General features: G+C 49.0%; 62 protein-coding genes (1 of these 62 only partly in view). 55 read left to right on the top strand and 7 right to left on the bottom strand.

The window, feature by feature from the left end; genetic code table 11:
* The 23 genes from lpdA to sigE all read left to right on the top strand — a co-directional run.
* Positions 1-600, top strand: partial view of a dihydrolipoyl dehydrogenase gene (gene lpdA, locus DWZ76_RS12755; protein WP_106999716.1) — the 3' portion only. Its footprint begins 822 nt before the window's first position; the window shows 600 of its 1,422 coding nt (coding positions 823-1,422); its start codon lies beyond the left edge, outside the window; its stop codon occupies positions 598-600.
* Between the two features lie 25 nt (positions 601-625).
* Positions 626-2,422 (top strand): aminopeptidase P family N-terminal domain-containing protein, encoded by a 1,797-nt coding sequence (locus DWZ76_RS12750; RefSeq protein ID WP_181357136.1) that lies wholly within the window; start codon positions 626-628, stop codon positions 2,420-2,422.
* Between the two features lie 121 nt (positions 2,423-2,543).
* Positions 2,544-3,821, top strand: coding sequence for a peptidoglycan-binding protein (locus tag DWZ76_RS12745; protein ID WP_118472911.1), 1,278 nt, complete (start codon positions 2,544-2,546; stop codon positions 3,819-3,821).
* Between the two features lie 123 nt (positions 3,822-3,944).
* On the top strand, positions 3,945-5,375 hold the full coding sequence (locus tag DWZ76_RS12740) for an MATE family efflux transporter (RefSeq protein ID WP_106999719.1): 1,431 nt from the start codon (positions 3,945-3,947) through the stop codon (positions 5,373-5,375).
* Between the two features lie 199 nt (positions 5,376-5,574).
* Positions 5,575-6,285, top strand: coding sequence for a Bax inhibitor-1/YccA family protein (locus DWZ76_RS12735; RefSeq protein ID WP_107000382.1), 711 nt, complete (start codon positions 5,575-5,577; stop codon positions 6,283-6,285).
* A 416-nt stretch (positions 6,286-6,701) separates the two neighbouring features.
* Positions 6,702-8,300: a GH25 family lysozyme gene (locus tag DWZ76_RS12730; protein ID WP_243017841.1), complete on the top strand. Its 1,599-nt coding sequence runs from the start codon at positions 6,702-6,704 to the stop codon at positions 8,298-8,300.
* A gap of 964 nt (positions 8,301-9,264) precedes the next feature.
* Positions 9,265-10,065, top strand: a complete 801-nt coding sequence (locus tag DWZ76_RS12720) for an OadG family transporter subunit (protein ID WP_118472910.1) — start codon at positions 9,265-9,267, stop codon at positions 10,063-10,065.
* A gap of 28 nt (positions 10,066-10,093) precedes the next feature.
* On the top strand, positions 10,094-10,450 hold the full coding sequence (locus tag DWZ76_RS12715; RefSeq protein ID WP_106999722.1) for a biotin/lipoyl-containing protein: 357 nt from the start codon (positions 10,094-10,096) through the stop codon (positions 10,448-10,450).
* A gap of 63 nt (positions 10,451-10,513) precedes the next feature.
* A complete protein-coding gene (locus DWZ76_RS12710) occupies positions 10,514-11,665 on the top strand; it encodes a sodium ion-translocating decarboxylase subunit beta (RefSeq protein ID WP_022360208.1) in 1,152 nt (383 codons plus the stop codon).
* 342 nt (positions 11,666-12,007) lie between these two features.
* The gene (locus DWZ76_RS12705) at positions 12,008-12,193 is read left to right on the top strand and encodes an aspartyl-phosphate phosphatase Spo0E family protein (RefSeq protein ID WP_106999723.1); all 186 of its coding nucleotides are present in this window, start codon (positions 12,008-12,010) and stop codon (positions 12,191-12,193) included.
* Positions 12,194-12,423: 230 nt separating this feature from the next.
* Positions 12,424-12,849, top strand: a complete 426-nt coding sequence (gene mraZ / locus DWZ76_RS12700) for a division/cell wall cluster transcriptional repressor MraZ (RefSeq protein WP_022360210.1) — start codon at positions 12,424-12,426, stop codon at positions 12,847-12,849.
* Positions 12,846-13,784, top strand: a complete 939-nt coding sequence (gene rsmH / locus DWZ76_RS12695) for a 16S rRNA (cytosine(1402)-N(4))-methyltransferase RsmH (protein ID WP_022360211.1) — start codon at positions 12,846-12,848, stop codon at positions 13,782-13,784. Before mraZ ends, rsmH begins: the two co-directional genes overlap by 4 nt.
* Positions 13,785-13,875: 91 nt before the next feature.
* Positions 13,876-14,355: a hypothetical protein gene (locus DWZ76_RS12690; protein WP_022360212.1), complete on the top strand. Its 480-nt coding sequence runs from the start codon at positions 13,876-13,878 to the stop codon at positions 14,353-14,355.
* Positions 14,333-16,504, top strand: a complete 2,172-nt coding sequence (locus DWZ76_RS12685; protein ID WP_243017839.1) for a penicillin-binding protein 2 — start codon at positions 14,333-14,335, stop codon at positions 16,502-16,504. The genes DWZ76_RS12690 and DWZ76_RS12685 overlap by 23 nt, the downstream gene beginning before the upstream one ends.
* 245 nt (positions 16,505-16,749) lie before the next feature.
* Positions 16,750-18,531 (top strand): penicillin-binding transpeptidase domain-containing protein, encoded by a 1,782-nt coding sequence (locus tag DWZ76_RS12680; protein WP_118472908.1) that lies wholly within the window; start codon positions 16,750-16,752, stop codon positions 18,529-18,531.
* Positions 18,532-18,619: 88 nt separating this feature from the next.
* Positions 18,620-19,576 carry a phospho-N-acetylmuramoyl-pentapeptide-transferase gene (gene mraY / locus DWZ76_RS12675; protein ID WP_022360215.1) on the top strand — a complete coding sequence of 319 codons (957 nt, stop codon included), beginning with the start codon at positions 18,620-18,622 and terminating at the stop codon, positions 19,574-19,576.
* 10 nt (positions 19,577-19,586) lie between these two features.
* Positions 19,587-20,936 carry a UDP-N-acetylmuramoyl-L-alanine--D-glutamate ligase gene (gene murD, locus DWZ76_RS12670; RefSeq protein WP_106999726.1) on the top strand — a complete coding sequence of 450 codons (1,350 nt, stop codon included), beginning with the start codon at positions 19,587-19,589 and terminating at the stop codon, positions 20,934-20,936.
* 277 nt (positions 20,937-21,213) lie between these two features.
* Positions 21,214-22,368: a putative peptidoglycan glycosyltransferase FtsW gene (locus DWZ76_RS12665; protein WP_117795227.1), complete on the top strand. Its 1,155-nt coding sequence runs from the start codon at positions 21,214-21,216 to the stop codon at positions 22,366-22,368.
* A 106-nt stretch (positions 22,369-22,474) separates the two neighbouring features.
* On the top strand, positions 22,475-23,758 hold the full coding sequence (gene murA / locus DWZ76_RS12660; RefSeq protein ID WP_118293738.1) for a UDP-N-acetylglucosamine 1-carboxyvinyltransferase: 1,284 nt from the start codon (positions 22,475-22,477) through the stop codon (positions 23,756-23,758).
* Positions 23,730-24,503, top strand: a complete 774-nt coding sequence (locus tag DWZ76_RS12655; protein ID WP_242995691.1) for a cell division protein FtsQ — start codon at positions 23,730-23,732, stop codon at positions 24,501-24,503. Before murA ends, DWZ76_RS12655 begins: the two co-directional genes overlap by 29 nt.
* Before the next feature lie 200 nt (positions 24,504-24,703).
* Positions 24,704-25,930, top strand: coding sequence for a cell division protein FtsZ (gene ftsZ / locus DWZ76_RS12650; RefSeq protein ID WP_022360220.1), 1,227 nt, complete (start codon positions 24,704-24,706; stop codon positions 25,928-25,930).
* Between the two features lie 337 nt (positions 25,931-26,267).
* Positions 26,268-27,056 (top strand): sigma-E processing peptidase SpoIIGA, encoded by a 789-nt coding sequence (locus DWZ76_RS12645; RefSeq protein WP_182431329.1) that lies wholly within the window; start codon positions 26,268-26,270, stop codon positions 27,054-27,056.
* A gap of 53 nt (positions 27,057-27,109) precedes the next feature.
* Entirely contained in the window at positions 27,110-27,868 is a 759-nt protein-coding gene (gene sigE / locus DWZ76_RS12640) for an RNA polymerase sporulation sigma factor SigE (protein WP_106999729.1), read from the top strand.
* On the opposite strand, the gene DWZ76_RS12635 is transcribed toward sigE, so the two are convergent.
* Positions 27,822-28,889: an acyltransferase family protein gene (locus DWZ76_RS12635; protein WP_022360223.1), complete on the bottom strand. Its 1,068-nt coding sequence runs from the start codon at positions 28,887-28,889 to the stop codon at positions 27,822-27,824. The genes sigE and DWZ76_RS12635 overlap by 47 nt on opposite strands.
* A 242-nt stretch (positions 28,890-29,131) precedes the next feature.
* On the opposite strand from DWZ76_RS12635, the gene sigG reads away from it, so the two are divergent.
* Both sigG and DWZ76_RS12620 read left to right on the top strand, forming a co-directional pair.
* Positions 29,132-29,908: an RNA polymerase sporulation sigma factor SigG gene (gene sigG / locus DWZ76_RS12630; protein WP_106999731.1), complete on the top strand. Its 777-nt coding sequence runs from the start codon at positions 29,132-29,134 to the stop codon at positions 29,906-29,908.
* A gap of 451 nt (positions 29,909-30,359) precedes the next feature.
* A complete protein-coding gene (locus DWZ76_RS12620; RefSeq protein WP_106999732.1) occupies positions 30,360-31,148 on the top strand; it encodes an SseB family protein in 789 nt (262 codons plus the stop codon).
* 119 nt (positions 31,149-31,267) lie between these two features.
* On the opposite strand, the gene DWZ76_RS12615 is transcribed toward DWZ76_RS12620, so the two are convergent.
* Positions 31,268-32,041, bottom strand: coding sequence for a type III pantothenate kinase (locus tag DWZ76_RS12615; RefSeq protein ID WP_106999733.1), 774 nt, complete (start codon positions 32,039-32,041; stop codon positions 31,268-31,270).
* A gap of 309 nt (positions 32,042-32,350) precedes the next feature.
* Between DWZ76_RS12615 and DWZ76_RS12610 the strand changes: the two genes are divergently transcribed.
* The 15 genes from DWZ76_RS12610 (at position 32,351) to DWZ76_RS12540 (ending at position 47,652) form a co-directional block, all read left to right on the top strand.
* Complete coding sequence (locus tag DWZ76_RS12610; RefSeq protein ID WP_106999734.1) at positions 32,351-33,940, top strand: peptide chain release factor 3; 1,590 nt, start codon at positions 32,351-32,353, stop codon at positions 33,938-33,940.
* Positions 33,941-34,187: 247 nt separating this feature from the next.
* Complete coding sequence (locus tag DWZ76_RS12605; protein ID WP_022360228.1) at positions 34,188-34,637, top strand: GatB/YqeY domain-containing protein; 450 nt, start codon at positions 34,188-34,190, stop codon at positions 34,635-34,637.
* Between the two features lie 32 nt (positions 34,638-34,669).
* Positions 34,670-36,073 (top strand): dipeptidase PepV, encoded by a 1,404-nt coding sequence (pepV, locus tag DWZ76_RS12600; RefSeq protein ID WP_117795236.1) that lies wholly within the window; start codon positions 34,670-34,672, stop codon positions 36,071-36,073.
* Between the two features lie 154 nt (positions 36,074-36,227).
* Entirely contained in the window at positions 36,228-37,220 is a 993-nt protein-coding gene (locus DWZ76_RS12595) for an FAD-binding protein (RefSeq protein WP_118472906.1), read from the top strand.
* A 368-nt stretch (positions 37,221-37,588) separates the two neighbouring features.
* Positions 37,589-38,887, top strand: coding sequence for a dicarboxylate/amino acid:cation symporter (locus DWZ76_RS12590; RefSeq protein ID WP_118472905.1), 1,299 nt, complete (start codon positions 37,589-37,591; stop codon positions 38,885-38,887).
* 250 nt (positions 38,888-39,137) lie between these two features.
* Positions 39,138-40,154 carry an aminopeptidase gene (locus DWZ76_RS12585; RefSeq protein ID WP_118472904.1) on the top strand — a complete coding sequence of 339 codons (1,017 nt, stop codon included), beginning with the start codon at positions 39,138-39,140 and terminating at the stop codon, positions 40,152-40,154.
* A gap of 518 nt (positions 40,155-40,672) precedes the next feature.
* Complete coding sequence (locus DWZ76_RS12580) at positions 40,673-41,689, top strand: aminopeptidase (RefSeq protein ID WP_118472903.1); 1,017 nt, start codon at positions 40,673-40,675, stop codon at positions 41,687-41,689.
* A 417-nt stretch (positions 41,690-42,106) separates the two neighbouring features.
* The gene (locus DWZ76_RS12575; RefSeq protein ID WP_106999740.1) at positions 42,107-43,093 is read left to right on the top strand and encodes a LysR family transcriptional regulator; all 987 of its coding nucleotides are present in this window, start codon (positions 42,107-42,109) and stop codon (positions 43,091-43,093) included.
* A gap of 300 nt (positions 43,094-43,393) precedes the next feature.
* Complete coding sequence (ispH, locus tag DWZ76_RS12570; RefSeq protein ID WP_118467777.1) at positions 43,394-44,245, top strand: 4-hydroxy-3-methylbut-2-enyl diphosphate reductase; 852 nt, start codon at positions 43,394-43,396, stop codon at positions 44,243-44,245.
* Positions 44,226-45,308, top strand: a complete 1,083-nt coding sequence (gene rpsA / locus DWZ76_RS12565) for a 30S ribosomal protein S1 (protein ID WP_022360427.1) — start codon at positions 44,226-44,228, stop codon at positions 45,306-45,308. Before ispH ends, rpsA begins: the two co-directional genes overlap by 20 nt.
* Positions 45,309-45,360: 52 nt before the next feature.
* Positions 45,361-45,510, top strand: coding sequence for a hypothetical protein (locus DWZ76_RS15490; protein ID WP_333490962.1), 150 nt, complete (start codon positions 45,361-45,363; stop codon positions 45,508-45,510).
* 465 nt (positions 45,511-45,975) lie between these two features.
* On the top strand, positions 45,976-46,290 hold the full coding sequence (locus tag DWZ76_RS12555; RefSeq protein WP_022360428.1) for a PadR family transcriptional regulator: 315 nt from the start codon (positions 45,976-45,978) through the stop codon (positions 46,288-46,290).
* A 13-nt stretch (positions 46,291-46,303) separates the two neighbouring features.
* Positions 46,304-47,125, top strand: coding sequence for a DUF1700 domain-containing protein (locus DWZ76_RS12550; protein ID WP_118472902.1), 822 nt, complete (start codon positions 46,304-46,306; stop codon positions 47,123-47,125).
* Positions 47,126-47,137: 12 nt separating this feature from the next.
* A complete protein-coding gene (locus tag DWZ76_RS12545; protein WP_117795242.1) occupies positions 47,138-47,398 on the top strand; it encodes a hypothetical protein in 261 nt (86 codons plus the stop codon).
* A gap of 47 nt (positions 47,399-47,445) precedes the next feature.
* The gene (locus tag DWZ76_RS12540) at positions 47,446-47,652 is read left to right on the top strand and encodes a small, acid-soluble spore protein, alpha/beta type (protein WP_118472901.1); all 207 of its coding nucleotides are present in this window, start codon (positions 47,446-47,448) and stop codon (positions 47,650-47,652) included.
* A gap of 109 nt (positions 47,653-47,761) precedes the next feature.
* Here the strand turns inward: DWZ76_RS12540 and DWZ76_RS12535 are convergent, their stop codons facing one another.
* The 4 genes from DWZ76_RS12535 to DWZ76_RS12520 all read right to left on the bottom strand — a co-directional run bounded on the left by DWZ76_RS12535 (position 47,762) and on the right by DWZ76_RS12520 (position 50,674).
* Positions 47,762-48,826: a site-specific integrase gene (locus DWZ76_RS12535; RefSeq protein ID WP_118472900.1), complete on the bottom strand. Its 1,065-nt coding sequence runs from the start codon at positions 48,824-48,826 to the stop codon at positions 47,762-47,764.
* Positions 48,827-49,027: 201 nt separating this feature from the next.
* On the bottom strand, positions 49,028-49,762 hold the full coding sequence (locus DWZ76_RS12530) for a hypothetical protein (RefSeq protein ID WP_118472899.1): 735 nt from the start codon (positions 49,760-49,762) through the stop codon (positions 49,028-49,030).
* A 38-nt stretch (positions 49,763-49,800) separates the two neighbouring features.
* Positions 49,801-50,235 (bottom strand): ImmA/IrrE family metallo-endopeptidase, encoded by a 435-nt coding sequence (locus DWZ76_RS12525; RefSeq protein ID WP_243017837.1) that lies wholly within the window; start codon positions 50,233-50,235, stop codon positions 49,801-49,803.
* Between the two features lie 10 nt (positions 50,236-50,245).
* Positions 50,246-50,674 carry a helix-turn-helix transcriptional regulator gene (locus DWZ76_RS12520; protein ID WP_118472898.1) on the bottom strand — a complete coding sequence of 143 codons (429 nt, stop codon included), beginning with the start codon at positions 50,672-50,674 and terminating at the stop codon, positions 50,246-50,248.
* 199 nt (positions 50,675-50,873) lie between these two features.
* Here DWZ76_RS12520 and DWZ76_RS12515 point away from each other — a divergent pair, with 199 nt between their 5' ends.
* Positions 50,874-51,074: a helix-turn-helix transcriptional regulator gene (locus DWZ76_RS12515; RefSeq protein WP_347474711.1), complete on the top strand. Its 201-nt coding sequence runs from the start codon at positions 50,874-50,876 to the stop codon at positions 51,072-51,074.
* Between the two features lie 162 nt (positions 51,075-51,236).
* Here DWZ76_RS12515 and DWZ76_RS12510 read toward each other — a convergent pair whose 3' ends face one another.
* Entirely contained in the window at positions 51,237-51,755 is a 519-nt protein-coding gene (locus DWZ76_RS12510; protein ID WP_118472896.1) for a hypothetical protein, read from the bottom strand.
* A gap of 134 nt (positions 51,756-51,889) precedes the next feature.
* On the opposite strand from DWZ76_RS12510, the gene DWZ76_RS12505 reads away from it, so the two are divergent.
* The 14 genes from DWZ76_RS12505 to DWZ76_RS12450 form a co-directional block, all read left to right on the top strand.
* Entirely contained in the window at positions 51,890-52,393 is a 504-nt protein-coding gene (locus DWZ76_RS12505) for a helix-turn-helix transcriptional regulator (protein WP_118472895.1), read from the top strand.
* Between the two features lie 82 nt (positions 52,394-52,475).
* Positions 52,476-52,721 carry a hypothetical protein gene (locus DWZ76_RS12500; RefSeq protein WP_118472894.1) on the top strand — a complete coding sequence of 82 codons (246 nt, stop codon included), beginning with the start codon at positions 52,476-52,478 and terminating at the stop codon, positions 52,719-52,721.
* Between the two features lie 104 nt (positions 52,722-52,825).
* Positions 52,826-52,996, top strand: coding sequence for a hypothetical protein (locus DWZ76_RS12495; RefSeq protein ID WP_207663654.1), 171 nt, complete (start codon positions 52,826-52,828; stop codon positions 52,994-52,996).
* A 219-nt stretch (positions 52,997-53,215) separates the two neighbouring features.
* The gene (locus DWZ76_RS12490) at positions 53,216-53,428 is read left to right on the top strand and encodes a hypothetical protein (RefSeq protein ID WP_118472892.1); all 213 of its coding nucleotides are present in this window, start codon (positions 53,216-53,218) and stop codon (positions 53,426-53,428) included.
* A gap of 5 nt (positions 53,429-53,433) precedes the next feature.
* Complete coding sequence (locus DWZ76_RS14960; protein ID WP_147353141.1) at positions 53,434-53,622, top strand: hypothetical protein; 189 nt, start codon at positions 53,434-53,436, stop codon at positions 53,620-53,622.
* A complete protein-coding gene (locus DWZ76_RS12485; protein ID WP_118472891.1) occupies positions 53,603-53,899 on the top strand; it encodes a hypothetical protein in 297 nt (98 codons plus the stop codon). Before DWZ76_RS14960 ends, DWZ76_RS12485 begins: the two co-directional genes overlap by 20 nt.
* Complete coding sequence (locus DWZ76_RS12480) at positions 53,871-54,191, top strand: hypothetical protein (RefSeq protein ID WP_118472810.1); 321 nt, start codon at positions 53,871-53,873, stop codon at positions 54,189-54,191. Before DWZ76_RS12485 ends, DWZ76_RS12480 begins: the two co-directional genes overlap by 29 nt.
* Positions 54,175-54,330: a hypothetical protein gene (locus tag DWZ76_RS15105; RefSeq protein ID WP_182431328.1), complete on the top strand. Its 156-nt coding sequence runs from the start codon at positions 54,175-54,177 to the stop codon at positions 54,328-54,330. Before DWZ76_RS12480 ends, DWZ76_RS15105 begins: the two co-directional genes overlap by 17 nt.
* On the top strand, positions 54,317-54,802 hold the full coding sequence (locus DWZ76_RS12475; protein ID WP_118472890.1) for a siphovirus Gp157 family protein: 486 nt from the start codon (positions 54,317-54,319) through the stop codon (positions 54,800-54,802). Before DWZ76_RS15105 ends, DWZ76_RS12475 begins: the two co-directional genes overlap by 14 nt.
* Before the next feature lie 11 nt (positions 54,803-54,813).
* The gene (locus DWZ76_RS12470) at positions 54,814-55,494 is read left to right on the top strand and encodes an ERF family protein (protein WP_118472889.1); all 681 of its coding nucleotides are present in this window, start codon (positions 54,814-54,816) and stop codon (positions 55,492-55,494) included.
* Between the two features lie 36 nt (positions 55,495-55,530).
* Positions 55,531-56,076 (top strand): hypothetical protein, encoded by a 546-nt coding sequence (locus tag DWZ76_RS12465; protein ID WP_147353140.1) that lies wholly within the window; start codon positions 55,531-55,533, stop codon positions 56,074-56,076.
* Entirely contained in the window at positions 56,042-56,194 is a 153-nt protein-coding gene (locus DWZ76_RS15100) for a hypothetical protein (RefSeq protein WP_182431327.1), read from the top strand. Before DWZ76_RS12465 ends, DWZ76_RS15100 begins: the two co-directional genes overlap by 35 nt.
* A gap of 149 nt (positions 56,195-56,343) precedes the next feature.
* Entirely contained in the window at positions 56,344-56,724 is a 381-nt protein-coding gene (locus DWZ76_RS12455; RefSeq protein ID WP_118472887.1) for a hypothetical protein, read from the top strand.
* A gap of 5 nt (positions 56,725-56,729) precedes the next feature.
* Positions 56,730-56,997 (top strand): hypothetical protein (locus tag DWZ76_RS12450; protein ID WP_118472886.1); only part of this gene is annotated, 268 nt, incomplete at its 3' end.

Here is a 56,997-nt window from a genome sequence, read left to right as displayed (position 1 = left end):
CCGAATATGTCGAAGGTTCTGGCGGACGATTGTCAGGTACAGCTGGAAAATGGGCGTCCGCTCATCAAGGGAACCTACCGCACGACGCAGGAAAATGTCTATGCGATCGGCGATACCGTGGCGCGGAAACGTCTTGCCCATGTGGCAGCGTCCCATGCGGCTTATCTGGTCGAAAACCTGGCGGGACGCGGACACCGGATGCAGCTTTCGGTCGTGCCGAACGGTATGTATGTCGTGCTTCCGGTTGTGCCGACCTGTATTTATACGGAGCCGGAGATTGCGGCGGTTGGATTTACGGAAAATGATGCCCGCCTTTATAATATGAAGATCAAGTGCGGTGTGGCATATATGACGGAAAATGGAAAAGCGCTTCTGGCGAGAAACAGCCGCGGTTTTGTGCGCCTGATTTTTGAGGCGTATACCAACACGCTGATCGGGGCGCAGATCATGTGTGCGCGTGCGACGGACATGATTGGAGAGATGGCAACGGCGATCGCCAACGGTCTTACGGCATATCAGCTCTCGACGGCGATGCGCGCGCATCCGACGTACAGTGAGGCGATCACGGAGGCGATCGAAGATGCGTTGAAAAATGGATAATAGAGAAACAATAGGAGGCAGAAAAATGGGACGTGAGGTTCGGGAGAGAATTGAACAGCTTCGCGAGAAGATGGCGGAGCGTGGAATGGACGCATATCTGATTCCGACATCGGATTTCCATGGCTCGGAATATGTGAGCGAGTATTTCAAATGCCGGAAATATATGACAGGCTTTACCGGCTCGGCGGGAACAGCGATCATCACGATGGAGGACGCAGGGCTCTGGACGGATGGCAGATATTTTGTGCAGGCGGCAGCAGAGCTTTCCGGCAGCGGGGTGAAACTTTATCGCTCCGGTCAGGAGGGCGTGCCGACAACGCTGGAATTTTTGAAAAAACATATGCCGGAACAGGGTGTTCTGGGCTTTGACGGCAGAGTGGTCGATACGGCAGAGGGCGAGCACATCGCGAAAGCACTGTCTGGGAAAAAGGTACGCATTTCGGAGGGAGAGGATCTGATTGGGAGTATCTGGGATGACCGCCCGGCGCTTCCGATGAACCCGGTCTGGATTCTGGAAGAGAAGTATGCGGGAAAACCGGCGGCGGAGAAGATTGCAGATCTGCGCGGGGAGATGAAAAAGTGTCAGGCGACGGTGCATCTGCTGACGAGTCTTGATGATATTGCGTGGCTTTTAAATATCCGGGGCGATGACATTGTACATACGCCGGTTGTATTGTCCTACTTGATTGTGACAAAACAGGAATTATTCTTCTTTATTCATGAGAAGACGCTGAACGAGGAAGTACGTGCCTATCTGCATGGACTGGGCGTTCGGATCATGCCATATGAGGCGGTATACCAGATTGCATCCGCATTCCGCTATGAGCGTGTATTATTGGAAAAGTCGAAGATCAATTACCGTCTGTTCCGGTGCCTGGATGCGAGTGTGAAAGTGATCGAGGCGATGAACCCGACGGCAGCGGCAAAAGCAGTCAAAAATCCAGTGGAACAGGAAAATATGCGCCGCGTGCATGTGCAGGATGGTCTGGTATTGACCCGTTTCCTGCGCTGGATGAAGGAACATGCAGGTGAAAAAGGACTGGATGAGTGGACCGCCGGGGAATATCTGGATAAGCTGCGCTTGGAACAAAAAAACTGCCTGGATATGAGCTTTACGACGATCTCTGCGTGGGGACCGAACGCGGCGATGTGCCACTATACGGCGTCTGAGACAGAGAAGAGCAGTGTGCCGAATAAGGGGCTGTATCTGGTCGATTCCGGCGGACAGTATTATGAGGGAACGACGGATGTGACGCGTACCATCGCGGTCGGACCGATCACGCAGGAAGAAAAACGCTGCTGTACGCTGGTGGCGTGCTCGATGCTGCGTCTGCTGGATGCGAAGTTTATGTATGGCTGCCGCGGTATCAACCTGGACTATATTGCGCGCGAACTCCTGTGGAGAAACGGCCTGGATTTCAACCATGGAACAGGGCATGGTGTCGGCTATCTGGGCTGTGTGCATGAGCGCCCGAATTCCATCCGATGGAGGCTGCTCACATCGCCCGCTGAAAATGCGGTTCTGGAGGAAGGCATGGTTACCTCTGATGAGCCGGGTCTTTATCTGGAAGGAAAATTTGGCATCCGGACGGAGAATCTGATGCTCTGTGTGAAAGATGTGAAGAATGAATTTGGTCAGTTCATGAAATTTGAAAATCTGACCTGGGTTCCGATTGATCTGGACACGATCGATGTATCGCTGATGGAAGGGCGTGACCGCGAGCTTTTGAACGCGTACCACAAGGGCGTGTTTAAGAAGCTGTCTCCGTATATGACGGAGGAAGAGAAAGCATGGCTGACAGAGGCGACGCGAGCGATTTAGAGGAGGAGAACAAGGAAGATACGGCAGTAAAACATTAAAAAGCGGTTAAAAACCGGCATAGATAAAAGATGCCGGATATAAACTGTAAATGACCATGTAAAATAAATGCGAGGCTGCGTGTATGCGCTATCATTTGTTCGACCGTGTTCGAATCTGTGAGACAACTGGAATGCAGGACGGCTATCTGAGGATCGATGTGGTAAACCGTGAAAACAATTTCCCGATTGAGGGAGCAGAGGTTTCGGTCAGCTATGGCAATTCAGGACAGACGCAGGAAGTGCTTAGAACCAATTTATCCGGGCAGACGGAGGAGATTGCGGTAGCGGCGCCTCCTGCGTTGCTTTCACTGGAAGAACAGAACCGGGAAAAGCCGTATGCGAATTATACGGTGGAAGTGCGGGCAGCGGGCTATGAGCCGGTAAGGGTAAAGGGAACAGAGGTGCTGGCGGGCGTGCTGGCAGTCCAGCCGATCCGGATGATTCCGCTTCCGGCTCAGACCGGAGCGGAGGAGAATATCCAGATTCCGGACCATACCTTATATGGTTCCTATCCGCCCAAGATTGCCGAAGATGAGGTAAAACCGGTGCAGGAGAGCGGCGAGATCGTGCTGAGCCGCGTGGTGGTACCGCAGACGATCGTCGTGCATGACGGCGTACCGACCAATGCCTCCGCAAAAGATTACTATGTGTCATACCGGGATTATATCAAAAACGTGGCGTCGAGCGAGATCTACGCGACCTGGCCGCGCAGCACGATCGTCGCCAATGTGCTTGCGATCATGTCATTTACACTGAACCGGGTGTATACGGAGTGGTATCGGAACCAGGGCTACGATTTTACAATCACTTCCTCGACGGCATTCGATCACAAGTGGATTTACGGGCGTGATATTTTCGAGCCGATCTCAGAGGTGGTGGACGACATTTTTGACAACTATCTGTCCCGCCCCGGTGTGCGGCAGCCGATTCTGACACAGTACTGCGACGGGCGGCGGGTGTCCTGCCCGGGCTGGATGACCCAGTGGGGATCCTGCAGTCTGGGAGAACAGGGATACAGCGCGATCGAGATATTGCGGCGCTTCTATGGAAATAGTATTTACATCAACACTGCGGAACAGATATCAGGAATCCCGATCTCCTATCCGGGGGAACCGCTTAAGGTGGGGTCCAGCGGCGATAAGGTGCGGCAGCTGCAGCAGCAGCTTGACGCGGTGGCGACTGTGTATACAGCGATCCCGCGGGTTACGCCGGACGGGATCTACGGATCCGGAACGGAGGCGTCCGTACGGGCGTTCCAGTCGGTGTTTGGACTTCCGCAGACGGGCGTGGTCGATTTTGCTACCTGGTACAAGATTTCTCATATCTATGTGGGGATCTCGCGGATTGCGGAGCTGAATTGAGTTGGAAATGGGATTTGCGGGAGAAGAATAACGAAAAGACATATGAATTCATATAGGTGAAATATCTGTGAGCAGGATGCATACAGGAAACAGAGACAAAGAACATAAGAGGGGGTGGATTGGATGAAAGATACCAGACGGGAAGAGGGAGTCAGACAAACCGGGGGGACTGGCCGGGCAAATGCGATCACAGAGGGAGTGATCTGGAAACAGCTTCTGCTATTTTTCTTCCCGATTTTATTTGGAACTTTTTTTCAGCAGCTCTATAATACGGCAGATGCGGTGGTAGTAGGCCGTTTTGTCGGAAAGGAAGCGCTGGCGGCGGTCGGCGGAAGCACATCGATGCTTACGAACCTGCTGGTTGGCTTTTTTGTGGGACTTTCTTCGGGTGCGACAGTTATCATCGCCCAGTTTTACGGGGCGGGACGCGGTCAGCGGGTCAGCGAGGCAGTCCACACGGCGATTGCCTTTTCGCTGCTGTGCGGTATCCTCATGACGGTTGGCGGACTCCTTTTTTCTGACACGGCGCTTCGCCTGATGGGGACGCCGGAGGATATCATGGACAATGCAAGCGGGTATCTGCACATTTATTTTGTCGGAATCACGGCGAACCTCTTATATAATATGGGTGCCGGAATCCTGCGGGCGATCGGTGATTCCAAAAGACCGTTCTATTTCCTTGTGATCAGCTGTTTTACAAACATTGCGCTCGATCTGTTGTTTGTAGTAGGACTTCGGATGGGCGTGCGTGGTGCGGCGGTGGCGACGATCCTTTCCCAGGTGGTCAGCGCGTGTCTGGTATTGGGAACGCTGATGCGTGCGGATGGCTCGTACCGGTTTGAGATCCGGAAAACGCGGATCACACCGGTGATTCTGGTGCGGATCATCCGGATTGGGTTTCCGGCTGGACTCCAGTCGGTTATGTATTCCTTTTCCAACCTCGTGATCCAGAGCAGCGTCAATGCACTGGGAACAGACACGGTGGCGGCGTGGGCTGCATATGGAAAGATCGACAGCACTTACTGGATGATCATTAATGCGCTGGGGATCTCCATCACGACCTTTGTCGGACAAAATTACGGCGCGGGGCGGCTGGACCGTGTGAAACGCAGCGTGTACGTCTGCCTGGGAATTTCCTGTATTATCACGGTGGGGCTGAGCACGATCCTGTATCTGACGGGCGGCTATATTTATCTGTTGTTCACAACGGATGCGGCGGTAATTGCGATCGGCATGAAGATTCTTCACTTCCTGGTGCCGGCATTTGTGACATACCTCTGTATTGAGATTTATTCCGGCGCACTGCGCGGTGTGGGAGACTGCTGGATTCCGATGATTATGACGGCGCTGGGCGTGTGCGTCCTGCGGGTTGTCTGGATCCTGATCGCTGTTCCGATCCGCCCGGATATCCTGACAGTGGTATTCAGCTATCCGCTGACCTGGACGATCACAACGGTTCTCTTTAATATTTATTATTATTTTTTCAGTGCGCTGAAAAAATGGAATGTGCCGCTTCCGTGGAAGAAAAAGAGGCGGGAGCTTCATAACCTGTAAATAGTTATGCATGGTTTCGAAAATGATTGACAAAACGGGGTGGTACTGGATTTTTTTCAGAAAGTGTGATATTCTTATGTTACAAAAGATAGGTGACAGTGTTTCTTCCTGGATGGATGCCGCGCAAGCGGCAGATAAAACGGAGATTCGAAACAGAGGGCAGAGGCACTTGCCGCTGGTCAGAAAGAGAGGCAGAATTATGGGCTATGAACCAATGAATGAGTCCTGGCAGATGGCGGGGGAACGCCATGAGACACTGGGACAGTATGTGGCGAAGACATATTTATGGATGTTTGCAGGGCTTCTTGTGACATTTGGCATCGCATTAGCCGGATACGTGACGGGAGCGATTTTGTATGTATTTCAGGTTCCGTATGCGACCCTCGCATTGACGGGACTGGAGCTTTTGACGGTGATCTGGCTGAGTGCCCGGATTCACAAGTTATCGGTGGGAGCGGCGAGAGGGCTGTTTCTATTCTATGCAGCTTTAAACGGCGTTGTTTTCTCGATGTATTTCCTGATCTTCGGTGTTGTGGAGATGGTGTTTGTATTTGCGGCGACCGCGCTGTTCTTCGGAATGATGGCGGGCGTCAGCCTGATCTTCAAGCTGGACTTGAGCGGAATCCGTCCACTGCTCGTTGGCGGATTGCTGTTTCTGATTCTCTTTGGTCTGCTTTCAATGTTTTTAAATCTAGGCAGCTTTGAGACAGTGCTCTGCTATGCCGGTATCGTGGTATTCTTAGGCTTTACCGCTTATGATACAACCAAGATCCGGGATAATTACCAGATTTTCTCTGCGGATCCGGAGCTGCTTCAGAAAGCATCGGTATTCTCGGCGTTGCAGCTGTATCTCGATTTTATCAACCTGTTTCTGTACATTATCCGCCTGATGAACCGGAATCGGAAATAGGAAAAAATCTTTCAGGAGAACGAAAGTTCCTTTGCAGGAATAAAGAAAAGTGGAATTTTGCGGAAAACTGAATATGCAAAAATGAAATGCCGGAACGGGGGAAAGCTTTGTTCCGGCATTATTGTGTTTTTCTGCTTGAAAATCCTGTTTTTGGCATGGACGGCTTCATTCTTTTAGCAGAAAGGGAAGCATTCTGTAATAAATTTGACAGATTTTATTTAAAGTTTCTCTATTGAAGTGGATGGGGAGTATCTGTTAAACTAGATTATAATAGGGAAAGTCCTGCTGTTGGTTACACAGTGTGTGGATGAACCATATCTGTTTCGCATATGCCCCCGCCGGATCAGGCGGGGAAATGTATATAAAATGGTGAACAGACAACAGGAATAAAAGGATAATCAAGGAGGTTTTTTGGCATGAATCGGAATAGAGTGAACAAAAAAAGGATGGGGGGCGCGCGTGTGCTTTCACGGGCAGCGGCTGGCATGCTGGCAGCAGCGCTGTGTTTTCAGCCGATGACAGCGCTGGCAGGACCGGCGGGAGATTCTTCTCTTACATCGTCATCCTCGAATGCGGGGCCGGGCGGCGGTTCGGGCAGCTCCAATTCGGGAAGTACAGGCAGCTCTGGCGGTTCGACTTCTGTTTCCAATGGGGGTGTGAGCGCGGTCACATCGGGGCTTGGCGTGTACCGGGTGACGGAGAATGAGGGGATCGGTGCGATTGCGCGCGGCGTGGATGTGTCTTACTGGCAGCAGAATGTAAATTGGAGCCAGGTGGCATCGGATAATGTACAGTTTGCGATGCTGGCAACCCGGTTCCGCGGTAATGTGGATCCGTTTTTCGCTATGAACGCGGCAAATGCGAGCCAGGCAGGGCTGCGGCTGGGCGCGTACATTTATTCGTATGCGACTTCGGTCGAAATGGCGCAGCAGGAGGCGGATTTTGTCCTGAATCTTATCAAGGATTATCCTATCTCCTTCCCGGTTGTCTTTGATGCCGAGGATGCTAATACGCTGGGAACTCTGACGCAGTCTCAGGTCAGCGATGTGATCAACGCGTTCTGTAAGCGGATTCAGGATGCAGGATATTATCCGATGGTCTATGCAAATGAATACTGGATTGCCAATAAGATTGATATGTCGAAGATTTCGTATGATATATGGGTGGCAAAATACCAGCAGAAGTATACATATTCAAAGACCTCGATGTGGCAGGCGTCCAACACCGGTTCGGTCAAGGGCGTGAACGGCAATGTGGATATTGATTATCTGTATAAAGATTATATGCAGATCATTCCGGGCAATACCTGGCGGACGATCGCGGGGAACCGTTACTATTATCAGAACCATGTGATGCAGAAATCGGCGTGGATTAACGATGGTCAGAATTGGTACTATATGAATGCGGCGGGCAATCCGTCTACAGGATGGCTGGAGCTTTCAGGCAAAAAGTATTATCTGGAGGCGGATGGTCATATGATTACCGGCTGGAAGACACTGGATGGCGGCTGGCGTTATTTTGATGCATCGGGCGAGCAGGCGACGGGCTGGCGTGCGGTTGATGGGAGCTGGTATTTCATGGCGGACAATGGTCTGATGCAGACCGGCTGGCTGGAGACGGGCGGCAAGAAATATTATCTGAACGCATCCGGCGCGATGCAGGCGGGCTGGCAGAACCTGGGCGGAAGCTGGTATTACTTTGACGGCTCCGGCGCCATGACGACGGGCTGGCAGGCAGTCGGCGGAAAGTGGTATTACATGAACGAGTCCGGCGTGATGCAGACCGGCTGGCTGGATCTTGGCGGTAAGAAATATTACCTGGATGCCAGCGGCGCGATGTACGCAGGTATTACGTTCGAGATGGATGGAAATACCTGGCAGGCAGCGGCAGACGGAAGCTGCACGGTAGTTCTGCCGGAGGAGAATGCGGCGGGAAATGGCGGTTCGACGGATGGACAGACTCCGATAACCGGAAGCCAGTCACCGGTGCAGCCGTCCGGTCCGGCAGGGGTATAATATAAATATGATTTGAACCAGTACCCAGATATTGGAGCTGATTCAGTTAAAAAAATGAAAAAGTAAACAAATTCGAACGGAAATAACTTGCTTTTTTGCCGACCTCATTATACAATGTTAAACAGGCAAAAAAATGGACTTGCTTATGGGATGGAGGAAACCAGCATAAGTAATCTGGCATAACATGACGTTTCAAACTGCTATATCAACTGTATGTGCAAGATAAGCTGCGGCTGTTCCGGTGCGGATTTGACGAAAGATGCGAGGCTCTTCTGGCTGCAAATTAGGAAGAGCCTCGGTATGCGTTATATCGGCAAAAGCGCAGAATCGGGATGGCGGGCACAGAAGTAGTGCGAAAGCGGGGGCGTTTGTCAGCAGGAAACTGTGAAAGCAGTGGTTCGCAGGCAGGTAGCTGCGCTAAGACGCAGGCAGGGAAAGGTCGGAGAATGCAGATTCCGGATTTAGTACTGCATGGAAGCAGCGTGTTTTTACATATTGTATAATGATTATATAATCAGAACCGTCGGCGGAGTTGTAGTGCTAAAAAAGGGATGTCAGTGCGGCTGGCTGCCGGAATCATTTCCGGAAACAGGGATGAGGGCAGTGTTTGTCATCAGTCAGGCACCGGACAGCGCTTATGTGAGAATCGAATAACAAGTCAGTGGTACAGATGTTTATGTATGCATGGCCATTAAAGTCGGATTCGCATAGACGGAAGTGCATGCCATTTATGTATGCAGAGGAGAGTGTACAATCCTCTGCTGCCGCAGCGTGTCAGATGGAGAATTCCCGGAGTGGATGACAAGCTCTGGAAATTTTGCAAAAACACCTGCAAACACAGATAGGTGGGAAGTATCACGGATGGCGCCATGAAAGAAACATGGATGCTGTCAGGATATGATTCACGAAGAAAGAGGGACGTCCGTCAAAGCATGGAACGATCTAATTACGAGGTGACACATTTATGAAACAGAATATGAAAAGAATGCTGCTTGTACTTTGCATGGCAGTCTGCTTTTTCGCTCTGTCCGCCTGTGGTAGCGCTTCTGAAGAAGCGGTAGAGCCGATTTCTCCGGAGATCGAGCAGACCATGAGCGATGGCGCTAAGAGCTATCTGGAGCAGTTCGCCAGCTACAGTGACGAAGATCTGGCAGCACAGCTGAAACAGGCTGAGAAGCAGAAAAACACAGTCATTGAGTCTGCAATTTCTTCCTGGACTAGTTCTAAGGACGATTTAGGCAAGATGGGTGAGGTTCAGAGCGTGACCGTAGAGCGCGCCGATGATGACAGCTACACAGCAGTTGTTCAGGCTTCCTTTGAGAAGAGAGACTTGACTTTCTCCCTGACCGCTGAGGAGAGCGTAAGCAGCTACGGCGGTACTTCTCTGGTACCGACCGAGTTATCCTTTGTTGTAAACTACAGCTTCGGTGAGAAGATGGAGAAGGCAGCATTAAATACCCTGATGGGTATGGGTACCGTATTCCTGGTACTGATTTTCATCAGCTTAATTATCAGCAGCTTCAAGAAGGTTAACGAGATTGAGGCAAATGTAAAGGCTAAAAAAGCAGGAGCAGAGGCACCGGCAGCAGCACCGGCACCTGTACAGACTGCAGCACCGGCAGCAGCGCCGGCACGTACCGCAGCACCAGCAGCAGGCAATGCGGCAAACGATGGAGAACTGGTAGCAGTTATCACTGCAGCGATCGCAGCAGCAACCGGCGTACCGGCAGACAGCGTAAATATCCGCTCCATTACACGTAAATAATCATCGATAAAATCTGGAGGAATTTAAAATGAAGAATTATACTATCACCGTAAATGGTACAGCATATCAGGTAACCGTAGAAGAGGGATTTGCAGGCGCAGCAGCACCGGCTCCAGCAGCAGCTCCAGCACCGGCAGCAGCACCGGCTCCAGCAGCAGCACCGGCAGCAGGCGGCGTAACCATCACATCCCCGATGCCAGGTAAGATCCTTGGTATTAAGGCAGCAGCTGGCACAGCTGTAAAACGTGGTCAGGTTATCCTGCTTCTGGAAGCTATGAAGATGGAGAACGAGATCGTAGCTCCTCAGGACGGTACCGTTGCCAGTGTTAATGTTGCAGTAGGCGATATGGTAGAACCGGGCGCAGTTCTTGCTACATTAAACTAATCTAATTTTTATAAAACTGGCTGAAAAAATACGGGATATGTTATTCCGTTTGGAGGAATTAATATGGAATATATAACAACTACATTGTCCAATCTTCTTCAGCAGACAGCATTCTTAAACCTGACATTTGGAAACATCGTTATGATTTTCGTAGCGCTGATTTTCCTGTATCTGGCAATCGGAAAAGGATTCGAGCCGTTACTGCTTCTTCCGATTTCCTTTGGTATGCTGCTTGTAAATATCTATCCGGATATTATGAGATCGATTGAAGACTCATCGAACGGAGTTGGTGGACTTTTACATTACTTTTATTTACTGGATGAGTGGAGTATCTTACCATCCCTCATCTTCATGGGTGTCGGTGCGATGACAGACTTCGGTCCGCTGATCGCTAACCCGAAGAGCTTCCTGCTCGGTGCAGCTGCTCAGTTCGGTATCTACGGCGCTTACTTCATGGCTATCTTCATGGGATTCAACGATAAGGCTGCGGCTGCTATCTCCATCATCGGTGGTGCAGACGGCCCGACCTCTATCTTCCTGGCTGGTAAACTTGGTCAGACAGGTCTGATGGGACCGATTGCCGTAGCAGCTTACTCCTACATGGCTCTGGTTCCGATTATCCAGCCGCCGATCATGAAACTCCTTACCACCAAAGAGGAGAGAGAGATCCGTATGGAGCAGCTTCGTCCGGTATCCAAACTGGAGAAGATTCTGTTCCCGGTTGTTGTTACAATTGTTGTCTGCATGATTCTGCCGACAACTGCTCCGCTGGTTGGTATGCTTATGCTTGGTAACCTGTTCCGTGAGTCTGGTGTTGTTAAGCAGCTGACAGAGACTGCTTCCAACGCCCTGATGTACATCGTCGTTATCTTCCTGGGTACTTCCGTAGGTGCTACTACCAGTGCAGAGGCTTTCTTAAACCTGGATACCATCAAGATCGTAGTTCTGGGTCTGATTGCATTCGCTCTGGGTACTGCAGCAGGTGTTATCTTCGGTAAGATTATGTGCAAGGTAACTCATGGTAAGGTAAACCCGCTGATCGGTTCCGCAGGTGTATCTGCAGTTCCGATGGCAGCACGTGTATCCCAGAAGGTTGGTTCTGAGGCAGATCCGAGCAACTTCCTTCTGATGCACGCAATGGGACCGAACGTAGCTGGTGTTATCGGTACTGCCGTAGCAGCAGGTACATTCATGGCTATCTTTGGCGTGAAATAGGATAGAGCAGATTTATTCTGAATAATGTATTTATATAGTAGGGTGGGATTCTTCGGGATTCTGCCCTATTGTTATATGCAAACGCCGGTTGCTGTTCACAGGTAGGATTTTTCTGAACTGAAAATTCCGTACGATACAGTTCCGGCAGCAGATTTTGCCGATTTGGAATGCGTAGCATCGGCAAAATCCCGTTGCTGGGCACACGTGTGTGAACAGTAACAAACGTCGTTTTTTGTCGAATTTAATCGGTCGAAATAGTTTGCTTTTTGCTGGTGGAAGACGTAAAATGACAGTGAAGTAAGGAGGAATGGCACTAGAGAATAGAAAAGGAGAATGCATAGGATGGCGGATATGAGAGAAGAATTAGTTCAAAAGATTGAACGGGCAAGACAGCAGCTGAATCAAAATATTGACACAAAGGCAGCATATGACACAATTTATCACTACAGTGTGGAGCTTGACAAACTCTTAAATCAGTATATCGGGCTGGAGACGGAAACTGAAAGAGGGCTGGAGACGGCGCTATAAAATAAGAGTGGAAATAGAAACAAATATAGATAAGTACAGAAAACTCAGGTACGTGTGTTCGGAAAAAGAACCGGTGCCTGAGTTTTCTGATTTTTTTTCGATTTAGACCTTGCCATTTTGATGGGCATGTACTAAAATAAACATAACAAGTGGTAGAAAGTGGTGAAAAGTGGAACGAAATGGATTTTCGGGACACAAAAGTGGTACACATCGGATGACGGGTGATTGATATGTTCATGGGAGAATACAATCATACAATCGATGCGAAGGGACGTTTGATCGTCCCGTCGAAGTTCAGGGAACAGCTTGGAGACGAATTTGTGGTGACAAAGGGGTTGGATGGCTGTCTTTTTGTGTACGATAACACCGAGTGGAAAAAGTTCGAAGAGAAGTTACAGGCACTCCCACTTACCAATCAGAATGCCAGAAAATTCTCCCGTTTCTTTCTGGCAGGTGCCTCGGCGTGTGAGGTGGATCGTCAGGGACGAATCCTGCTTCCTTCAGTTCTGCGGGATTTTGCAGGACTCGAGAAGGAGGTTGTCCTGGTCGGCGTCGGAAGCCGGATCGAGATCTGGAACAAGGCGACCTGGGCGGAGAAGAATGTCTATGATGACATGGAAGAGATTGCAGAAAATATGGAAGGCCTTGGCATATGATATTTAATCACAAATCAGTATTATTAAATGAGACGGTTGACAGTCTCTGTGTAAAGCCCCAGGGTATCTATGTGGATGGGACACTGGGAGGCGGCGGTCACGCGAGCGAGGTAGCGGCACGGCTGGGAGACGGCGGACGCCTGATCGGGATTGATCAGGATGCGGACGCGATTGCGGCTGCGTCAGAACGTCTGGCTCCCTTTGGAGATAAGATAACCGTTGTGCGGAGCAATTATGAGCGGATTGCACAGGTGTTAGATGAGCTGGAGATTCCGCAGGTGGATGGAATTTATCTGGATCTGGGTGTTTCTTCTTTCCAGCTTGACACAGCGGAACGGGGATTTACCTATCGCGAGGACGATGCGCCGCTGGATATGCGGATGGATCAGAGAAATGAGCAGACCGCGAAGGACATCGTCAATACCTACAGTGAGATGGAACTGTACCGGATCATCCGGGACTACGGTGAGGATCGGTTTGCGAAGAATATTGCAAAACACATCGTACAGGCACGACAGAAAAAAGAGATTGAGACGACAGGCGAGCTGACGGAGATCATCCGGGCATCGATTCCGGCAAAGGTCCGGGCGACCGGCGGTCATCCGGCAAAGCGTACGTTTCAGGCGATCCGGATCGAGTTAAACCGGGAACTGGATGTGCTGGAAGATTCGATCGATACGATGATTGAGCGCCTGGCACCGGGCGGACGGCTTTCGATCATTACGTTCCATTCCCTGGAAGATAGAATCGTAAAGAACCGTTTCCGGACGAATGAAAATCCATGCATCTGCCCGCCGGATTTTCCGGTCTGTGTCTGTGGACGCAAAAGCCGCGGCCGGGTGATTACAAGAAAACCGATTCTTCCGACCGATCAGGAGATGGAAGAAAACCCGCGTTCCAAGAGCGCAAAGCTCCGGGTATTTGAAAAATCATAAACAAAAGCATAACTGCACCGCAGAACAGAGATCGTTTCAGGTGCGGGGGAGATAAAAGAGAGAAAAAGCGAAAGAGCAGGGAGGGAACGTTATGTCTGTCAGAAGGAGACAACATGTATCGGCCTCCACGTATGTGGACGGTAATACCGTGCGAAAAGTTCAGAGAACCGTGGAGATAAGACCAGAAAGAGATGAGAGAGAGGAGTACCGGCATAAACACGCCGTGCGCCGCAACCAGGAAAAGGCGCTTTACATGAACGGACCGTATGTGCTGGCGCTGACCATCGCTGCGCTGATCACGCTGGTTTTATGTATGAATTATCTGCATAAGCAGGCGTCGATCACGACCCGTATCAACCACATTGAGGATCTGGAGCTGAAACTGGAGAACCTGAAGTCCGAGAATGATGCACTTCAGACCCGGATTGACACGTATGTGGATCTGGATCATGTATATAAAGTGGCGACCGAAGAGCTCGGCATGGTATATGCAAATAAGGATCAGATTCTTTTATATGACAAGACGGAAAGCGAGTATGTAAGACAGTATGAGGACATCCCAAAACACTAACGGCAGACAGACCTTTCGGAAATATATGCAGGAAAAGCTGGCAATTACCGTCCTGGTAATTATGCTGGCTTTGTTTGCATTGGTGCTGGTGCTTTATAATCTGGTAAAAAGTAAGGGCGAGTCGTACAATCAGATAGTCCTGAGCCATCAGGACTATGAGAGCCGCACGATTCCCTACAAGCGCGGCAATATTATCGACCGGAACGGGACGTATCTGGCGATTAGCGAGAAAGTTTACAATCTGGTCATCGATCCGAAGCAGATTCTGGATACGGAGGAAAACTACCAGTATCTCGATGCCACGCTGGACGCGCTGGTGGAGTGCTTCGGTTACAAGCGGGACGAGCTGCAGGCGATGATCGAGGAGAAAAAAGACAGCCAGTATGTGATCTATGCGAAACAGCTTCCAGCGGAAGACAAAGAGAAGTTTGAGACTTATGAGAAGGACAAGAACAAGGAATACCGGGCGCTGCCGACGGAGGAAGGCGGCAACCAGCGTATCACGGGCGTATGGTTCGAGGAAGAATATAAGAGAACGTATCCGTACAATGAGCTGGCATGCAATGTGGTTGGTTTTGCCCTCAAGGATGGCAATGCATCCGGCGGTGTTGAACAGTATTATAATGATATCCTGAACGGTGTGAGCGGTCGTGAGTATGGTTATTTAAACGGCGATTCGAACGTCGAGCGAACGGTAAAACCGGCGCAGAACGGAAAGACGCTGGAGTTGACGATCGACGTCAACATCCAGAAGATTGTCCAGAAATATCTGGATGAGTGGCAGGCGGGCATTGGAAGTAATCTGGCGGCGGCGATCGTCATGGATCCGAACAGCGGTGAGATCCTGGCGATGGATACGACGACCCGTTACAATCTGAATGATCCGTACAATTTAAGCACCTACTATACGGATGAGGAAATCCAGGCGATGGATGAAAAGACGAAGTCCGAGGCGTGGTATAAAATGTGGAGAAACTTCTGCGTGAGCGACTCTTATGAGCCGGGTTCTCCACAGAAAGCATTTACGGTAGCCGGGGCGATCGAGGAAGGCGCGATTTCCGGAAACGAGGTCTTTGAGTGCGGCGGAAAACTGCATTTCGGAGACTGGGATATCCGGTGTGTTGCCCGAGCCGGCCACGGACCGCTGACGATCACACAGGGATTGATGAAATCCTGCAACGTCGTTATGATGCGTATTGTATCACTGGAAGGAAAAGAGAAGTTTGTCCAGTATCAGAAGATTTTCGGATTTGGCGGGAAAACGGGCATCGACCTTCCGGGCGAGGCGTCAGGTCTGATTTATCAGGCATCCAATATGGATCCGGCTTCTCTGGCGACCAACGCATTTGGACAGAACTATAACTGTACGATGGTGCAGATGGCAGCCGGATATGCGTCCTTAATCAACGGCGGTTCCTATTATGAGCCGCATGTGGTAAAAGAAATTCTGAACGACGAAGGATCCGTTGTCAAATCCGTTTCCCCAAATCTGGTGCGAGAGACGGTTTCGGAATCGACCTCGAACTTCATTAACAATGCGCTTTACCAGACAGTATCAGGTGACGGCGGTACCGCGGGCGCGGCGGCAGTTGCCGGTTACGAAGTGGCTGGTAAGACAGGTACGGCGCAGAAGCAGCCGCGTGCGGAGAAGAATTATCTGGTTTCCTTTATCGGATATGCACCGGCATACAATCCGCAGGTACTCTGCTATGTGGTAGTAGATACCCCGCATCTGCCGGGCGAGCAGCAGGCACATTCGACTTTTGCCAGCGAGATTTTCAGCAAGATCATGGCGGAAGTCCTTCCATATAAGAATGTATTCCCGGCAGGAGACGCGGCACAGGATCTCGAGACCAATCTTTCCAGCCAGGAAGAAGGCATTATAAGCGGCACAGCAACCGAGGATCCGAATGCAGCTGAAACACCGGCAGAGACGACTCCGGCTCCGGAGGGCGGCTGGGCGAACTACGATGAGGAATTTATCGATTCCGGAGACGAGTACAGCTATCCGGATACGATGGGAAATGTGCAGGATGAATCGGCGGCGGTTGGAAACGGTGAAACGGCTGGAACGGGCAGAGACACCGGAACAGCGGATAATGCCGGAGAAACGGCAGCTTCCCAGGAAGCGCAGGCAGCGGGAGATTAAGAATTGTGCCTGTCGGCAAGAGCTATCTATCTTGTGTGGAAAATACGTAACTGTTCACAGGTAGGAATTTTCTGAACTGAAAAATCCGTACGATACAGTTCTGGCAGCAGATTTTGCCGATTTGGAATGCGTAGCATCGGCAAAATCCCGTTGCTGGGCACACGTGTGTGAACAGTAACGAAAATACAGAATAAAGAAACGGTTCTTATGATATACTGTAGCAATGAGATCAGACAGGAAGCAGTATGAATCGGAACCGGACGCATCACAGAGGAAGAACTGTCTTTTTGTGCGCCGCCATCTGCCTGTGCATGGCAGGATTGGCGGGGAGACTGTTCTTCCTCATGCTGTATAAAGCGGATTATTACAGCCAGATGGCGGAGGAGCTGCATCAGCGGGAGCGCAGTATCAAAGCGCCGCGCGGGCGGATCCTTGACCGGAACGGAACGGTGATTGCTGATAACCGGACTGTGTGTACTATCTCAGTGATTCATAATCAGGTAAAAGATCCGGAGACAGTTATCCGGGTTTTAAGCGAAGAACTGGGACTTCCGGAGGCGGAGGTGCGGAAAAAGACGGAAAAGCGATCTTCCAGGGAGGTGATCCAGTCCAATGTAGAGAAAACGCGGGGCGATGCGATCCGGGCAAGGCGCCTGGAGGGGGTCAAGGTGGATGAGGACTATAAACGATATTATCCATATGGACGTCTGGCATCGAAAGTGCTGGGATTCACCGGGGGAGATAATCAGGGGATCATCGGTCTGGAAGTACAGTATGAGAAGTATTTAAAGGGCACGGATGGCAAGATCCTGACGCTCACGGACGCGGCGGGGATCGAGCTGGAAAATGAGGCGGAGGATCGCATCGAGCCGGAGGCAGGGCGGGATCTGCAGGCGAGTCTGGATGTCAATATCCAGATGTACGCGGAACAGGCGGCGTACCAGACGATGCAGAAAAAGAATGCGAACCGCGTCTCGATCATCGTGATGAACCCGAAGAACGGGGAAATCTATGCAATGGTAAATGCACCGGAGTTTTCATTGAATGAGCCGTTTGAGCTGGTGACAGATAAAAAAAACGAAGATTCAGAAACAGAAGAAGACATATCCTGGAAGAATGAAGTGCAGTCACACGCAGCATCAGCGCAAAATAAACAAGCTCTCCTCAATCAGATGTGGCGCAATCCCTGTTTAAATGATACATACGAACCGGGATCTACATTCAAAATTGTGACTGCCGCTGCGGGACTGGAGGCGGGCGTGGTCAACCTGACTGACCAGTTTTCCTGCCCGGGATTTCGGATCGTGGAAGATCGGAAGATTCGGTGTCACAAGGTGGGCGGACACGGCGGGGAGACGTTTTTACAGGGAATGATGAATTCCTGCAATCCTGTTCTGATCGATGTCGGGCAGCGGCTGGGACCGGAGCGGTACTATCAGTATTTTAAGCAGTTTGGTCTGCTGGGAAAGACTGGGATTGATCTGCCGGGTGAGGCGGGGACGATCATGCACCAGCCGGATCAGATCGGACCGGTGGAGCTGGCGACCGTCTCTTTTGGGCAGTCGTTTCAGATCACGCCGATCCAGCTCATTACAACGGCGTCCTCCCTGATCAACGGAGGCACGCGCATCACACCGCACATCGGTATCCGCGCCGTGCGGGCAGATGGTCAGGCAGTCCACGTGTTTGCCTATCCAAAAGGGGAGAGAATCTTATCGGAGCAGACGAGTGAGACGCTGCGTTATATTCTGGAACAGGTGGTGGCGGAGGGGAGTGGAAAAAACGCCCGGATCGAGGGCTACCGGATCGGCGGAAAGACGGCAACCTCGGAGAAACTTCCAAGGAGCCGGAAAAAATATATTTCCTCATTTTTAGGGTTTGCACCGGCGGACGATCCGCAGGTGATCGCGCTCATCACCATCGATGAACCGGAAGGAATCTACTATGGCGGGACGATTGCCGCCCCGGTGATCCGCGATCTGTTTGAGGTCATTTTGCCGTATCTGGGGGTGGAGAAAAGAGGTTGATTATTCCCCTAAAAAGACGTATACTATTGAAGTGTATAATTTGAGGAACTATCTCTGTATACATAGGAAGATAAGTTAGAGGTGTGACATGGTAAATGAAACAATACTGGCGGTTATCATCGCATTTGTGGTCAGCGCAGTGCTGTGCCCGATCGTGATACCGTTTCTCCACAGGTTGAAATTCGGACAGCAGGTGCGCGATGACGGACCGCAGACGCATCTGAAAAAGCAGGGAACCCCGACGATGGGCGGTCTGGTAATTCTTTCCAGCATCATCATTACGTCTCTGCTCTATATCCGGGATTATCCGAAGATCATTCCGGTGCTGTTTATGACCGTTGGATTCGGCGTGGTTGGATTTCTGGACGATTACATCAAGATCGTGATGAAACGTTCGGAGGGCTTAAATCCGATCCAGAAGCTGATCGGACAGTTTGTGATCACAGGTATTTTTGCCTATTATATTGTAACCTCACCGGACATCGGAACAGGGATGCTGATTCCATTTACCGGCAAGTATTTACAGCTTCCGGTCTGGCTGTTTGTACCGGCACTGTTCTTCATCATTCTGGGAACTGACAATGGCGTGAACTTCACAGATGGTCTGGACGGCCTGTGCACCAGTGTGACGATTCTGGTAGCAACGTTCTTTACGATCGTGGCGATCGGGGAGAACAGCGGCATTAGCCCGATTACCGGCGCAGTAGTTGGAAGTCTTCTGGGCTTTCTTCTGTTCAATGTCTATCCGGCGCGTGTGTTTATGGGCGATACCGGTTCACTGGCACTCGGCGGTTTTGTCGCTTCCAGTGCCTTTATGATGCAGATGCCGATCTTTATCGCGATCGTGGGTCTGATTTATCTGGTGGAAGTATTATCTGTTATTATTCAGGTAACCTATTTTAAGAAGACGGGCGGAAAGCGCTTTTTCAAGATGGCGCCGATCCATCATCATTTCGAGCTCTGCGGATGGTCTGAGACCAGGGTCGTAGGCGTATTTTCGATTATTACGGCAATCCTTTGCCTTATAGCATACTTAGGATTATAGGAGGAAGATTATGAGTCAGAAAGTATTAGTAGCAGGAACAGGTATCAGCGGTATTGCAGCTGCAAAGCTCCTTCTCTCAAAAGGCGGAGAGGTAGTGCTTTACGATGGCAATGAAAAACTGGATCCAGAGGAGCTGAAAAAGAAATTTGACGAAGGCGCGACGATCACGTTCGTCCTCGGAGAGCTGAAAAAGACGGATTTGTTAGGCGTGGAGCTGGCAATTTTAAGCCCGGGCATCCCGACCGATGCACCGTTTGTAGAGATGATTCGTGAAACCGGTATTCCGATCTGGGGCGAGATGCAGCTTGCATATCACTGTGCCAAAGGACGTATGGCAGCCATTACCGGCACGAACGGAAAGACAACGACGACTTCCCTGACCGGCGAGATCATGAAGTCATTCTATGACAGCGTATTTGTAGTTGGAAATATCGGTGAGCCGTTTGCATTCCATGCATTGGAGACAACGGATGAGACCGTAACCGTCGCAGAGGTATCGAGCTTCATGCTGGAGACCATGACCGATTTCCACCCGAATGTAAGCGCTATTTTAAATATTACCCCGGATCATCTGGATCGTCATAAGACGATGGAATGCTACATCGAGACGAAAGAGAGCATTACCAAGAACCAGAAAGAGGGCGATGTCTGCGTCCTGAACTATGAGGATCCGGTACTGCGTGAATTTGGTGAGACTTTAAAAGACATCAAGGTGGTATATTTTTCCAGTCTGCGTACCCTGAAACAAGGTTTCTACCTGAAAGAGGATGAGATTGTATACAACGACGGCGAGAAAGAGACCGTGATTGTCAATATCCACGATCTGAAGTTACTTGGCCGTCATAACCATGAAAATGTTATGGCAGCGGTTGCTATCAGTATGAACATGGGCGTTCCGCTGGAGAAGATCCAGAAGGTGATCAAGGAATTCAAGGCAGTTGAACACCGCATTGAGTTCGTAACCGAGCGTTTCGGCGTCAAATACTACAACGATTCCAAGGGAACCAACCCGGATGCAGCGATGCAGGCGATCAAGGCGATGCCGGGACCGACCTTATTAATTGCAGGCGGATATGATAAGCATTCCGAGTTTGACGAGTGGATCGAGAGCTTTGGCGGAAAGGTACGCTATCTGGTGCTGATCGGCCAGACCCGCGACAAGATTGCCGAGTGTGCAAAACGCCACGGCTTCAATGATATCATGTACGCGGAAGATCTGCAGGAGGCTGTACAGGTATGTGCATCCTACGCAAATCCGGGCGATAACGTCCTGCTTTCACCGGCATGTGCAAGCTGGGGGCAGTTCAAGAACTTTGAAGAGCGCGGACGCAAATTCAAAGAGTTTGTGAGAAATTTGTAATACCAAGGTTCAAAGGTCGGAAATCCGACGCAAGATTGCTTGCAGGAGGAATTGTGACTTTTGAGAATTGCGGAGTGCAAAGCACGCAGCAATTCGGTATTGGAAGAATAAAGGTTACTGGGCACGTATGCGTGAACAGTAACGAATAAAGGCTTAATGTATTTAAGGGGGCTGTCGCAGCCGGCATTTGTCTGCGGCAGCCCTGATTTGAAGGAAAAACTGCCGTTTACAGGCAGAATTTCGAAACTGTAACAACAAAAAGCAGGGGAGTGGAAGTATGCCGGAACCGGGAAAAATTAAAAAGAAAAAACCACATCGGTTTTATGATTACAGTCTGCTGTTTACCATCATTTTCCTGACGGTATTCGGACTGATCATGATTTACAGCGCGAGCTCCTATAAGGCGCAGCTTGATTACGGCAATCCGGGATATTTTATGCTTCGTCAGGCGGGCATCGCGGGTGTCAGCTTTGTTGCGATGTATATCGTCTCCAAGATAGATTATCACTGGTTTGCGCGGTTTGCGATGCTGGGATATATCGTTTCATATGTGACGCTGCTTCTGACGCGTTTTACACCTCTGGGCGTGGCATCGCATGGTAAGAAGCGCTGGCTGCGCCTGGGACCGCTCCAGTTCCAGCCGACCGAGATTGTCAAGATTTCCCTGATTCTGCTTCTGGCGGTTCTGATTGCCAATCTGGGCGTGCGGATCAACCAGCTGCGGGCAGTCGGATTTATCGTGGCGCTGTCGGCGCCGCTGGCACTTTTAGTTACGGCGAACAACTTAAGTTCTGGTATCATCATCTGCGGCATCGTGTTTGTGATGCTGTTTGTGGCGTGCAAGATCAAATGGCCGTTTTTTCTCTGCATCGGAGGCGGCGTTGGACTTCTGGCGGTCGCCCCCTATATAGGGCATTTGCTGGTAAAGCTCCATATCCTGAAGGATTATCAGCTGGGACGAATCAATGTCTGGGTCAACCCGGTGCAGTATGCACGTTCCGGCGGTTATCAGGTGCTCCAGGGTCTGTACGCGATCGGTTCCGGCGGTCTGTTTGGAAAGGGACTGGGCGAGAGTCTCCAGAAGCTCGGTTTCGTGCCGGAGGCGCAGAATGATATGATTTTTTCGATTATCTGTGAGGAATTAGGTCTGTTTGGCGCGATTTCGGTCATTCTGATTTTCATGTTTATGATTTACCGCTTCATGGTAATTGCTGGAAATGCACCGGATCTGATGGGTGCGATGATCGTGATCGGCGTGATGGCACACATCGCGATTCAGGTTATCTTAAATATCGCGGTTGTTACGAATACGATCCCGAACACGGGTGTTACGCTGCCGTTTATCAGTTACGGAGGTACGTCCGTCATGTTCCTGATGCTGGAGATGGGGATGGTGTTAAGCGTCTCGAACCAGATTAAGCTGGAGCAGTAGGAATATTTGGCGGAGTTACATATTTACTTCGGGAAATATAGAAAATGAGAACCATTTTCTCTCGTTGGCATATAATAATACATAGATGCCGGTGGGAGGGGATTGTTTGGCTTTCATCGAGATTCACGGACCGTGCCGGATTCAGGGCGGACTCACGGTGCAGGGGTCGAAAAATGCAGTTTTGCCGATGATGGCGGCGTCAGTGTTAAACCGCGGAATTACCGTGCTTGAAAATGTCCCCAGAATACAGGATGTGTTCTGTATGATGGGGATTCTTGATTCTCTGGGATGCCGGTGTGCGTTGCACGGAAACCGTCTGGAAATCGATACTTCGAAGATGAATGGCTGGCGGATCGAGCAGAAAGCGATGGGGAAAATGCGCTCGTCCATTATGCTTTTGGGAGCGCTCCTGGGACGCTTTTGCGAGGCGGGTGTCTACAGCCCCGGCGGATGTATGATCGGAAAACGTCCAATCGACTGGCATTTGCGGGCACTCCGTGCGCTGGGCGCGGAAATACAGGAACCGGAGTCGGACGGCTTCCTGCATGCACAGACAACGGGACTTCGCGGGGCAGAGATTATTTTTCCGTTCCCGAGTGTCGGCGCGGTGGAAAATGCCCTGTTTGCCGCTGTGGCAGCGGTGGGGCGGACGGTTCTGCGGGGATGCGCGCGGGAACCGGAGATTGGACAGCTGTGCCATTTCCTAAATGGTATGGGGGCATCGATCCGGGGGATCGGGACGGATGCGCTGATCATAGAAGGCGGATTGCCGCTTCATGACAGCCGGTTTGTGATCGGCGGCGACCGGATCGTAGCCGGGACCTATCTTCTTGCCGCTGCGTCCTGCAGCGGTGAGGTGATCGTGGACGGCGTGCAGACACAGGAGCTGCGTGCATTGACCGGGGTGCTGGAGCATATGGGCGTTTCGCTTTATCAGGAACCGGAACTTATATATGTACACAGCGGACAGCGCCTGCGGGCGGTATCGGTGAAAACCGGACCGTATCCGGCGTTTCCGACCGATCTGCAGCCGTTTTTGATGGCGGCGCTGTCACGGGCAGATGGAACCAGTATGCTGCGGGAGACGGTATTTGAAAACCGGTTTGGCACAGCGGCGGAGCTTCAAAAAATGGGGGCGAACATCGAATGTAGCGGGAACATTGCCCGGATTGACGGAGTGGAAACCTTGCGGGGAGCTTTGGTGCGTGCCCGCGATCTGCGGGGCGGCGCAGCCCTGACGGTGGCAGCCCTGGGGGCGGACGGATGGACCAGAGTATCAGAATGTGAACATATTGAGCGGGGATATGAAGATATTTGCCGGGACTTGCGGGCATTAGGAGCAGAGATCCGGCGCCGGGAGGATGATGGAGATAGAGAAGATACAGATTGAAAAAAAGACAGAGGAAAAGGTATGGCGCCGCCGTGGAAAAAAACATATCTGGATCACGGCGGCAGCACTTCTTGTGGCAGCCGCGTTTTTTGTCGGTCTGTCGCTGCTTCAGATTAATACAATCCATGTCAGTGGAAACCGGCAATATACGGCAGAGCAGATAGAGGCGTCTATTTTCGATTCGCGGCTGAGCCGGAATCCGGTGTTCTGCTATATGCAGTACCGCTTCCGGCCGCACAAGTCAATTCCGTTCGTGCAGGATTACAAGCTGGTGTTCCGCAGCCCGTCGGACGTGGAGGTGATCGTCTACGAGAAGAGTGTGGTTGGTTACGTTTCCTACATGAACAGCCGGATGTATTTTGACAAGGACGGCATCATTGTGGAGAGCACAAGCGAGACATTGCCGGGTGTGCCGAAGATTGCCGGACTTTCCTTTGGACATATCGTGCTGCATCAGCCGCTGCCGGTCGAGGATATCAGCGTTTTCAACGAGATTCTGAACCTGACGCAGGTACTGTCGGTCAACGAGGTTGCGGTGGACGAGATCCGTTTTAATAAGGAAAAGGAAGCGACGCTTCAAATCAGGAGCTTGAAGGTTGAGCTGGGAAGCAACAGTGAGATGAACGGGAAACTTTCGGAGCTGACGGATATTCTGCGGGATTATCCGGATCTGTCCGGAACCCTCTATCTGGACAGCTACGATGAATCGAATGCAAATCCGATGTACCGGTTTGATAAAAACTAGGAAGAATCGGCATAATCCGTTACTGGCACGTATGTGTGAACAGTAACATTGTGACTGGTTTATTGAAAATTTATAAAAGAAACGATTGATTTTTTGCTGAAAATCAAATATAGTATTAGGTAGGCTAGATTTAAAAGACCCTAATTTTAGTATAAAGATGATAAAACCGGAACAGATGGGAAAATGAAGGAGGAAGTATCTTGTTAGAGATAAAGATAAATGAAGCAGAGAACTCTGCCAGAATTATAGTAGTAGGTGTCGGCGGAGCCGGTAACAACGCTGTCAACCGTATGATCGATGAAGATATTGCCGGTGTAGAATTTATCGGTATCAATACAGATAAGCAGGCACTGCAGTTCTGCAAGGCGTCCACAGCTATGCAGATTGGTGAGAAGCTGACCAAGGGACTTGGTGCAGGCGCAAAGCCGGAGATCGGTGAGAAAGCAGCTGAGGAAAGCCAGGAAGAGCTGGCACAGGCTCTCAAGGGTGCAGATATGGTATTCGTTACCGCAGGTATGGGCGGCGGTACCGGTACAGGTGCAGCTCCGGTTATTGCACGTATCGCAAAAGATATGGGCATCCTGACGGTCGGCGTTGTCACAAAGCCGTTCCGTTTCGAGGCAAAGACCCGTATGAGCAATGCGCTCAATGGTATCGAAAAACTGAAAGCAGCTGTCGATACTCTGATCGTTATCCCGAATGATAAACTTCTTGAGATCGTAGACCGCCGTACCACGATGCCGGATGCACTGAAGAAAGCAGATGAGGTTCTTCAGCAGGCAGTACAGGGTATTACCGACCTGATCAATGTTCCGGGTCTTATCAATCTTGACTTTGCAGATGTTCAGACCGTTATGGTGGACAAGGGTATCGCTCATATCGGTATCGGTCATGCGAAGGGTGATGACAAAGCACTTGAGGCTGTTAAGCAGGCTGTATCCAGCCCGCTGCTTGAGACAACCATCGAGGGTGCAAGCCACGTTATCATCAATATTTCCGGCGATATCAGCCTGATCGAGGCAAATGACGCAGCCAGCTATGTACAGGAGCTTGCAGGCGACGATGCCAATATCATCTTCGGTGCGATGTACGATGAGAATGCACAGGATGAGGCGACGATCACTGTTATTGCGACTGGACTGGATTCCCACGGTGTGAACACACCGGTCGCAAAAGCGATGACTGAGTTCAAGACTCCGTTCAAGGCAAAGACGACTGGCAATACATACGCTCAGCCGGCAGCACAGACTGCAGCGGCAGCGCAGCCGACCTACAAGGCACCGACCTTCCGTGCACCATCTGCAGCAGCACCGGCACAGCCAGTCGCTCCGAAGGAAGCACCGCAGTCGGCACCGGCACAGCCGTTCCGCCCGATGCGCCAGGAAACACAGATCAATATTCCGGATTTTCTGAGAAATAAGAAATAATATAAGAGTGAGAGATGAACTGCTCTTGCTTTAGCAAAAATACAAAATATATACAGAAGCAGTTGTTTTTGGAAGAGACACGCATTAGAAGTAAAAATTTCTGATGCGTGTTTTTTTGTGTAATAGGAAATTCCTTGGAATCCCCTATTACACAAAAAGGCACATTCTTTTTTATCGTCGATTCAGACCTTCGACTTATGTCGAATCTATTCAAATTTTACGTTTTTCCCCCGATTTTTGGCGATCAAAACAGGCGTTTTGCACCCTCGGTTTGACAAATTTTGCGGAACTTTTTTCTTATAATATCCCGTGTCGGACAGAAAGGTGGGAAGAGACAGTGACCTATCGTGTGTATGCGGATGTCATCCTGCTGCAAAATCTGGCAGCGGATTTCCTGCTTCTGTCGGTGGTGAAGAATTGCCTGCGTCTGCCGGAACGCCGGTATGGGCGGTTGGCAGGGAGTCTTCTGGGAGCCGTGTATGCGTTAGGAATGGTGTTAGCTCCGGTTCCGCTGGGATATGCCGGGCGGATGCTCCTAAGCGCCACGATGAGCGTGCTGATGGCATGGACGGCATTTTCCATCCGTAGGAAGTCGGAGGCGGCAGAAGCTGCGATCGGGCTTTACATAGCATCTATGCTGGCGGCTGGCTGCATGGAACTGGTTCAGCCGCTTGGAATACGGGCGAATCTTCTGTTCTGGCTGTTTACCGCGGGGGGCAGTTTTCTGATTCCATCTGCGGTGTGGCGGTTTGGTATGCAGCGGTGTATGAAGCTGGAACACCAGTACGCGGTAACGCTTTTTAACAAAGGCAGGGAGCGGCATGTGCAGGCGATTCTCGACACAGGCAACCATCTGACGATGCCGCTTTCGGGGCGTCCGGTGCAGGTGCTGGATGCGTGTGCGGCAGAGAGATTTTTTTCCTGGGAGGACGGTGTCCAATACATCCCATTTCGGAGTGTCGGAAAGGGCGGCGGCGTGATTCCGGCATATCAGGCGGAGCGGATGGAAGTGTCCGGTCAGGGCGGTATGCGGGTGATTGAGAAGCCGTGGATTGCCATTTCACAGGAGGCGCTGTCGCAGAAGGGCGAGTATCAGATGCTGCTCAATGAAAAATATTGGTTGTGAAGAAAACCATGCAGACAATCGAACCATAGCGAACAACATAAGGGGGAAAGCGTATGTTTATAAAAGTTTCAGTTCCAGGTCAGTTTCGTTTAAAAATGATGCCGTCGTTCCGGTCATTTCTGATGCACCGGGACGGGGAAGTTCATTATATCGGGGGAACCGATATCCTTCCGGCACCGTTTGACAGTGTGCGGGAGGCGGAGGTTTTAAGAAAATTTGGAACCAGTGAGGATAAAGAGGCGCGTTCGGCGCTGATCGAACACAACCTGCGCCTGGTGGTCTACATAGCAAGAAAGTTTGACAACACCAGCGTGGGCGTGGAAGATCTGATTTCGATCGGGACGATCGGTCTCATCAAGGCGATCAACACGTTTGACGTGGATAAAAATATTAAGCTGGCGACCTATGCATCCCGTTGTATTGAAAATGAGATTCTGATGTATCTCCGGAGAAATAATAAGACGAAGCTCGAGGTTTCGATCGATGAGCCGTTGAATGTGGACTGGGATGGAAATGAATTGCTTCTGTCGGATATTTTGGGAACGGATGAGGATATTATTTACCGGGATCTGGAGGATGAGACAGAGCGGAAACTGTTGAATGCGGCGATCGACCGCCTGAATCCGCGGGAACAGAAAATCGTGAAGCTGCGCTTTGGTCTGGGGAGAGAGCAGGAAGATGAAATGACCCAGAAGGAGGTTGCCGACCTTCTGGGTATCTCGCAGTCATACATATCGAGGCTGGAAAAGAAGATTATGAAACGCCTCAAGAAAGAAATTTCGCAGCAATGCGGTCTATACACCAGCCGATAAGTGCTGGAAGAAACAGACCGATCAGGATGTAAAACGGACCCATTTCATAGCGGAAGGAGACCGGGAAGTTGGAGAGCGTTTCCGGTATTTCCTTCAAAATGAAGCGGGCATAGGCAAAATCGATCAGCTTGAACAGCGTGAAATGAATCGCCATAATGTCAAAGGAATGGCGTCCTAAAAAGGCAAGGACCTTTGCCAGCGGTCTGATGCGCTCGGACAGGTCGGAGAGCGAAAGAACGAAGTAAATTCCAATGATGGAGATCGGATAAAATAAGACGCCCGGAATGTGCATGCTTGCCAGATCGATGAAAATGTGAAGCTTTGTGTTCGTCAGGTGCAGAAGCAGGGCGCTTATCAGGCAGCCGTACCAGACCGTATAGTGGCGGAAATTGGAGAAAAACTGCTGCATCAGCCAGGCGATGAGATAGACCGGAACAACGAGCAGCGCCGCCTGCAGATTGTAAGGGAGCGGGCAGCTTCTCATATTTAAGAAGACACCGGCAAGGCCAATCAGGATGCATGCAAATGCACATACAGGAAGCTTGACATTATCTTTCCGGGTAAAGCGGGCAGCTGCGCGTCCAAACCAGACGCATCCGGCAAAGAGTCCGGAGGACACCAGCCAGACCGGCAGAAACCAGAGGGCACCCTGAACCTGTTCCGGTGAGTTGAAGGAAAGACTGCTCATCCATGCCGTAAGCATTCTGGTATGGTTGTAAAGTTCCTGTCCCGCATAGAGCCTGTGCGTCACAAAAAAGTTGTGGAGCAGGACAAAAAACAGCGTGTAGAACATATACCTGGGCCATGCACCGGCGAGACGGGAGCCGAAGTAGAGAAACGGCGTATCCCCGTATTTCGTTTCATTATAAAAATAGCCTGTGATAAAGAAAAACAGCGCCAGGTGGAACAGATAGACGAACGCACCGGCGAAATATCCGGTATGCCCCAGCACGATCGCAATAATGCCCCATCCCTTTACGATATCCCAGTAGAGGGAACGGGCTTTTTTTTGTGTGTTCATGAATGGATCTCCTTGTGGTTGAATTCTATTTTCTATAAATAATATTGATCGTAAAACCCCTGAAAATATATTTTACTATGGAACGGCAGAAAAGGCAAGAAATTGGAATGAGTGAAAACGGTTCTCATTTGTCCGGGTATAAATGAGCTTTGAATTGTCCATTCTAATGTATAGGTGACAAAACAAAAATCAAAACGATTCAACCGTTTGCGTTGATCGTCCATCATACGGAGGGAATGGAAATGCCGGTCTATAAAGTGGAAATCTGCGGGGTCAATACATCCAAGCTGCCTCTTTTAAGTAATGAGGAGAAAGAAGAACTGTTTCGCCGGATTCTAAAGGGCGATCGGGAGGCAAGAGAACAGTATATCAAGGGGAATCTGCGGCTGGTGCTCAGTGTAATACAGCGCTTTTCGGGCAGCCGGGAAAATGTGGACGATCTGTTCCAGATTGGCTGTATCGGCCTCATCAAGGCGATTGATAATTTTGATATTACCCAGAATGTCCGTTTTTCGACGTATGCGGTTCCGATGATCCTGGGGGAGGTGAAACGGTATTTGAGGGATAACAATTCAATCCGGGTCAGCCGGTCGCTCCGCGATACGGCATACAAAGCGATCTATACCCGTGAAAATCTGCTGAAAAAGCAGTCAAAGGAGCCGACACTCTGCGAGATTGCCAAAGAATTGGGAGTCAGCAAAGAGGAGATTGCGTATGCGCTCGATGCTATCCAGAGCCCGGTCAGCCTGTACGAACCGGTCTATACGGACGGCGGCGATCCGCTCTACGTGATGGATCAGCTCAGTGACAAGAAAAATTCAGAGGAACATTGGGTCGAGGATCTGTCGCTGGGGGAGGCGATGCAGCGCCTGCCGGACCGGGAACGCCGCATTATTGATATGCGCTTTTTTGAGGGAAAGACCCAGACAGAGGTTGCCGAAGAAATCCATATTTCGCAGGCGCAGGTGTCACGGCTGGAGAAGAGTGCGTTAAAAAGCATGAAGCATTATTTGAGCTGAATGTTGATAGGGATTGTGTTATAGGGATTGTGTGAGATTCTTCTGATTGATTGTTTGGCGGCTCTGTGTTAAAATATAGGAGATATAGTCTGCAAAAAGAATCTGAAAATCAAGCAGATGACTGTTATCTGAACTGGGGTTGAGCGGAGTATTCCATCTGATATAGTGATAAAGGCAGCTTGGCGATGCGACACTCAGGCAGTCATGGACAGCAGACAGAGTAGAAAAGACAGGCGCAGGCGGATTGAGCCTCGCGCATGATAAAATGTACTCTCGGAGTCTTTTCTGCACTCGCTTTTGTGGCTGATTTTCCGCCAGCCGTACCCGAATTTCATCAACGTACGCACCGCGTACGCCTCAGAAATTTGGGCACAGCTGACAAAAAATCATCTCACAAAATCAAGCACAGAAAGATTCCGAGAGTACATTAAAAAGAGCCGGAGGAATTCAAATGGAGAAATTACGTAAGCTGATGAAAGAACATCAGGATAAAGCAGATAAAAAAGTGATGGGAGAGGTTCTGGAGCTGCTTCAGAGAGAGCCGGGACTGTTTGTTGTGACTGTCCATGCGACGAAAAACTTCTTCCTGGGTGCAGAGAACGGCAAGGCGGCTGCTTTCCTTTACACCAGCCGCGAGTATGCAGATGAGTTCGTGAAAGGGCTGGAGATGGTCGGTGTAGAGACGAAGGTACTGGAGATCCGCCCATTACAGCGTATTTCCTTTTTCAACGACCTCTACCGCAGCGGTTTTGAGGCAGTTGTGATCGACAAGGGACAGGAAAATCATATGTCCATGTCGCTGTTCAGCATCATCGAGAAACCAAAGGATACATCCGAGATCGTGATGAACCCGTCCCTGGTCCGTTCTGCAAATCAGTTCTATCAGGCACTGGTACAGCACCAGGCATTCCCACAGATGCAGGATCTGATGTGCAAAGAGCTTTACGGTGCGCGTCTGCTGGTTCCGGTTGCTGACCCGCAGAAGACGACGGCAGTACCGGTTCTGACCACCGGAAAGGGTGTACGCTATTACCCGGCATTTACGGATTTAGTAGAATTTGGCAAATTTGACCGTAAACATCAGTTTGGAGCAATGGAAGTCCGCTTCCGCGATCTGAAAAAATATCTGGATTACGTGAATGGAATCGTGGTAAATCCGTTTGGATTTGCACTCCGTCTGGACGGCGAGAAGCTGGATCGGATTGAGAAAGAGAATATGAAGCTGAAGGTTGTAAAATAAATGCTGCTGTGACCGTGACCGGTAATGAATAGATGTCAGCATAATAAACTGTGATAAAAAGGCTGTCTCCCATCAGAATGTATCATATAGATACATCTGCCGAGAGACAGCCTTTTTGATTATTCGGTTCTTCTGTTTTTTTCATATAAATGTAGTAATCCCTTCATCAACAGCGCCCCATCATACGTGATCGTATGCGAACAGAGCGGCAGGACAATCTTGGAGATGCCGCCGGTGGCGATGATGGAAGTTTTCTCTCCGAGTTCTTCCTCGATGCGATCCAGCATACCGTCGATCATCGCGGCATTGCCAAATATGACGCCGCTTCTCATGCAGTCTATGGTATTTTTGCCAATGACACGGCGCGGCGTATCGAGGCTGATGCGCGGCAGCTGGGCAGTGCTGGCGCTCATGCTGTCGAGGGAAACGCGAAGTCCCGGCAGGATCGCGCCGCCGACATAGCGTCCGTTTTTGTCGATGACAGACATGGTCGTAGCGGTTCCCATTTCGATGATGATGATTGGCGGTTCATGCTCTGCAAGGGCACCGACTGCGTTTACGATCATATCGCTGCCGACGGATTTCGGGTTGTCCATCAGGATGTTTAAGCCGGTTTTCATGCCGGAACCGACCAGCATTGCGTTTAGTCCCGTTATTTTACGGATGGCGGCAAGAATCGTCCGGTTAAGCGGCGGAACGACCGAGGAGACGATCGCACCATCAAGCTGATCTGGGGCGATATGGTAAATTTCAAGAATACTTTTCAGCGCCACGGCATATTCCAGATTCGGTTTTCCGATGGTGGTCGTGATGCGTTCTACAAAATACGTTTTTTTTGCGTCGATCACGCCGATAATAATGTTGGTGTTTCCAACGTCGATAGCTAGAATCATAAAATAACTCCTTTATATCTCCTGCATCTCTACAATAATCAACATCTCTTATAAAATGTTGATTGTATAGTTATCGCAACGGTTTCATATGTTCAACTGTTACTATTTATTATATATCCACGTTAATAGTATGATTATATGTTTTTTAAAGAAAAGGATCAAGAAGAAGATGAAAAATGTTTTTAAGATCTGTTACCGATCGCGCGTGAGTGAACCGTAACTTGGACTTGCGTATTCGTTTAAAATAATATAGAATAAATACGTTTAGACAAAGTTGAAGAATGGTAGTAAGTTTGGAGGAAGATTTTTTTGGAAAATATAGCGGAGCAGATCAAAAAACGGCGTACATTCGCCATTATTTCCCACCCGGATGCTGGTAAGACAACCCTGACGGAGAAGTTTCTTCTCTACGGAGGCGCGATCAACCTGGCTGGTACGGTCAAGGGAAGAAAAGCGGCCAAGCACGCGGTTTCTGACTGGATGGAGATAGAGAAGGAGAGAGGTATTTCGGTTACCTCTTCCGTATTACAGTTTAATTATGAGGGATTTTGCATCAATATCCTGGATACACCGGGACATCAGGATTTCTCGGAGGATACCTACCGTACTCTGATGGCAGCCGATTCGGCGGTCATGGTCATCGATGGTTCTAAGGGTGTCGAGGCGCAGACGATCAAGCTTTTCAAGGTTTGCGTTATGCGCCACATCCCGATTTTTACCTTTATCAACAAGATGGACCGCGAGGCGCGCGATCCGTTTGAGTTGATGGATGAGATCGAGAGCGTGCTCGGTATCCGTACCTGTCCGGTCAACTGGCCGATCGGCTGCGGTAAGAATTTTAAGGGCGTGTATGACCGTGCCACAAAGAAGATCACAACTTTCACAGCAGCAATGGGCGGACAGAAGGAGGTCGCATCTCAGGAGTTCTCGTTAGAGGGCGATGAGGTTAACTCCATCATCGGTCCAGACTACCATCGGCAGCTGATGGATGATATCGAGCTTCTGGACGGCGCATGCGATGAGCTGGATATGGAGCGTGTCAGCCGAGGAAATTTATCCCCGGTATTCTTTGGTTCGGCGCTGACAAACTTTGGTGTAGAGACATTCCTGGAGCATTTCCTGAAAATGACAACCTCGCCGCTGCCGAGAAATACGACAACCGGCATGGTGGATCCGTTCTCTCCGAATTTCAGCGCGTTTGTCTTCAAGATTCAGGCAAATATGAACAAGGCGCACCGCGACCGTATCGCATTTATGCGTATCTGTTCCGGCAAATTTGAGGCAGGCATGGAAGTAACGCATGTGCAGGGCGGACGCAAGATCCGTCTCTCCCAGCCACAGCAGATGATGGCGCAGGATCGAAAGATCGTCGAGGAGGCATATGCGGGCGATATCATCGGTGTATTCGATCCGGGTATTTTCTCGATCGGTGATACACTCTGTACAGGTGAAAAGGTAGAATTTGAAGGCATTCCTACGTTCGCACCGGAACATTTTGCACGCGTGCGCCAGATGGACACGATGAAGCGCAAGCAGTTCATCAAGGGCATCAGCCAGATCGCCCAGGAAGGTGCGATCCAGATCTTCCAGGAGTTCAACACAGGTATGGAAGAGATCATCGTCGGCGTAGTCGGCGTCCTCCAGTTCGAGGTACTGACCTACCGTCTGGAAAATGAGTACAATGTAGAAGTCAAGCTGGAAAAGCTTCCATACGAGTACATCCGCTGGGTAGAAAACGCTGACGAAATCGACGTTGCCAAGATTCAGGGAACTTCGGATATGAAGCGGATCAAAGACCTCAAAGACAATCCACTGCTTCTGTTTGTCAACAGCTGGAGTGTGGGAATGGTGGAAGAGCGGAATCCGAAGCTTAAGTTAAGCGAGTTTGGGCGTAACTAAAGCCATGTAGCGGAAAGCACCGTTTCAGCGAATGGAAAATTTATTTTTCAGGCGCTGAAAGGGGGATTTCTGCTATACGGCGCAGCCGGACAGGGGTGCGAAACCGCAGGTTTTGCACCTCTGGGCATGGTAAAACAAGAGAGAGTCCCTATCGCACCACTGGGCATGGTGAAACAAGAGAGAGTCCCCATCGTCCCACCTGGGCATGGTGAAAATATAGAAAAAATCAGAAAAGGAGACATTTCATATGAGCAGAGTAGATGTAGTACGTGCAGCCATGGTAGAAGCCATGAAAGCAAAAGACAAAGCAAGAAAAGATTCCTTATCCATGCTGTTATCCGCACTGAAAAATGCGGAGATCGACAAGCGTTCTCCGCTGACTGAGGAAGAGGCGGACGCAGTTGTAAAGAAAGAGATCAAGCAGACGAAGGAGACTCTGGAACTGGCTCCGGCAGATCGTGCGGATATCCGCGAGGAGGCACAGGCACGTCTGGCAGTTTATCAGGAATTTGCACCGGAGGATCTGACCGAAGAGCAGATCGCAGAGGTGATCAAAAGTGTTCTGGCAGAGCTTGGCATTGAAAATCCGGCACCGTCTGACAAGGGCAAAATCATGAAAACCCTGATGCCGAAGGTAAAGGGCAAGGCAGACGGAAAGGTAGTGAACCAGGTACTGGCTGGAATTCTGTCCAAATAATAACCAAAGGAAAAGAACGAGGCGGAAGATTTATGTATAAAAAGAAAATCGAGCAGTATATCGAGGCGCACAAGCAGGAGATGTTAGATGACATATGCGCGCTGTGCAGCATCAACAGCGAGCGTTCGGCATACCAGGAGGGCGATCCGTTCGGCGAAGGTCCGAGCCGCGCACTGGCACAGGCACTCAAAATGGCGGAAGAGTATGGATTTTCCATCAACAATTACGATAATTATGTAGGAACCGCCGATTTAAACGACGGTGAGCACCAGCTAGATATTCTGGCACACCTGGATGTTGTCCCGGCAGGCGAGGGCTGGACTGTGACACAGCCGTTTGAACCGATTGTAAAAGACGGAAAGTTGTACGGACGCGGCACGGCGGATGACAAGGGACCGGCGGTAGCAGCTCTGTATGCGATGCGTGCGGTCAAAGAACTGGGAATCCCGGTGACAAAAAATGTCCGCCTGATTCTGGGAACGGATGAGGAGTGCGGCAGCAGCGATATTGAACATTATTATAAAGTGGAGAAGGAAGCGCCGATGACATTTTCCCCGGATGCTTCGTTCCCGGTTATCAATATCGAAAAAGGACGTTTCCCGGGGCATGTGACAGCTTCTTTTGAGGTATCGACGGAGAATGCGCGGATCCTGTCCATCGAGGCTGGCATCAAGATCAATGTTGTTCCGGGCAAGGCGCATGCGACAATTACAGGACTGACCGAGGAAGAGGTACGTCCGATGGCAGAGGGCGTGACGAAGGAGACTGGCGTACAGTTTGAGCTTCAGGCAGAGGAAGATGTGATCGTGATCACCGCAGTCGGTGAGGGCGCACACGCCTCGACACCAGAGGAAGGCAAAAATGCGCTGGCATCCCTGCTTCTGCTTCTGGATCGCCTGCCATTTGCATCCTGCGGACAGACGAAGCTGATTCACAGCCTGACTGAGTGCTTCCCGTGGAATGATACCGAGGGAAAGGCGCTTGGCGTGGCGATGCAGGCAGAAGGATCCGGAGCGCTGTCTCTGGCATTCACGATGCTTACGATGACGGAGACACGGATGGAAGCGTACTTTGACGGACGTTTCCCGATCGGCGGCAATGATGACAACCTGTTGAAACCGGTGGAGGCAAAACTTGCGTCCCACGGCATGAAGTTGGAGTCCCCGCAGCTGCGAGAGCCGCATTTTGTAGATGGCAATTCCGAGTTTGTCAGAACACTTCTGAATGCTTATGAGCTTTATACCGGCAACAAGGGCGAGTGCAACTACACCGGCGGCGGCACATATGTGCATGACCTGAAAAACGGCGTTGCATTTGGCGCGTCGATGCCGGGCGTGGACAACCGTATGCATGGGGCGGATGAATTTGCCTATGTGAGTGATCTGGTGGCAAGCGCGAAGATTTTTGCACAGGTGATTGCGGATTTGTGTAAGTAACAGAAAATTTCGTTTTTTCCTCCGTAAGAATTAAAGAAACCTTAATTGATTCGCCGCAGGTTCTATGTTAGACTGAAATCCACAACCGAGAGGTACTGTGCATGTTTGAAGACAGCTGCAGGAACTCCGGCGAGAGGGAAAGGAGAGAACGATTATGAAAAAATCATTCCATACAGTTAAAAAGGCAGGGATTCTGACGGCGGCAGCGGTTCTGGGAACAGCGGCACTGGCGGGATGCGGCAGTAAGGCAGATACAACAGAGAGTGCAGCGGCAAGCGAGGAAGCAACCGAAGCGACCGGAGAGGCAGAAGCATCGGATGCACAGCTTGTCATCGCAGGTGGAGACAGCGCCGGACTGATCGCGGCGGTTCAGGCGGCAGCCGAGGGCATGGATCCGTCGAAGATCCTGATTCTGGCACCGGGCGAAGAGCTGGCGGCAGATATGACGGAGATGGCACCGTATGTTAATGCAGCCGATACGGATGAGCAGTTCCAGGCGAATCTTACGGATGATTTTGAGATTTATCTGTCCGATATTATGACGGCAGGAAATAATACGAACAATTCGGATATGGCGGCATATGTATCGGAGAACAGCGAAGAGGCGAAAGACTGGCTTGCCGACACACTGGGAATGGAGTATGGCGATCTGGCACAGGAGGCAGGTTCCTCGGTGGCCCGCAGTTTCCCGGCAAAAGAGGGAAATCTGAACGAGCTTGCACAGGAAGCGCTGCTTAAAAAAGTCGAAGAGCTGAAGATTCCGGTTGAATATAAGGCAGAATTAAAGAGCGTCGCTTACGATGAAGAAGGTGCGCTTGACCGCATCACTGTGACGGTGGACGGCAAGGATCAGGAGATTGACTGCCTGGCACTGGTAGCGACCGATGTCTCCCTGATTCCGGTTTTTGAGGAATCTCAGGTATATGAGGCAGATGGAAAGGCAGCTGCCTTGGTTGTCAGCAACAATGCGGAACAGCTAAACAAAGATAGCGGCGAGCTGATCAATGGTCTTTATGCAGCAGGTCCGATCCTGTCAGCGGCAGTAGACGGTGAAGGTGTGCTCTCCGGCAATGAGCTGACCGAGGCGGTTGTGTTTGGTTCGACTGCAGGAACAGAAGCAGCGGTTTATGTTTCGGATAACCAGTAAAAGCTAAGCTGGTTCATATGTAATGCCATTTCTAAAAAATCAGATGATGCAGACGAAATAAATAGAAATTAAATAGGAACCTTTAAGAAGAAGGTTCAAGCAAGAAGCGGGTAAAAGCAAAAAAACTTTTACCCGCTTTTAGTATTTTACAGAAAACAGCACGGAACTGATTTGCAAAAATAAAATTATTTTTATTGTGGAGACAATATATAAAAAAGTAAGTCAGAACTAACTCTGTATCACTGAATTATTATAACTTATTCGCAATTCGATATATTTGTTTATAATAATCTGGCTTTTTGATACTATGTAGTCAAACCTCATGAGGAACACGAGAAATAAAAAACCATTACATAAGGGGGTATTACATGGTGGAGAAAACTAAAAATGGGGCGGAGAAAAAAGGAACTCCGTTGTACGTGAAAATATTCATTGCATTGTTTGCAGGTATCGCGTTTGGTTACGTCTTAAATTTTATGGGCGGCGTGGAGAATGAGATCATTAACGGATATGTCCTTCCGTTCTTCCAGTTCATTGGAGATTTGTTTATCAAGTTGATCAAGATGATTGTCGTCCCGCTGGTGTTCTTCTGTATCATCGACGCGGCACTTTCGCTGGGCGATATCAAGAAACTTCGAAGCATCGGCGTTAAAACCATCATCTGGTTTTTAGCAACTGGCGGTATTTCAGCAACCATCGGTCTGATACTTGCCAATATCATCAAACCGGGACGTGGCTTGCAGCTGGGAACGGCAGAGACAGCAATGGAGGTGAAAGAACTTCCGGGTATCTACCAGACACTGCTCGACTTAATTCCGTCCAACCCATTTCAGGCACTGACAAGCGGCGAGATGATGCAGATTATCGTCTTTTCCCTGTTTCTTGGATTTGCCATCATCAGCATTGGCAAGGAAGCACAGCAGTTATGTGACATCATCAGCCTTTGTTCACGGACGATGTTTAAGGTTATCGACATGATTCTTGGAATCATCCCTTACGGCGTATTCAGTTTGATGACTGTAGCACTTGCAAAATATGGCGTTGCCATCTTCGGACCGGTTCTGAAATTCATCTTAACTGATTATCTTGCCTGCATTATCATGAGTACTGTTGGATACAGCATTTTCCTTATCGTGATTGGAAAGGTAAATCCGATGAAGTTCTGGCGCAAAGCGTTTGAACCTTGGATGATCGCATTTAGTACCTGTACTTCTTCAGCAGCTCTTCCGGTATCAATGGAAGTAGCACCGAAGAAGATGGGCGTTCCGAGAGATATTGCGAGTTTCGTACTTCCACTTGGATGTACCGCTCAGATGAACGGAACGTGTGCATACTTTGGTATCGTTGTTCTCTTTGCCGCACAGCTGTACGGCGTAGAGTTAAGTATTCAGCAGCAGATTATGCTGGTTGTACAGGCAACCTTCTTAAGCGTTGGCTGTGCAGCAACTCCGCAGATTGGTCTGGTTATCAGCTTAACCTTGATGACGCAGATGGGACTTCCGCTGGATGCATACGCACTGGTAGCTGGAATCTATCGTATCATCGACCAGATTCACACATCTACTAACTCTGTAGGCGACCTGGTAGCATCTGTCTGCATTTCTCAGATGGAGGGCGAACTGGATCACGAGATTTTCAATCAGGGAGAAGCCAAAAAGGCAGCTTGAGTTTTAGAAAGAGACATCCCGGATTCGTATGAAATGTGAAATATATCTGGGCAGTAGTTATGTATGGAACCCGGAAAGCGGGGAAACGACAAATTTGTGCAGAACGTGAATCAAAGATGGAATATGGAACACCCGGTTCTGAAAAGTCCACGTTTTCCGGATAAAAAGGAAAAAAACAGAAATAATTCCCACTTGCAAAGGTGCAAAAATTTAAGGAAACCAGACAAAACAAGAAAAGGAGATTAAAACTATGAGTGATAACAGAATTATCGAATGTATGGAACGTGCACAGTATCTTCTTGGCAACCTGATGGCTGTTAAACCGGGCGAGGAAGTTTTGATTGTCGTTGACCCTCAAACCGACGAGAGAATGACCCAGGCGATGGCAGCAGCCGCTTTAAACTGCGGCGCTGAGTACGGCGTATACATGATGCCGATTCGTGGAAAAGACAAAGCAACCATTTTCCCGAAGTCACTGGAGCTTGGCATGGATGCCTGCGATGTATTTGTCGGCATGACCACCGCATCCGGTGCAGCTATCTACAATAACCACCTGAAAGAGCTCATCAACCAGAAGAAACTTCGCGAGGTTTCCATCTGCTTAAGAAGCATCGATAACTTCACAAGAGGCGGCGCACTGGCAGATTATGAAGCAGTTTACGCAGACGGCGAGAAGCTGCAGGCAATCTGGAGAGGTCATAAGATGGCTCACATCACCACACCGGCTGGTACCGACCTGTACATGGAAATGAATCAGATGGAGCCGATCATCGAGTGTGGTATCGCGAGAAATCCGGGCGATGCAATGGCATGGTCTGACGGAGAGGTTTCCTTAGGACCGGTGATCGACACAACCCATGGCAAACTGGTAATTGATGGACCTATCTGCTACTATGGATGCCCGACCACACCGGTTGAGTTAAGAATTGAAAAAGGACGTATCGTAGAGGTGGTTGGCGGCGATCCGAAGATTTGTAAAGAAATCCGCCGTCAGATCGCAGAAGTTAAAGATTCCGACAACATCGCAGAGATCGTACTTGGACTTAACCCGGCTTGTATGTTCAACGGAGACTTCGAGGAAGAGAAGAAGGGAAGAGGAACCTGCCACATCGCAATGGGCAACGGCTTCTACTATGGACAGCCGGCACGCTCGACCGTACATATCGACATGGTACAGTACAATCCGACCGTTATCTTCGACGAGGGAACACCAGAAGAGGTTCTGATTGTAAAAGACGGCAAGGTTGTTTGTTTGGGCGACAAATAAAACTATTGCATCCAACTAGACAGTTCACCCCAATTATAACCATATAAATATACCTTACTGTTTTGTATGACGCCAGGAATCCCCGTTCAGCCAGTGTATCGGCTGAACGGGGATTCTTGGTATTTTTAAGTCTGATTTGGATGTGAAGTACCGCCTCCCGAGCAAGAAAAACAGGTGACATTGAGCCGGTATGGAACTGCGGCTGGATGGCAAGCAAGCCGATGCAGGCGATTATCGTCCTGCTGTACGGCAGTACCGTATTCTACGCAATTTTCAGCGCACTGGGAATGCTTCCAGCAGGATGGTAAACCCCTTATCACGAAATATTTATAACATATTCGCAAATGGGTATATTTGTTTATAAGTGTGTGCGGGTTTGATAGTATATAGTCAAACCTCATGAGGAACAGAAAAAACTAAATAAACAGCTATGAAACAGAGAACAATGACAGGCAGATAGCTTAAATCGGCTGGATGCAGAGACTGTCAAATAATAACAAAAGCGAGGAGAATGAGTTATGAGTGATAACAGAATTATCGAATGTATGGAACGTGCACAGTATCTTCTTGGCAACCTGATGGCTGTTAAACCGGGCGAGGAAGTTTTGATTGTCGTTGACCCTCAGACCGATGAGAGAATGACCCAGGCGATGGCAGCAGCCGCTTTAAACTGCGGCGCTGAGTACGGCGTATACATGATGCCGATTCGTGGAAAAGACAAAGCAACCATCTTCCCGAAATCTCTGGAACTTGGCATGGATGCCTGCGATGTATTTGTCGGCATGACCACCGCATCCGGTGCAGCTATCTACAATAACCACCTGAAAGAGCTCATCAACCAGAAGAAACTTCGCGAGGTTTCTATCTGCTTAAGAAATATCGACAACTTCACACGAGGCGGCGCTCTGGCAGACTACGAAGCAGTTTACGCAGATGGCGAGAAACTGCAGGCTATCTGGAGAGGTCATAAGATGGCTCACATCACCACACCGGCTGGTACCGACCTGTACATGGAAATGAATCAGATGGAGCCGATCATCGAGTGCGGTATCGCGAGAAATCCGGGCGATGCAATGGCTTGGTCTGACGGCGAGGTTTCCTTAGGACCGGTGATCGACACAACCCATGGCAAACTGGTAATTGATGGACCTATCTGCTACTATGGATGCCCGACCACACCGGTTGAGTTAAGAATCGAAAAAGGGCGCATCGTAGAGGTAGTTGGCGGCGATCCGAAGATTTGTAAAGAAATCCGCCGTCAGATCGCAGAAGTTAAAGATTCCGACAACATCGCAGAGATCGGACTTGGACTTAACCCGGCTTGTATGTTCAACGGAGACTTCGAGGAAGAGAAGAAGGCAAGAGGAACCTGCCACATCGCAATGGGCAACGGCTTCTACTATGGACAGCCGGCACGTTCGACCGTACATATCGACATGGTACAGTACAATCCGACCGTTATCTTCGACGAGGGAACACCAGAAGAAGTTCTGATCGTAAAAGACGGCAAGGTTGTTTGTTTGGGCGACAAATAATATGGCTATATATTAAGAAATATCAAGAACGAATTGTCAATGAAAGACTGCATGAATTGCGGCTGTGATTTCCCCTTGAGCAGCCGCAATATAAAACATCAGGAATTTGTAAAAGCTTAGGAATTGAATAAACCTCCATATTAAAAATGGAAGCTGTGGACGCAGGTTAGCTGCCTTAGATGTGCAGAGCGCAGGTGTTCGCAGCTTCTTTTGAGTGCTGATTCACGCACCTGGAAGTTTCGTAAAACAAGCTGGATTCTGTCTGAAAAACGACAAATGGACGGAAAATACAGTTTATTTGTTTACAGATATAGAAATCTTATGATAAAATAATAACAATAAAAAATAACTGTTAGATATGGCGGTTATATTCGTTTAAGCAAAGCAGGATGGAAAATGGACAGGGGGAATTGACAAATGCTGAATGAAATGAAGTACGTGTATGAGGTTTACAAAGAAAAGAGTTTTTCCAAAGCGGCGAAGAAGCTTTTTATCAGCCAGCCAGCACTCAGCAACATGGTGCGGAAGGCAGAGAAAGAGATGGGAGCGCCGATTTTTGATCGCAGTACGATTCCGCTGACGGTGACGAAGGAGGGCGCGTATTACATCCGTACCGTTGAAAAGATTCTTTTTCTGGAACGGAATTTGGAACGGTATTTTCAAGATATTGCGGGGCTTCAGGGCGGCACGCTGGCGCTCGGCGGTGCATCTTATTTCTGCTCGTTTGTGTATCCGGATCTGATTGCCCGTTTTCAGACAAAATATCCGCAGGTTACGATTGACCTAACAGAAGGAAATACACGGGAGCTGAAAGCGGGGTTGGAAAATGAGTCGCTGGATCTGGTGTTGGAGACGGCGATGGAGAAGGACGATACTTCGATCAAACGGTATTTATTCCGGAAGGAAAATCTGATTCTGGCAGTTCCGGAAAGTTTTCCAGTTAACCGGAAGCTGCAGCCATACCGACTGTCCAGGCAGGAGATTCTGTCCAAGTCCTTTTTAAAACCGGAGGTGGAGGCAGTTCCGTTAAAGGAATTTAAGGATGTGCCGTTTATCACGATGAAACCGGGCAATGATATGTATAAACGAGGCGCGAAAATGTGCCGCAACAGCGGTTTTACGATGAAAACTGTGATGATGGTGGATCAGGTGCTGACTTCTTTAAATATCGTCTCCAATGGGGTTGGAGCGATGTTTGTGCGTTCTGATATTGTACAGTGGCGTCCGGAGGACCCGAGGCTGGTCTATTATAAGATAGACGACCCGTTGTCTGAGCGGGAGATCACATTTTCGGTCAAGCGGGGGCGTTATGTGACGGCGGCGATGCGTGAGTTTATGCGTCTGGCAGGCATCCGGTCGGATGATCCGGACGCCGATCCGGCTGCCGGGAGGCAAAAGGAGTAACGGCAATTTCCGAAGACAGGGACTGAATGCGGCGTAAATTCCGGAATGTGGTTGCAAAATCAGTTAATCGTGTAAATTTTATATAATTTTACGTCGATTTAGACTTTACCAGCAGTCTAAAGTATGATAGACTATAACAATGAGGGTAAATGAGTTGCCGATTAAAGGCGGAAGAATTTCTATTCTGGAGAATTCGCGGGATGCTATGAGAGACAGGAGCAAAGGTGGATTTTATGAAGGAGACAGAGGGGATTTATTTATCCAAGACGATGAGGAATAGGAGGAATAGCGGGCAGGAACATGGAAATCACAGTTGCGAAGACGGCTGGCTTCTGCTTTGGCGTGAAGCGGGCAGTCGAGAAGGTATATGATCAGATAGCGACGGGGAAGAAGCCGATCTATACCTACGGTCCCATCATCCACAATGAAGAGGTGGTGCGGGATCTGGAAGAGAAGGGCGTACAGGTCATCAATTCGAAGGAGGAACTGGAAGCCCTGAAAGAAGGCGTGGTCGTCATCCGTTCCCACGGCGTAGGCAGGGAGATCTATGAACTCCTGGAACGCCAGGGACTGGAGCTTGTGGACGCGACCTGTCCATTTGTCAAAAAGATCCACAAGATTGTCCGGGAACAGTGCGAAGCCGGACGCCGCGTGATTATCGTGGGAAATGAGCACCACCCGGAGGTCGAGGGTATCAAAGGCTGGGGAAATGAGTATACTCTGGCAGTCGAGTCACTGGAGGAATTTGAAAATCTGGCACTCAGACCGGATGAAAAGCTCTGTATCGTGGCGCAGACGACATTTAACTACAATAAATTTCAAGATTTAGTTGAAAAAATTTCAAAAACGTATTATGATATACTTGTTTTAAATACGATTTGCAATGCAACACAGGAGAGACAGGTTGAGGCGAGGCAGATAGCTTCACAGGTTGATGTTATGATTGTGATTGGAGGCAAGAACAGTTCTAACACACAAAAGTTGTATGAGATTTGCCGCAGGGAATGTAAACACACTTACTACATTCAGACACTGGAAGATTTCAAGCCTGAGATAACAGGTACTGTGCGCAGCGTAGGTATTACAGCCGGGGCATCGACCCCAAATCAAATTATCGAGGAGGTTCATACTAATGTCAGAATTAAGTTTTGAACAAATGTTTGAAGAATCATCATTCAAGAGATTACGTACAGGAGAGGCTGTTACCGGTCAGGTTATCGGTGTCAAGGAAGACGAAATCATTCTCAGCATCGCTGGAAGCAAATCCGAAGGCATCATCACAAGAAGCGAATTCACCAATGAGCCGGGCGTAGATCTTAGAACCAAAGTTCAGGTCGGCGACGAACTGGAAGCAAAAGTTCTGAAAGTAAACGACGGAGAGGGCATGGCTGCTTTATCTTACAAGAGACTGGCTGCTGATAAGGGTCTGAAACGTCTGAAAGAAGCTTTCGAGAACAAGGAAGTTCTGAAAGAGAAAGTTACACAGGTTATGGAGAAAGGCCTCGTAGTAGAGGTTGAGGGAACCCGTGTATTCATTCCGGCAAGCATGGTTTCTGATACTTATGATAAAGACTTATCCAAGTACGCAGGTCAGGAGATTGAGTTCGTAGTTACCGAGTTCAATCCGAGCGGAAGAAGAAGCCGTATCATCGGCGACCGCAAGCAGATCCTGCTTGAGAAGAAAGCTGCTATGCAGAAAGAATTATTCGAGAAGATCGCTGTTGGTCAGACCGTAGAAGGTGTTGTTAAGAATGTAACTGATTTCGGTGCATTTATCGACCTTGGCGGCGCTGACGGTCTGCTTCACATCTCTGAGATGTCCTGGGGCAGAGTTGAGAATCCGAAGAAGGTTTTCAAAGTAGGCGATAAAGTAAAAGCTCTGATCAAAGATATCAACGGCGAGAAGATCGCTCTGAGCTTAAAGTTCCCGGAGAGCAATCCGTGGGCAAACGCAGCTGAGAAATATGCTGTAGGCAACGTAGTAGAAGGCAAGGTAGCACGTATGACTGATTTCGGCGCATTCGTTGAGCTGGAGCCAGGTGTAGATGCACTTCTTCACGTATCCCAGATTTCCAGAGAGCATGTTGACAAACCATCCGACGTACTGAGCGTAGGACAGGTTATCACTGCTAAGGTAGTTGATTTCAACGAGGCAGACCGCAAGATCAGCCTGAGCATGAAAGCTCTTGAGAATCAGGAAGCAGAAGAAAACTAATCAAACGGTTGACGCCAGTTTCTCATCGGACAGATAGTGCGTCAGACGGAGGATGAAAGAATCATCAGGCTGTCACTTCCACAGGAAGAATGTGGAGGTGGCAGCCGTTTTTGCGATGGCGTGGGGCATGGTATTCTTGACCGGAACGCAGTTGGGTATTTCTGGGATTGGAAGAAAGAGCTGGCTGTTTCTGGCGCTGTAGAAAGCTATTTGGTGATTTTATCTCAGTCGAGAAGACTCCCGCCTCTTCAGGTGGTGAGTAATAGCAAATTTGTCTCAGTGGGAGTTGGGTCTCCAACTGAGATAAACGCTCCGCGAGGATGCGCAGTGATTCTGATAGGAATATGTCAGCTTTGCTGACCAGAATCACGCGCCAAGTCTCACGGATGTTCGACTTGAATAAGATAAAAATGAAAACAGGCAGTATGGCGTATGTGATGGAACATAGGTTGTACGGTCTGTTTTTTGCGTGATGAGGAGCGGGATACGGCGTGGTGAAGGGTTGTGGGAGCAGAAAGATGGATTGGAGTGAGTCATAAGGATATTTGGAAAAATATTGACAAAGAAGGTACACTGATATATAATTTAGATACAATATTATATAACATATAATATTAAACAAGAAAAAATATTATATTTTGAATTAGTGAATCTTAGGAGGGATAAGATGGTTTTTAATACAGGAGCTGCGCTTCTGGATGCGATCGTCCTTTCAGTTGTATCAAAATCTGCAGAAGGAACATATGGGTATAAGATCACGCAGGATGTCCGTCAGGCAATCGAAATATCGGAGTCCACGCTTTATCCGGTGTTGCGGCGGCTTCAGAAGGATGACTGCCTGGAAACATATGACCGGGCGATCGACGGCAGAAACCGACGGTATTACAAAATAACGGAGGCGGGACGGATTCAGCTGAATCTTTACCGGGGTGAGTGGAACGTGTATGCAGGAAAAATTTCAGAGATACTGAAAGAGGGATAAGGAGAGGCAGATCATGAAAAAAGAAGCATTTTTAGAGAGGCTGGAAGCGCTCTTGCAGGATATTCCGGAAGAAGAAAAACGGGATGCGATTGACTATTACCGCGATTATCTGGAGGAAGCGGGACCGGAGAAGGAAGAAGAGGTACTTGCAGAATTTCAGAGTCCGGAGCATATTGCCGAGGTAATCCGGACGGAGCTGCAGAGTGAATGGAGTGGCGGCGAATTTACAGACCGGGGGTACAATGACAGCCGGTTTGAAGAAAAGCGGACGACTTTATCCAGAAGCGGTGGGGCAGAACAGGGAGAACGAGAAAAAGAAGCAGGATTTCAGGCTGGAACCGAGGATGCCCCATTCCGGGAATTTCGGGATGAGGAAACGGGAGAAAATGCGGCATCCAATGAGAATCAAAGAAGCCGTCTGAGCGAGATGCTGCATTGCTTAAAAGAAAAAATAACCGGTTCCAAGATTGGAATGGTTGTGGCAGTTCTGGTAGTGCTTGCAGTTCTTCCATTTATCTTTTCGCTGGTAACGGGGACTGTGGGAAGTGTTTTTGGGCTGGCAGTCGCACTGGCAGCGATATTGGTGGTGCTGGGACTGATGACGGTGCTGGTGTTTGTTGGCGGAATTATGCTGTTCGTTCTGGGTGCAGCGAGTCTGTTTGAACATTTTGCGATGGGACTGATGTTCATCGGATTGGGTATCGCGGCAGAGGGCAGCTGTCTGCTTCTGATATGCGGCTGTATCCTGTTTTACGGTGTATTTCTGCCGTGGGCAGTCAAGGGAATCATTCAGCTTTGCCGTCAGGCGGCAGGTTATCTGTCAGCCAGGGCGTAGGAGGATAGGAAAATGAAAAAATGGATGAAAAAAATGGCAATCATTGGCGCTGTCCTCTTTGTGGGGGGAATCGGTGTGACATCGATCGGGGCTGCCATTGGAGGCGCAGCTGCCGGACTGGATTTTCTGATCGATCAGGAAAAAAATTTTCAGGATAAATATAATTGGGGTGATTCTGAGGAAATATGGGATGATACGGAGCAGCTGCCGGAAGAGCTTGATGAGTCGGATGAGGTAAAAGAGCAGCTGAACGGAGAAAGACAATACGAATAGATTTCCAGAAAATGGACATACTCTGAGTACACAAGATGGAAAGGAGTATGTTTTTTATGGATGAAAATAAGGTGGATTTTGAGAAAATGACCCCGGCAGAGCGGCTGAAATATGAGGTGGCGGAAGAAGTTGGATTGGCGGACAAGGTACGACAGTATGGCTGGAGAAGCCTGACTGCCAAGGAGAGCGGGCGGATTGGCGGTCTGATGACGAAGAAAAGGCGGGAGATGAAACAGGATAAGAAAGACGGATAATTCCCTTAAAACACCGAAACCCCTTGAAAATAAAGGAAAAATCCAATATTTTCAAGGGGCTTCAAATCTGCCGGCTGCGGGACTTGAACCCGCGAAGAAGCCTTTAATATCAATGCTTTTCAGGCATCGTGTTGCATTTCGTGTTGCATGATTTTACGTTTGCAACTTTTTGGAAATGTTCAAGGATCAGCTGACTCTGCTTTTCTGCCTCCAAATCAATGACATTCCGGTAGACGGATTTCATCACATTGTCAGAGGACCAACCGCCTCGCTGCATAATGTATTGATCCGGAACTCCGATCGCATGCATGATGGACGCGGAGTAATGCCGCAGGTCATGAAAGCGGAAGTGGGGGAGCTGGCAGAGATCCAGAACCCGTTCGAATTCTCGCGTGAGCTGATCGGGGTTCAGGTTACACAGTGCCCCTTTTTTACCGCGTATATGTTTAAAAAAGAATTCTGGCATTTGTATAGTTCGATAGCTGCCGTAGGTTTTGGGTGACTTGGTTATCCACTCATTGTCCTCGCTGCGCACGATGCTTTTGCTGACAGTTATGGTGTTCTCTTTAATATCACGGGAAGTCAAAGCACAGATTTCGCCACGGCGAAGCGGACCAAATGCAGCCAGAAGAATGGCTATTTCCAGATCGGTTCCAGCAGATTCAGCCAGGAGGCGCTGAATATCTGTGTCGTTCGGACAATATAGCTCCGGGTGCTTCCGGGCGGGAAGCTGTACGCGGATGGAAAGGTCGGGGGCAAACATATCGAGAGCCGCTGTCAGAAGCGCATAGGCATTTCGGACGGTCTTAGGGCTAAGCCTTTTCGATAAATCAGATATCCAGATCTGTACAATCTGGCTGTTCAATTCATTAAGGCGTGTGCTGCCGAAATTGCCCTGGAAGTGCGTCCGCAAGAGTCCTGCATAGCCGCGTAGGGTAGACGGGGAAAGGACGGCTGCTTTCATGTCCTTGTATCGCTGGACAGCGACACGAACGGATATATTTTCGGCGCGGTTCCTTTTCTTTGATAATTTCCATTCGTCTGCAAGCATCCGCGCCTCTTTCTTGGTCGGCGCGGTAAAGGACTTATAATGACGTTTACCATCCGGATCTGTGTAATCTAAAGCCAGAACACGAAAGTTCCCGGATGGGAGTGAATTTTTGCGTTTTGCCATAATGATATCATCCTCCTTGGTGGGTATAGGAAATACACCCCTTGCAGGGCGCCCGGAAGAATGATATAATTCAAAGTGTTCAAGTTTGATTATATCTTCCGGGAGTGATCCTGTAAGAGAAAATCTATGTAAAGCCGTTCGGTACGCCAATACCGGGCGGTTTTGCTATTTAAAGTGGTCGAAATCGACTACTTTAGGAAATCACTGTAAAGCAGGGCTTAACCATACATCAGTCGAATAGCTTTGTAACTGCCCCTCTACAATCGCCCCATTGGCGATTTTTTCAAGAGTATCATGCGAAACAGTAAAGCTAATAACTTTTTGTTCGCTTCCGTCTGTCATATCAGCGACCGCCCAGTATTGCAATTCATCATATTGATCCAGACCATATTTTTCGACCGCGTCATATACATCGTAAAAGCAGCTAGCTACGGTCATTTTTTTAGTCAAACTAGATGTAATCTTGGCTTTCAGGACGATGGTTGTCCCGTTTACAGTGGTACTAAGCAAATCGCCATAATGAAGTTGAATTTCTGATGTATCGGAAGCACCGTTTTCAGCAGCTATTTTATCGTAGTTTCCCAGTACATACATATATACGTGAGAAGCATCATCTGTTGAAATACCATATTTTTCTGCAATCTCTTCATCAACCTGTGCTTCATAATCTCTTTTCGCAATCGGATCTTCTGGTGAAGATTCCCAAGCGGTCTGATAGTCTTGATAAATAGAAAGCATGGTTGAATTATCAAGTCCTAACGCTCGTACACTTCCCCAGCCGTCGGAATCGTTATCAGCGGAAACGGAGCTGTCTTCTGCAGTGCTTTCTTCGACGGAGCTTTCTGTTGGCGTTTCGGTTGTCGATGTGTTTCCACCGCCGCAAGCCGACAAAGAGAATGTACACAGCAATGCTACAAAAAATATTTTTCTTTTCATACCTTTTCTCCTTAGTGTTTTTTATTAAAATGCCAAAGCTATTTTAATCGTAGTTCAATTAATTTTTTTTGATACCCCAATAATCTGGATACCTGCTCGATGGAGCATTCTTTGTATTTAAGATATTCTGTTAATATTTCGTCCGGAATTAAAAATTCCACAGCAAATTTATTTGCTTCGACTTCTAATTTCGTATTCAGCAAGGTGTGAGTCCTTAAAAAATAGCAGTTTTCTTTCGGGTGCAGAATTGCATGCCCCAACTCATGAGCCATAACAAACATTCGCTCATTGCCTTCGAGAGATTCGCTGATCCAGATGCACTTTGACCGTTTCAGATACATATAGCAGCCGAGCCGGGAACCAATGTCGCAGGTCATGACTTCGATGCCAAGAGCGTCGGCCAGTTTAAACGGATCAGAAGTATTAATTTTTCTTCTATAAGCTAAGGCCTTTTTTCTGACATAGTCATTCAACCCAGATCACCTACTTTTTGTTTTTATTGGGATTGTATTTCTCTTTGTTCTTTATTTTTACTCGGCGGAGCATAAGATCCACCTGTCCCAAAAACAGATCAATATCTTCTTCCGGAATATCCTGCCCGTCATATGCCGCTGGACCAGATTCTTTATTGGCCAGTTTCTCACGCAGGGAGTCGAGGTCTTTCTTTATATCTCTTTCGTCCCGGGCTGTAAGCTCTGGGGCTTTTTCTTTTACGACCGCTTCTTTTCCGGTCATCAGATACTCTAAAGACACGCCGAAATAATCAGCAATTTTCTGTAGCTTATCCTGCTTGGGAGTGTATTTCCCTTGTTTCCAATTAGACAGCGTTGCAGTAGTAATACCAGTTTCCTTAGCTACTTTATAGGCGGTTACTCCATACTTGGAAAGTAGCTGTTCAAAAATCTCATACATTATAGTCCTTTCCGCCTGAATAGCTTAGAAAAATTAGCTAAAAATATTGACAAGCTAAGATATCTATGCTATTGTATGGATGTAGCTAAGATATCTAAGCTACAAACAATGACATAGGCTTTGGTTTCTTAAATAACTTAGGTGGTACTTTGATTATATAAGAAACCTTAGCTAAAGTCAATAGATTTTAAAGAAGGAGGTGTCTATTTTGTATAAAAAATATGCAGAGCTGCGAGACAAGAGAAATATAACAGACTATAGAGTTGCAGCAGATACTGGAATTTCGACAGCAACACTTTCTAATTGGAAGAATGGAAACTATGCGCCGAAGTTCGACAAGCTTCTGATTCTTGCAAAATACTTCGACGTTCCGGTGGAGTATTTCGCGGAAGCAGAATAGCGATCGAGGATCTGTTGGAGTAGGGAGGTGAGAGGGATGAAGATAGTATTGTTAATTGGCTGCTGGCTTTTAGGAGCATTATGCGTTCTGATTATGAAAAAAATAGAGCCACATAACAAGGTGTATCCTGTATGGGCTCTGTTTATATCGATCATGTTTACGCTATTCGCGTTCTACGATTTGCTTGGTAGAAGTTAGTTCTTTATTAAGTTCACAACCTAAAGATGCGATAAGGGAAGAATACATTGTTCGTTCTTCTCTTGAGGATCCGCTACCAAAGACTTCGTTGTCGATTTTATCCATGAACGAAATAAGTGTTTTTTGGTTTTGGGAATCACAGAACAAAAGAGCTGTATCGACAGCGGAGTGGACATTTTGATAGCGTTCAAGAGATTGCTTCGAAGCGGTAAAGTTACCAGCGGAGCGAAGTACCTCACTAAAAGCAGTTTTTTTATCAGCATAATAAATTTCAAATTGCTTTTGAGCAGCTTCATGGGAAAGAGATAATTTTTTCATATTTTCTTCATGACAGAATTCGAGCTTTTTCATTTTATATGCATGGTGATTATTAATTAAAGCAACAGCTACGGGAGATAAAAAAGCAGCAATAGCAATAACAGCTGTAATTACCCACGATAAATCTAATGGGTGCGAAAAAAGAGAATCAAAATTAATGCTCATGGGAGTCTCCTTTTGTTTTGTACTCGGCATTTTTGGAAGCCTGTAAGTACAGTATAGGGCAAAAGGATGGGGATGGCAATTAAAAAGAGGCGTATTCCAATAAAGAGAGCGAACCTAGAAGGGAGGCAAAAGAGATGCGTTTTATTGAGAACGAGATTCTGGAACGTATTGGCTTTGATTTTTATTGCGACATTGCAAATAACATTGTCAAAGCCAGAGCAGAAATGGGATGGACCCAGAAGAAGCTGGCAGAGCAGTCAGGAATCAAACCCCATCGGCTGGTGGGAATTGAAAATGTAAAGATCCGGATCGATTTGGATGATTTGGAAAAGCTGTCAAAGGTCTTAAACAGATCAGTGGACTGGCTTCTGGATGCGGAGTTGGAGGGCGGCGGAAAAGAATGCCTTTATCTGGTTTGGTCGGACTCCAGTCCATGTCTTAAACTTTACCAGAGAGCTACCAGTAAGCGGATGGCATTCATGATATATGACAGAAAATTCAAGGAGTGCCATGTTGCATACAGCAGCGGGCGAGAGAGACATTTTGTACAACTTGTAGGAGTTCCAGTATCAACGGCAGAAATTCAGAAGAAGTTCAAAAAGCGTGTGACGGATGATTTGCCGATAGAACCGGATTGATTCGGGATGCCAATGCTCAGATGTCATTAGCTGAGTAGGGGGAATTCTGTTCGCAACAGAGGATGAGAAGGAGGTGTAAGAAATGAAAAGAACTGCATTTAAGAAAAAGCCATCATGGAGCTATTGCACGGCGGATTGGATAAACGAAATTAAGATTCGAACCAGTTGGACAAATGAAAAACTTGCTGGTGAGCTGGGAGTATCGATGTCAACGCTCCATAATCTTAAATCTGCGCCGTGGAAGGTGTCTGGGGCGTACGTGCTGCGGCTTCTGGAGATTCGCAATAATGTGATTGCAAAATATGAAAATGAAAGAAAAGTCGTGTAAGATCTGCTGGAGTTGCTGGCGGTGTATGGAATCCGATCGGGAATACCCGTGCAAAAATTATAAGAAGAAAGCGAGGAAGCGTAATGAGAAGAGAACTGAAATGCATGGAACTGAGAAGTCAGAACCAGCGGACCATTGAGGTGCTGGACAAAGAACTTGGCAGAGCACAGGCGGATCTGCGGTTTGCGTGGCGGCTGGCATATGTAGGCATGACGATCGCAGCGGTGGCGACCGGGGCGATGGTGGCGATTGCGCAGGCGGCGGGGATGTTCTAAATGAGAGAAAGAGAAATGGAGTTTTGCCCGTTCAGAACTGTGATGGAGACATTTCCAGCCGTACTTGTTGGACAAGGGGACGTTACACGGACGAGATTTGAATTATGCTTAAAAGAAAAATGCCCAGCGTTCCGTGTGATGAGGGGGGGGGCGAGAGCTGTTTGAGGCTGGAGAAGCAGTAAAGGCTGTTTTTGGCAGCAGGGGAAGGAGGACAGGAGTATGTCGAAGAGAGTCGAAGAAATCCTCAGAGGTATGCCACGGGAAGATCTGAGAGTCAGAGAAGATTACCGTGATGATGGATTACGCGTCAAGCTTGCGACGCATTACCTTATAGGCTATCTGGGGAATGAAACACCGGAAAACAACAGAGCTGTTTACAGCGGAAAGGAGATTGCGGAATTGCTGGAAAGCGTCTGCAATGGCATTGAATAAGAAAGATGAGCAGGAGAACCAACGGAACCAACCGCGCCGGGGCGATGGTAAACGCCAGCCGGTACACCGGTTATGGGAAACCAAAGAAAAAGACCGCCAGCTTGGCAGAGCTGAACGGTCACATCAATAAAAATATTAACAGCTTGATTATATCAAGAGATTCGGGAGGATGCAATGGTAAAAGCAACAATTAAAGGTAAAAGGGAGCCGATGGAGCTGGAGGGGGATATGATCCTTGGTGCCACGATCCAGTATGATGCAACCAGAGATTCAGGGGTGTTTATCATCGGTGATGTTAAATATTCACTTCTTCCGAGAACCCTGGCAGTAATGGCGGCGGCGCTTCTGAAAAAGCATTTTTCGGGAGAAGAGCTGGCGAAAGCATATGCAGATTTCTATATAGCATTTCTTGCAACTGTGGAAGTAGCACGGGAGGATTCTGATGAAGAAGAGACTGGCAAAGAAAATTGAGAAGATGCGCCGGAAGAAGATTCATGAGGCGCTGGAGATGGTGTTGGAGATCAATACCACACAGGTAAGAAGTCAGGAGCTTACTGGACACAAACCTACGGCATTCTTTTCGTTTTCGGGTCACGTAGCAGACGTAGATGTTAGCATGTATCAAAATGGATGGAGCTTTACACGCGGCGCGGAAGGACGTTGGAATGCTCAAGCCTTCCTCGACCACGCTGGAGATATGGAGCGACTGCTGAAAGAGCTTGCGAACAAGAAAAAGGAGTTACAGGATGCTGGAAAGATGTGACTGCTGCGGCGCATATCTGGAAGACGGCGGTTTGGCTTGTGAGGAGTGCCGGAAAGATATGAAGAACAGGATCAACCATAGAAATCAGAGAAATGAAAATAGAGCAAATGAACCGGAGGTAGCTTATGAATTTGTATGAGATTGATGCCCGCATCATGGAAGCGTTTGAGGCGGCGGTCGATGAAGAGACGGGGGAGATTGTAAATGAAGAGGCTTATGCGGCGCTGGATGCGCTGCAGGAAGCCAGAGACGAGAAGATCGAGAATGTCCTGCTCTGGATTAAGGATCTGAAAAGCGATGCGGAGCAGCTGAAAAATGAGAAGAGGGTGCTGGAAACACGCCAGAGAGAAGCCGAGAGAAAGGCGGAATCACTGCAGGAGTACGTTAAAAGAGCGTTAGACGGTCAGAAGTTTAAGACAAGCAGAGTGGCGGTGTCGTACCGCGCCAGCAAGGCGATTGAATACGCCGGGGATATTAATGCACTTCCGGAAGAGTTCATCCGCCGCAAGGATCCAGAGCTGAATAAGACAGCACTGAAAGAGGCGCTGGACAATGGCGCTGAAATTCCTGGCGTATCGATTGTAACCCGTAGCAACATGATTATTAGATAGGTGGCAGAGATATGGGAGAGACGAAAAAGAATATCTTCCAGACGATAGCAGCTGTCATGGAAGATGTGGGAGTGGTCGGGAAAGATTCGTTAAATGAGCAGCAGAAATTCAAGTATCGCGGCATTGACGCGGTCATGAATGCGCTGAATCCGGCATTTATTAAGCATCACCTGTTCGTTGTCCCGGAGGTTATGGATCAGACGCGGGAGGAACGCAGGACTGCAAAGGGCGGGATGCTTTTATATTCGGTCTGTCGTATGAAATATACGTTCTACGCCGAGGACGGCAGCCACATCGAGGCGGTGGTAGTTGGCGAAGGGATGGACAGCGGCGACAAAGCAACCAATAAAGCAATGTCGGTTGCATTCAAATATGCTTGCTTCCAGGTGTTCTGCATTCCAACCGAGGAAATGAAGGATCCGGATGCGGAGACGCCGTCGGCTTCCGAGAAAGCCCCGGAGCTGGCAAGCGAAGCGATGAGGAATGTATTCCTGAAAGAGTGCGACAGAATCGGAAAGAGCCCGAAATGTATTTTGAAAGCAATCGGCGTAGATTCGTTGGAACACCTGACGGTGGAACGATTCCAGAACGCGATGAAGAGTTTTAAGAACACGCCGGATAAATCCAAAGGGAAAGTAGATCCAGCCACGGTACCGCCGGAGGATGAAACGAGCGGTCTTCCGTTCAATTAGCCTATGGAGAGTAAGGGAACTTTAAAAGATGTGTCGATGGACTGGAAAACCGGTCGGATGCGGCTGACGTTTGAGTTGGAATCGGATGTGTCATCGTCGATTGACAAGATGAAGGACAAGCCCCTGCGGATCATTGCAAAGCAATGGCGGGAGAAGCGGAGCCTGGACGCGAATGCGTATTACTGGGTGCTTCTCTCGCGTCTGGCAGAGGTGGCGGGCATATCCAAGCCGCGGGCACACAACCTCATGCTTCGGAGATACGGCCAGAATCTCATGATTGCCGGTCAGATGGCGTTTTTGGTTGTACCGGACACGACCGAAGCGGAAGAGACGGCGCTGGAGGCGGAAACCTTCCACATCCGTCCAACTTCGCAGGTTAAGCAGGGCAAGGATGGGAAAGCATACCGTACATATACGGTGCTTGCTGGATCCAGTACCTACGATACAAAGGAAATGAGCGAGTTGATAAATGGGCTGGTAGCGGAATGCAAGGAGCAGGGGATTGAAACCCTGCCGCCGGATGAGCTGGCTCGGATGATGGCAGAATATGAAGAAAACCACAGGAAGAAAGAAACTATATAGCGTCCACATGAATCAGGAGTTTGATGAGCATTTGAAACGTCAGGCACAGGAGTATTATGAGGCGCACATCGGCACCAGAGAACAGTTTATTGCCGAGTTTGGCAAGAGTTATTTATAACGGTACAACAGCCGCAGGGCTAGTACATAGTAACCCGTAGACAGCATCCTGGCACGTCTTACCGTGTTATATATTACCAAACCTTTACAGGATGCCATTGGTTTACCGGGAGGGAGACCGACCCTCCCGCTCCGGAAGGAGGAAGCAAGTTGGCGAAGAAGAAAGTGACGCCGCAGATGGAGCGGTTTACCAGTGCTTTATACAACGCGCTGGGAGTAGGACATAAAAATGCGCAGACGCGCAAGGAGCTGTGTAAGCGCCTTAGATGTGATGATCGAATGCTTCGGGATGGAATAGAAGTTTTGCGGGCTGATTATGCAGTTTTGAATCGCGATGATGGAAAAGGTTATTATCTTCCAGAAGAAACGGATTCAGGGCGCGCGGACACAAAACGGTGGCATGAGCGGCAGGAACGTCGAGTACAAGCGATTCGCGCATCGCAGGCGGGAGCGCTTAAATTTATCGGAATGGGCCGAAGAGAACCTAAAGGCGTATATGGACAGCTCAGCATGTTCAGAGATGGAGGATAAGCAGGATGGGGAAGATGCAGAGAGAAAAAGGAAAACGCGGAGAGCGTGAGCTTGCTGGCATCCTGCGGGACTATGGATATAATTGCCGCCGGGGTCAGCAGTATTGCGGGACTTCCGGCGATGCGGATGTGATCGGACTGCCGGACGTACATATCGAGGTCAAGCGGGTGGAAGACCTGAGACTCCGGAAAGCATTACAGCAGGCTTCCAGGGATGCAAGGGCGGGCGAGATTCCGGTGGTAATGCACCGGCGTAACTATGAGCCGTGGCGGG

Source organism: Clostridium sp. AF35-15, assembly GCF_003477745.1.
GTDB classification, from domain to species: domain Bacteria; phylum Bacillota; class Clostridia; order Lachnospirales; family Lachnospiraceae; genus Otoolea; species Otoolea fessa.
The sequence above is the reverse complement of the archived record's forward strand: the minus strand, read 5'-3'. Positions and strand labels throughout refer to the sequence as shown.

What these genes read in the sequence shown, in the direction of transcription:
- DWZ76_RS12665 (WP_117795227.1), top strand. Translation starts at nt 21,214, where the DNA reads ATGCCGGAACCGGGAAAAATTAAAAAGAAAAAACCACATCGGTTTTAT.
- DWZ76_RS12540 (WP_118472901.1), top strand. Translation starts at nt 47,446, where the DNA reads ATGTTTTTTATGGATGAAAATAAGGTGGATTTTGAGAAAATGACCCCG.
- ispH (WP_118467777.1), top strand. Translation starts at nt 43,394, where the DNA reads ATGGAAATCACAGTTGCGAAGACGGCTGGCTTCTGCTTTGGCGTGAAG.
- DWZ76_RS12550 (WP_118472902.1), top strand. Translation starts at nt 46,304, where the DNA reads ATGAAAAAAGAAGCATTTTTAGAGAGGCTGGAAGCGCTCTTGCAGGAT.
- sigG (WP_106999731.1), top strand. Translation starts at nt 29,132, where the DNA reads ATGCCGGTCTATAAAGTGGAAATCTGCGGGGTCAATACATCCAAGCTG.
- DWZ76_RS12510 (WP_118472896.1), bottom strand. Translation starts at nt 51,755, where the DNA reads ATGAGCATTAATTTTGATTCTCTTTTTTCGCACCCATTAGATTTATCG.
- DWZ76_RS12590 (WP_118472905.1), top strand. Translation starts at nt 37,589, where the DNA reads ATGGTGGAGAAAACTAAAAATGGGGCGGAGAAAAAAGGAACTCCGTTG.
- DWZ76_RS12485 (WP_118472891.1), top strand. Translation starts at nt 53,603, where the DNA reads ATGGTAAAAGCAACAATTAAAGGTAAAAGGGAGCCGATGGAGCTGGAG.
- rsmH (WP_022360211.1), top strand. Translation starts at nt 12,846, where the DNA reads ATGATATTTAATCACAAATCAGTATTATTAAATGAGACGGTTGACAGT.
- DWZ76_RS12555 (WP_022360428.1), top strand. Translation starts at nt 45,976, where the DNA reads ATGGTTTTTAATACAGGAGCTGCGCTTCTGGATGCGATCGTCCTTTCA.
- DWZ76_RS12655 (WP_242995691.1), top strand. Translation starts at nt 23,730, where the DNA reads ATGATGGAGATAGAGAAGATACAGATTGAAAAAAAGACAGAGGAAAAG.
- DWZ76_RS12730 (WP_243017841.1), top strand. Translation starts at nt 6,702, where the DNA reads ATGAATCGGAATAGAGTGAACAAAAAAAGGATGGGGGGCGCGCGTGTG.
- DWZ76_RS12465 (WP_147353140.1), top strand. Translation starts at nt 55,531, where the DNA reads ATGGACTGGAAAACCGGTCGGATGCGGCTGACGTTTGAGTTGGAATCG.
- sigE (WP_106999729.1), top strand. Translation starts at nt 27,110, where the DNA reads ATGTTTATAAAAGTTTCAGTTCCAGGTCAGTTTCGTTTAAAAATGATG.
- DWZ76_RS12520 (WP_118472898.1), bottom strand. Translation starts at nt 50,674, where the DNA reads ATGTATGAGATTTTTGAACAGCTACTTTCCAAGTATGGAGTAACCGCC.
- DWZ76_RS12500 (WP_118472894.1), top strand. Translation starts at nt 52,476, where the DNA reads ATGAAAAGAACTGCATTTAAGAAAAAGCCATCATGGAGCTATTGCACG.
- DWZ76_RS12705 (WP_106999723.1), top strand. Translation starts at nt 12,008, where the DNA reads ATGGCGGATATGAGAGAAGAATTAGTTCAAAAGATTGAACGGGCAAGA.
- DWZ76_RS12685 (WP_243017839.1), top strand. Translation starts at nt 14,333, where the DNA reads ATGAGGACATCCCAAAACACTAACGGCAGACAGACCTTTCGGAAATAT.
- DWZ76_RS12505 (WP_118472895.1), top strand. Translation starts at nt 51,890, where the DNA reads ATGCGTTTTATTGAGAACGAGATTCTGGAACGTATTGGCTTTGATTTT.
- DWZ76_RS12745 (WP_118472911.1), top strand. Translation starts at nt 2,544, where the DNA reads ATGCGCTATCATTTGTTCGACCGTGTTCGAATCTGTGAGACAACTGGA.
- DWZ76_RS12480 (WP_118472810.1), top strand. Translation starts at nt 53,871, where the DNA reads ATGAAGAAGAGACTGGCAAAGAAAATTGAGAAGATGCGCCGGAAGAAG.
- DWZ76_RS14960 (WP_147353141.1), top strand. Translation starts at nt 53,434, where the DNA reads ATGAGCAGGAGAACCAACGGAACCAACCGCGCCGGGGCGATGGTAAAC.
- DWZ76_RS12740 (WP_106999719.1), top strand. Translation starts at nt 3,945, where the DNA reads ATGAAAGATACCAGACGGGAAGAGGGAGTCAGACAAACCGGGGGGACT.
- rpsA (WP_022360427.1), top strand. Translation starts at nt 44,226, where the DNA reads ATGTCAGAATTAAGTTTTGAACAAATGTTTGAAGAATCATCATTCAAG.
- DWZ76_RS12605 (WP_022360228.1), top strand. Translation starts at nt 34,188, where the DNA reads ATGAGCAGAGTAGATGTAGTACGTGCAGCCATGGTAGAAGCCATGAAA.
- DWZ76_RS12490 (WP_118472892.1), top strand. Translation starts at nt 53,216, where the DNA reads ATGTCGAAGAGAGTCGAAGAAATCCTCAGAGGTATGCCACGGGAAGAT.
- DWZ76_RS12720 (WP_118472910.1), top strand. Translation starts at nt 9,265, where the DNA reads ATGAAACAGAATATGAAAAGAATGCTGCTTGTACTTTGCATGGCAGTC.
- DWZ76_RS15105 (WP_182431328.1), top strand. Translation starts at nt 54,175, where the DNA reads ATGCTGGAAAGATGTGACTGCTGCGGCGCATATCTGGAAGACGGCGGT.
- DWZ76_RS12710 (WP_022360208.1), top strand. Translation starts at nt 10,514, where the DNA reads ATGGAATATATAACAACTACATTGTCCAATCTTCTTCAGCAGACAGCA.
- DWZ76_RS12470 (WP_118472889.1), top strand. Translation starts at nt 54,814, where the DNA reads ATGGGAGAGACGAAAAAGAATATCTTCCAGACGATAGCAGCTGTCATG.
- DWZ76_RS12545 (WP_117795242.1), top strand. Translation starts at nt 47,138, where the DNA reads ATGAAAAAATGGATGAAAAAAATGGCAATCATTGGCGCTGTCCTCTTT.
- DWZ76_RS12595 (WP_118472906.1), top strand. Translation starts at nt 36,228, where the DNA reads ATGAAAAAATCATTCCATACAGTTAAAAAGGCAGGGATTCTGACGGCG.
- DWZ76_RS12530 (WP_118472899.1), bottom strand. Translation starts at nt 49,762, where the DNA reads ATGAAAAGAAAAATATTTTTTGTAGCATTGCTGTGTACATTCTCTTTG.
- DWZ76_RS15490 (WP_333490962.1), top strand. Translation starts at nt 45,361, where the DNA reads ATGAAAGAATCATCAGGCTGTCACTTCCACAGGAAGAATGTGGAGGTG.
- mraZ (WP_022360210.1), top strand. Translation starts at nt 12,424, where the DNA reads ATGTTCATGGGAGAATACAATCATACAATCGATGCGAAGGGACGTTTG.
- DWZ76_RS12535 (WP_118472900.1), bottom strand. Translation starts at nt 48,826, where the DNA reads ATGGCAAAACGCAAAAATTCACTCCCATCCGGGAACTTTCGTGTTCTG.
- pepV (WP_117795236.1), top strand. Translation starts at nt 34,670, where the DNA reads ATGTATAAAAAGAAAATCGAGCAGTATATCGAGGCGCACAAGCAGGAG.
- DWZ76_RS12690 (WP_022360212.1), top strand. Translation starts at nt 13,876, where the DNA reads ATGTCTGTCAGAAGGAGACAACATGTATCGGCCTCCACGTATGTGGAC.
- DWZ76_RS12715 (WP_106999722.1), top strand. Translation starts at nt 10,094, where the DNA reads ATGAAGAATTATACTATCACCGTAAATGGTACAGCATATCAGGTAACC.
- DWZ76_RS12495 (WP_207663654.1), top strand. Translation starts at nt 52,826, where the DNA reads ATGGAACTGAGAAGTCAGAACCAGCGGACCATTGAGGTGCTGGACAAA.
- DWZ76_RS12575 (WP_106999740.1), top strand. Translation starts at nt 42,107, where the DNA reads ATGCTGAATGAAATGAAGTACGTGTATGAGGTTTACAAAGAAAAGAGT.
- DWZ76_RS12585 (WP_118472904.1), top strand. Translation starts at nt 39,138, where the DNA reads ATGAGTGATAACAGAATTATCGAATGTATGGAACGTGCACAGTATCTT.
- DWZ76_RS15100 (WP_182431327.1), top strand. Translation starts at nt 56,042, where the DNA reads ATGAAGAAAACCACAGGAAGAAAGAAACTATATAGCGTCCACATGAAT.
- DWZ76_RS12620 (WP_106999732.1), top strand. Translation starts at nt 30,360, where the DNA reads ATGGAGAAATTACGTAAGCTGATGAAAGAACATCAGGATAAAGCAGAT.
- mraY (WP_022360215.1), top strand. Translation starts at nt 18,620, where the DNA reads ATGGTAAATGAAACAATACTGGCGGTTATCATCGCATTTGTGGTCAGC.
- DWZ76_RS12735 (WP_107000382.1), top strand. Translation starts at nt 5,575, where the DNA reads ATGGGCTATGAACCAATGAATGAGTCCTGGCAGATGGCGGGGGAACGC.
- murD (WP_106999726.1), top strand. Translation starts at nt 19,587, where the DNA reads ATGAGTCAGAAAGTATTAGTAGCAGGAACAGGTATCAGCGGTATTGCA.
- DWZ76_RS12615 (WP_106999733.1), bottom strand. Translation starts at nt 32,041, where the DNA reads ATGATTCTAGCTATCGACGTTGGAAACACCAACATTATTATCGGCGTG.
- DWZ76_RS12750 (WP_181357136.1), top strand. Translation starts at nt 626, where the DNA reads ATGGGACGTGAGGTTCGGGAGAGAATTGAACAGCTTCGCGAGAAGATG.
- DWZ76_RS12635 (WP_022360223.1), bottom strand. Translation starts at nt 28,889, where the DNA reads ATGAACACACAAAAAAAAGCCCGTTCCCTCTACTGGGATATCGTAAAG.
- DWZ76_RS12475 (WP_118472890.1), top strand. Translation starts at nt 54,317, where the DNA reads ATGAATTTGTATGAGATTGATGCCCGCATCATGGAAGCGTTTGAGGCG.
- DWZ76_RS12680 (WP_118472908.1), top strand. Translation starts at nt 16,750, where the DNA reads ATGAATCGGAACCGGACGCATCACAGAGGAAGAACTGTCTTTTTGTGC.
- DWZ76_RS12580 (WP_118472903.1), top strand. Translation starts at nt 40,673, where the DNA reads ATGAGTGATAACAGAATTATCGAATGTATGGAACGTGCACAGTATCTT.